The following is a 51,058-nucleotide window of genomic DNA, read 5'->3' as shown; positions in this document are numbered from 1 at the left end:
ACAATGCCCGTCCCGCCCCAACACCCCACCGACCAACACCGACACAACACACCACCAGACCAGCACCACCAACTCTCACCATCACCGACACCAACCCAACAGACCGCACATGAGAAACGGGTCGAACGGCAGTCGACACGCCACGCAGACCTGCGACTGCGCAGCGTCACTCGGACTTTGAAACAGCCCTGCCACGGCAACCCGCCCTGACCAGCTGATCAGCACCTCCCACACGCCGGAGGAACCTCAGAACGCAGGACACAGCCTTGACAATGAAGCTGGGCGCGTGGTGAGTGTCTTTGAAGCCGCACCAATCCTCACCAGGGCCTACCGCGACGAGGTCTCTGCTCGATACTTGTAAGGGGGGAAGGTGTGTGACTTTCACGATTCTCGCGGCGGACCCGCAAACTGGTGAGTTAGGGGTTGCCTCGTTCAGCTTTGGGCTTGCCGTCGGAGCCGGCATTGTGCACCACTCCCACAAATACGGACTTGTCGCCGTGCAGGCGCTTGGCGATCCAGCGTGGGCATCTCGTCTGCTTCCGAACCTTGCTTCGGACGCGTGGTCCGATGCCGTTGCCGAGCTCAGCCAAACACCTGGTTCCGAATCCGGTCAGGTGGCTGGACTATCGACTAGCGGCGACACCTTCGCATTCACTGGCTCGGACACGGAGGCGTTCGCCGGGGCTGCTTGCGAGCAGAACATCTGCTGTGCCGCGAACCTCATGGCGGTTGACTCCCTTCCCATCTTGGTGACCGAATACTTCCGGTCGCTCGACCCCCAGATGTCGTTGGCTTCCCGACTCGTCCAGTCGGCGCACCACGCAGACGTGTTGGGTGGCGATGTGCGTGGGCGCATGTCGGCCTTCATCAGGACGTTCCACAGCGATCCGGAATACAGGCCGGTGGACTTGCGTGTCGACTGCCATCCGGACGCTGTCTTGCAACTGGTGCACCTTGTGCGGATCGAGCGGGCTCACAGGTTCCTCACTTCGGCGCTCGACGAGCAAGGCAGATACGCCAACGTTTCGGCTACCCAAGCTGCCTACCAGCTCGCTCCGGAAAGCGCGGTCACTGCGTCGGCGTACTTGCTCGCCCGACTCCGGACGGAGGACCTAACCGATCCGGAGCTGAGAGCCTTTACCGACGAGCTGGTGCGACAACAACCCTGTCTTCCTGAGCGTCTTCGGCCACTGGAGTCGGCGGGGCGCCTTCCGGCCGGAACAGTAGAGGGGCTCGACCTACTCGAGGCACCTCATCGGGATGCATGTTGCGGTAGGAGGACCGCCACCTGACACAGAGTCGGCTCCAACCTGACAGGTGGTTGGGCGGGTTGCCCCGGCCGCAGGCATGAAGGAGGCTCCTGGTCGGTGGATTCACGACTAAGAGGTTCTAACAAAGCCGTTGCACATGCCGGTAGGTGATGAGGCAGGTGGCGAGGCCGAGGAAGGCCTCGTGGATGTCGTCGCGTCGCTCCCATCGGATGCGTAGGCGACGAAGGCCGTGCAGCCAGGCGATTGTTCTTTCCACGACATACCGGAAGATGCCCAGGCCGGAACCGTGGGGCTGGCCTCGTTCGGCGATGACCGGGCGGATCCCGTGGGCCCAGAGCAGGCGCCGGTACTTGTCGCGGTCGTAGCCGCGGTCGGCGAGGAGCGCGGCGGGTCGGTGTCAGGGCCGGCCGACGACGCCGGTCACAGCCTGAACCTTGTCGAGCAGGGGCAGCAACTGGGTGACGTCGTTGCGGTTGCCGCCGGTCAATGACACCGCGAGCGGGATGCCCTGGGCGTCGGTGAGGACGTGGTGCTTGCCGCCCGGCCGTGCGCGGTCGACCGGGCTGGGACCGCTTTGGGGCCCCGCCGAGCGGCCCGCACATGGGAGGAGTCGATCACCGCCCGCGACCAGTCCAGCTTCTTCGAGGCCCGCAGCCTCTTCAGCAGCACGAGGTGCAGTGCCTCCCACACACCGGCCTCGTTCCACGCGGCCAGGCGCCGCCAGCACGTCATGCCCGAGCCGAAGCCCAACTCCTGCGGCAGGTACTCCCACTGGATGCCGGTGCGCAGCACGAACAGGATCCCGCACAACGCCTGACGGTCCGGTATCCGCGGCCGGCCCTCGACCAGTTTCGGTCCCGGCTCCGGCAGCAACGGCTCGATGAGCGACCACAGTTCATCCGACCCGATCCACGGCCGCGACTGATGTTTCCCCACGACCAGACCAACGACCGCCCAAGCCGAAAGTCACATGATCAACGACTTCTGTTAGGACCTCTAAGGCCGACGATGCCGACACCGATCGGCTTACGGGGGTCAGGCACCGAGCTGCCGCCTCAGGGTCTCGGCGTCGTGCAGGGCCGTCATGTGCACGAACCGCCGGTCACGAACCTGGTAGATGGCGTACTCGACGATCTCGAAAGAGGCGCCGGTGGGAGCCACGCCGAGCCACTCCTTGGCGGGCGTGCCCGTGTTGGTCAGACGGGCGGCCAGGCGATCACCATCGACCGCGATCTCCCGGGGTTCCCAGTGGAAGTCCGGGACCGCGTCGATGTCGCCGTTCAGCACAGCGATGACCTGGTCCCGAGTGCCCGGCTCACCGTTCAGGGTGGTCTCGTCGTTGATGAACTCGTCCATGCGGTAGATCTCGTGGGCGTTGAGCGCCCCGATGTAGCGCCGGTAGAACTCGCGCAGGTCGGTGTCGGACATGATCTCCTTCTTCGGCCCCCGGAGCGGAGGTCATGCTCGGCGTTTCGCGACGGCTCTTGACGGTTTCGGCACGGTGATCGTCGGCAGGGAAAGACCCACTGCTCGAAACTTCTGTCCCGGACGGTACCGAAGTTTTGCCGCACCGTCACGGCCCTCATGCGCGGAGAATGTCTCACCGGGGCGAGCGAAGGGGTGCAGCCGCTAGGCAGGCCAGCCGAGCAACGCCGTGTCGACGATCTCATCGAGCTCAGCAGGACCGAGGCCGTTGGCGGCCTGCACTGCGATGCCGAAACCCATCGTCATGATGAACCGGGCAAGACGCCGAGGGTCGGCGTTGCGCGGAAGATCACCCTCGTTGACGGCACGCCGGAAGCGCTCCTCAAGGCGGACCCCCGCGTCGTTGCGCCAGTCGACAAGCAGGTCGTGGACGGCCCGGCTCTCGTCGCTCGACGCCAGCGCACCCTGCACGGTCAGGCACCCGGAGGGGCCGTCGGGAGGGGTCGTGGTGCAGACCGCTCCTCGGAGGAACGCCAAGGCCACAGCCCGTGCGGTGGGCTCCTCCAGGGCGTGCGTGGCGTAGGCGGCGGGCCCCGCACCGTAGCGCTGGAGGGCCTTGCGGAACAACTGCTCCTTGTTGCCGAAGGCCGCGTACATGCTCGTCTTGGTGATCCCCATGGCGCCGGTCAGTTCAGCGAGGCTTGCACCTTCGTAACCTCGCGCCCAAAACACCCGCATCGCCCGTTCCAGCGCCTGGTCGATGTCGAATCCTCGCGGCCGACCCATGACGGCCCTACGGGAGTCACCCATGCCACAAGCGTACCACTCGGTACAGATCCCCGCCGACCAGCAGTTTCATCCCACAAGGTGGCGAACGCAGTTCAGTACCGGTCGGTCTTGATGTGCTACTGTTCTGCACCGACCGGTACTGAACTAATGGGAAGGGAAGTCCGCGCCATGAAAACCGTTTCGCTCGGAGGCCTCAAGGTCTCGCGCATCGGTCTCGGAGCCATGGGAATGTCGGCGTTCTACACCGGCGCCGGCCAGTTCGACGACGAGTCGATCCGCACGATCCACCGCGCTCTGGACCTCGGGGTCACCCATATCGACACCGCTGAGGGGTACGGCCCCTTCATCAACGAGGGGCTGGTCGGCCGGGCCGTGCAGGGGCGCCGGGACGAGGTCGTGCTGGCGACCAAGTTCGGCCTGATCTCCCACACCGGTGGCACGGCTCCGGACAGCACCCCGGCCAACATCCGCCTGGCCGTGGAGGGATCACTGAAGCGCCTGGGTACCGACTACATCGACCTCTACTACCAGCACCGGGTAGACCCCGGTACGCCCATCGAAGAGGCCGTTGGCGCGCTGGCCGAACTGGTGACCGCAGGCAAGATCCGCCACATCGGCCTGTCGGAGGCCGGCCCCGCCACGATCCGCCGCGCTCACGCCGTGCATCCGGTCACCGCGGTCCAGTCCGAATACTCGCTGTGGACCCGCGACCCGGAGGCCGAGATCCTGCCCGTCCTGCGCGAACTGGGTATCGGCTTCGTGCCGTACTCCCCGCTTGGCCGCGGCTTCCTGACCGGCAGCATCCGCTCCCTGAACGATCTTGACGCCGACGACTGGCGCCGCACCAACCACCGCTTCGCCGACGGCAACCTGGAACGCAACCTGCGAATCGTCGACGAGGTCCGGGCCGTAGCCGCCGAGATCGACACCACACCCGCGCAGGTCTCCTTGGCCTGGCTGCTCGCCCAGGGTGACGACATCGCGCCCATCCCCGGCACCAAGCGAGTCGCCCGGCTGGAGGAGAACGCCGCCGCCGACCGCATCGAGCTCACTGCCAGCCACGTCGCCCGCCTGAACGACCTGCCCCGGGCCTCCGGCGAGCGCTACGACGCGGACAACATGGCCGCCATCGACCGCTGATCGAAGACGTACCACCACGCACGCAGCGGGTCGGCATCCGGGCGAAGAGTGCCGCATTCCCAATGAGACTGTGCAACATGAAGTACGCAGGTCACGGGTCTGGTGTGCGGGGCGGGCGGGGCACTCGGGCTGGTCGTCGGCGGGTGTCCACGGTGAAGATCGTCTGACCTGTCGCCAGGCCGTTGCCGGATTCTGCTGCGCCGACCGCCGTGTCCCTCCTACGATCCCTGCCCGGGCCGGTGCCGGGAGAGCGCGGGGAGGGCATGGGCAAGCGGGAGCTGGAGCGGCTCGCGGCTCGCCGGCGTGAACTGGACACGCTGGCCGAGGAGTCGGCCAAGCAGCTGCAGGAGGTCCAGGCCCAGCGGGAGGAGCTGCTGATCGCCGAGCGGGTCCCGAACCGGCTGGCCGAGCAGGACCGGGCCGCGGCGGAGGCCGCCGCTACCGTCGCCCCGACTCCCGCCCGGGTGGCGGGGCGGGCGGTCCCGCTGATCCGGCACCGCAGCGAGAATCCCCGACGAGGCCGCGCTGCCCGCTGACTCCCGCAAGATCCTGGCGATCGTGCGGGCCGCCGACGGCCCCGTCCGGGTACGGGCGGTGGGCCAGGAACTGGGCCTTCAGGTGACGGTGCGCGGCAAGCTGGAACCGCTGCGCGCGAAGATGACGAAGCTCGCCGACCGCGGCCGGCTGAGCCAGCGAGGCGACGGGCGGTTCACCGCACGCTCCTCGTAGTAGCGGCATAGAACCTGGGACACTTCAGATGTCACCCGCTGTGTGGTGCCTGCTCAGATCTGGTTCGTGCCACCGTCGACGTAGATGTTCGCGCCGACGACGTAGCTGCTCTGTTCCGAGGCCAGGAAGGCCACGACTGCGGCGGCCTCCTCAGGCTGACCCATGCGGCCCTTGGGCACGGTCGCGGCGACATTCTCCTTGACGGCCCGGGCGGTCTCCTCGTCGCCGAAGGCGGCGGTGCCCCCGGGAGTTTCGATCCATGCCGGCGAGACCACGTTGACCCGGATGCCACGGCCTTTGAGCTCGACGGACCACGTCCGCGCGAAGGACCGGACGGCCGCCTTCGACGCCGCGTACGCGCCGAACGCCTCCATTCCACGGTCGCCGGCCGTCGAACCGACCAAGACGATCGAGGCTCCGTCATTGAGCAGCGGCAACGCCTTCTGCACGGTGAACAGCGTGCCTCGGACGTTGACCGCGAAGGTCTGGTCGAAGTGCTCCTCGGTGGTCTGTTCCAGCGTCACGAACGCACCGACCGCCGCGTTCGCCACGAGCACGTCCAAACCCCTGCCTCGCGCCTGGACCGCCTCGTAGAGCCGGTCCAGGTCCTGGGGCTTCGAGATGTCGCCGACGATCGCAGTGGCCCGGTCCGCTCCGATGGTCTTGACGGCGGCCTCCAGCTCGGACTGGCGTCGCCCGGTGACGAACACGTGCGCACCCTCGTCCGCCAGCCGTACGGCGGTGGCCAGACCGATACCGGTGCTGCCCCCGGTGACCACCGACGTCTTGCCTTCCAGCTGCCCCATGTGGGTGTCTCCATACTCTCTCGATACCGATCCGTTCGACGTCGAGACTGCGTGAGTTCGGAGATACTATCCATGATGCAGAGTCCACAGTTCTTTACGTATCGTCCAGGAGGTTGTCGTCGGTGCTCGGATTCCGGGATCCAGTGGCCGACGCGATCAGCCTGCTCCGGCCCCGCACGGTGATCGGGCCCAATCTCCAGGCCGCCGGAGAGTGGGCTTTGCTCTTCGACACGTTCTTGCACGTGCGGATCGGGGGCCTCGTGCGTGGCACGTGCTGGTTGATCCTCGAAGGGCACGAGCCGGTGCTCCTGCGGGAGGGTGACACCTTTATGCTGGGCAACCCGCCGCCTTACGTGCTGGCCAGCACCCTCGACGCAAGCCCGCGCCCTGCAAAGCCGGTGTGGGCGGGTGCCGAGGACGGCTTCGTGCGGATCGGCCCGGAGTCCGAGGAGGACCTCTACCTCTGCGTCGGGCACATCGCGTTCGACGACAAGAACGCGGCCCTCCTGACCGATCTTCTGCCCTCGCTCGTGATCGTCCGCGTGGCCGATCCTCATGGCAGGCGGCTCGCGCAGCTGATCGATCTCCTGGCCACCGAGGTCGGGATCTCCGCCGCCGGCGGCCCGCTGGTGCAGAACCACCTCGCACAGATCCTGCTCGTGCACATGCTGCGCGCTCACGCCGGTCAGACAGACCGGCCCACCGGCTGGCTGGGCGCCCTGAACGAGGACGGCATCGGTGCCGCCCTGCGCGCCGTGCACGCGGACGTGGCCCACTCCTGGAGCCTCAAGGAACTCGCCGAGATCAGCCACATGTCGCGTTCCGCGTTCGCCCAGGCCTTCAAGAGCCACGTCGGGGTCCCGCCGCTGGAGTACCTGATCCAATGGCGCATGAGCCTCGCGCGCGACGCCCTCGCCCGCGACACTCTGTCGATCTCCGAGCTCGCACGGGCCACGGGCTACCTGTCCGAGAGCGCGTTCAGCACCGCGTTCCGCCGCGTGGTCGGCTCATCGCCGGCACACTTCCGAAACCAGGCACGGCAGCCACCATGCTCGGCCGCGAACGGAAGCTGAAAGAGGCGTCCTGTGCTCAGCTGCGCCGCTCACGCCGGCGAGTTCACCACCCGAGGCTGCGGTACCTGGAAACCGATGACCACTCGGACTCCACGTCCAGGTCGGTGTCCGGAAGCGACGTCCGGCGCTCACTGGGAAACCCCTCGAAGAGGAGGTGACGCATGATCGGATTGGCCGTGGCGATGAACAGCGCGTGATGGACCATGGAACCGGCGCCGGAGCCGCGCGCGGCGACCCTGATGCCGAGCGCCCCGGTTGTAGGCCAGCATTCGGAATGTCCTGTTCCACCGTGACGACCTGGGCTTTCCCGACTTTCTCATGTGAGGGACACGGCACTTGCGTCTCACGATCTTGTCCCTTCAGGTCCGCTGCCGCTGTGTACGCCATGTCACTTGGCCAGCGGTCATCCGTCAGCGAGCGGGGACTCGGCGTACGCGGTGGATCTGCTGGAAGCACCCCAGGCGGCCTCGGCCGAGGCGTACGGCTCAGGCAGCTGCAGAACGCCGGTGTCGTAGGACGTGGCGTCGGATCCGGGCATCGGCGTTCGCGGTCATGGCCGATAGGTCGGCGCCGCTGCTCATGGGCGGACCTCGTCCTCGCAGCGGACCCGGTCCCGCGGGACCGGGCGGAAACGGGCGAGCAGGTCGCGTCTGCCACGGACGGACAGACCGATCTCGCCGGCGCGTTCGAGATCGATCACGCCGCTGAGCAGTCCGAGGACGGCACGGGGCGGTCCGTCCAGGGTGAGGTCCGGGTCGGTGGCGCGGCCGAGCCGGGTGTGGATCCGGCCGTCTCGCAGCTCGATGACGGCCAGCTCGCCGGACGCGACGAGTTGGATGACCGCGGGTGGGCCGTCGGGGTCGGCGTCGGCGGTGAACCAGGCCGGGGCGTAGGCCAGCCACTGTGCCTGGAACGCGTCGTCCGGCCGTTCGACGGTCATGAACCGCAGACCCCACAGCCCGAGCGCCTTCAGCACCGGCTCCAGCTCCAGACCGGTCTCGCTCAGGGTGTAGAGGACGGTGGCGACCGGCGGCGGCGCGTCCTCGCGCGTGATCAGCCCGGCGGCCTCAAGTTCCTTGAGGCGGGTCGACAGCAGGTTCGCCGCGACGCCCGGCAGCCCGTTCTTCAGGTCCGTGAACCGGCACGGGCCCCGCAGCAGCAGCTCCCGGACGATCAGCAGTGTCCAGCGGTCGCCCACGACGTCGAGGGCCCGGGCGATCGAACAGTACTGGCCATAGCTCCGCATGCGGCAAGCCTAGGCCGCCGATGGTTTATTTTCCAAATCAGGCAGTAGAAAAACTCAACCAGTCGTGCTTAATCTTCCACCATGACTCGTGCACCGTCGAAACCACTTGTGCTCGTCGCGCTGCTGATGGCCTCGTTCGTGATCAACCTCGACACCACTCTGGTCAACGTGGCCCTGCCGACCCTGACGCGTGAACTGGGTACCTCCACCGCACAGTTGCAATGGGTGGTGGATGCCTACAACCTCGTGTTCGCCGCCCTGCTGATGACCTCGGGGAGCCTGTCCGACCGCTTCGGCCGCAAGGGCATGCTCATGGCCGGTCTGCTGGTGTTCGGCGTAGCCAACTTCGTCGGGGGGTACGCCGGCACCCCGGCGGAGCTGATCGCGGCCCGGGCCGTGATGGGTCTGGGGGCCGCGATGACGTTCCCGGCCACGCTCTCCCTGCTCACCGGCGTCTTCACCAGCCGCAAGGAGCGGGCGCTGTCCATCGGCCTGTGGGGTGCGACGGCCGGTATGGCCATCGCGCTGGGGCCGATCGCGGGCGGCTTCCTGCTGGAGCACTACAGCTGGTCGAGCATCTTCTACGCCCTCGGCCCGGTGTCTCTGGCCGTCATCGCGCTGGTGGCATGGTTCGTCCCCAGGTCGCGGAACCCCCTCCCGCACCGCCTGGACTTCCTGGGCCTGGTGCTGTCCGGCGGTTTCATGGGGCTGCTCGTGTACACCGTCATCGAGGCCCCGGACCGTGGCTGGGCGTCAGCGGCGTCGCTCGCCGGGTTCGCCGGTGCCGTGCTCCTGCTGATCGCGTTCATCGTCGGCGAGCGCCGCGCCGACGAGCCGATGCTCGACGTACGGCTCTTCAGCGACATGCGCTTCAGCGCCGCCAGCGCCTCGGTCACGATCGCGTTCTTCACCCTGTTCGGATTCATCTTCCTGATGACGCAGTTCTTCCAGTTCGTCCGGACGTACAGCCCACTGTCCACCGGCGTCCACCTGCTGCCGGTCGCGGTCTCCGTGGCCGTCGGATCGACCCTCGGGACGCGGCTGGCGGTCCGTGCCGGCACCAAGGCGATCGTCACGGCCGGGCTGGCCCTCCAGGCGATCTTCTACTTCTGGGTCGCCGACGACATCTCCCCCACCCTCAGCTACGGGACCATCGCCGTCCAGATGGTCGTCTACGGCCTCGGCATGGGCCTGACCTCCGCGCCGGCGACCGAGTCCATCATGGGCGCGGTCGCAGCCGACCAGGCCGGCGTGGGATCCGCCGTCAACGACTCCACCCGCCTGCTCGGCGGAACCCTCGGGGTCGCGGTCATCGGCAGCGTGTACGCCTCCCTGTACGACGCGCGGCTCAACACCGCGCTCCCCGCAGGACTGCCGCCCGCGCTGAGGGACCTCGCACATCAGTCCGTCGGGGCGGCGTTCGGCGTCTCCAGTCAGCTCGCCGCCCACGGCCAGACCGCCACGGCCCACGTCGTACGTCAGGCCGCGACCGGTGCCTTCGACCACGGTCTCAGCGTCGGATGCGTCGTCGCCGGAGTCGTCGCGCTCGCCGGCGCCCTGCTCGCCGCCGTCTTCCTGCCCGCTCAGCCCCCGCAGCAACTCGCCCCGCAACACCAGCCGGTCGAGCCGACCGACACCACCAGCAACCGAAAGGACCCGGTGCCATGACCTACGGAGAAACCGCCGTCGCCCAGACCATCGACCGACTCCTGAGCGACCATCGCGATCTCGACGCCGCGGCCGACGGGGCCCTGGACAACCTCGACCAGTTCCACATCGGCGGCGCCGACGCGGTCGAACTGCTCATCCCCACCCTCGCCCTGACCCAGGGTGACGTCGTCCTGGACGTCGGCTCCGGATTCGGCGGACCCGCCCGCCAGATCGCCCGCCGCACCGGCAACCACGTCGTCGGCATCGACATCACCCCGGCCTACGTCGACGCCGCACGCGACCTCACCGCCAGGGCGGGACTCAGCGACCTCGTCCAGTTCCACGCGGAGGACATCGCCGGCTTCCGGCCGGATCCGGTCTTCGATGCCGCGCTCACCATGCATGTCCAGATGAACGTACCGGACAAGACCACCTGGTTCCGTCACATCGCCGAACGCCTCGCCCCCGGCGCGCACCTGGCCGTCTGGGAGGTCTGCCAACCGCACGAAGCCGATCTGCCCTGGCCCATGCCCTGGTCACTCGACGGCACCGACAGCTTCGTCGTGTCCGCCGAAACACTGCTCGCCGGCATTAAAGGCGCGGGGTTCGCGACGGTCGAATGGACGAACGAGTCGGCATGGGTCCAGGACTGGATCACCAAGACCTTCGCGAACGGCCTGCCCGCAGGCCCCGCACTCCCGATGCTCCTCGACGACGGCTATACCCGCGTCATCAACTACACCACCGCGTTCGCGGGCGGCTCCCTCGAAGTCTGGCGTGGCTGTTTCACCAAGGACACTGACTACCGGTAGTAATCCAAAGCCCTGACGGGCACACCCCGGTGGGGTGAAAATCTGGGTGGGGGCGTCCGGCTGACGTCGTCTGGACTGGGCGTGTCCGAACCTGCGGGTTACTGACCTTCTCGGATTGGCTTCGAGTGGTCTGAGGTGAGGGTCCGTCCGGTCTCGGTGAGGCAGCCGTCGATGAGTTCGGGATGACGCTCGATGTGGGCGAGGCCTCGGCGGAGGGCGCCGGTGAGATGGCGGGGAACGGACATCTGAGATCAGGGGTTCTGCCCCGGGAGGATGTCCGTCATGGAGAAGATGGGGAAGAAGAAGCCTCGCCCTCACCGTTCGTTCACGCCGGAGTTCAAGGCCGAGATCGTCGAGCTGTGTCGACTACGAGACCGCACTCACAGCCTGGCCACACCACGCCAAAGGTGTCCGTCAAACCGGAACAAGCTCATACCATGTCCGACGGTTCTCCTGATGTCTCGAAAGACGCCACGCAACTGCTTCTCGACCTCGTAGCGGCTGAGGCGCTTGGAGCGCGCGAACCGGGTGATTGCGGTCTGCACCTCGCACGCCGCCTCGAACCACACCAGCCGCTGCCGTGTACGTTCTTCGTTTCCGTTCAGCTGTTGTAGTTTCCGGTGCTCGTTGTCGACGGCCTGCTGGAGCTCGACCAACGGGTCAAGGAGTCCTGCTCGGCTTTCTGATCCGGGCTGGGAACAGTCAGCGTGTGAAGGTGCGGTTGAGCGGTATGCCGGATCACTCTCCGTTTCAATGGCGGGCGCCGTCGGGTCTCGCCCAGCCGTCCGCGGTCAGCGAGTCGGAAGCGACGCCAAGAGTCGTCGATCGTGCGGAGAGGCGCGGCGGTCCAGCCGTTTCTGCAGGCGCGCCCGGGCGGCATCGCAGCGGCTCGCCGAGATCAGGGTGTACAGGAATGTCTCCTCGACCACCTCGCGCTGTGCCGCGCTGCCACCGACCGTACGGAGCCGGGGCAGTTCGCCGGGGCGGCTCCGCGCCACGTCTCCTTCTGTCCGGCGGACCATGCGGGCACTCCCCAGGCGGAGGGTGTCACCGGACGCCCGAGCAGAAGGGGACAGTGACCGTGGTGAACCTCACCTGACAGAGGTGCGCGACGCCCTGCGCGGACCGACGTTCTCCTGAGCGTCACCAGCAGGCACAGCCCGCCTGGCAGCCGCATTCATCCTCGGTCTGCGCAGTACTCACGACCGGTGCCACGCAGCAGCCGTCACCACGCCACGCGTCCCGCCCCTCCTTCACCGCCGCCACCGCGATGACGAGCCCCGCGATCGGGTCGGCCCACACCCAGCCGAGAGCTGCGTTGACCACCAGGCCGACGAGTAGGACGGCGGAGAGGTATGTGCACAGCAGGGTCTGCTTGGAGCCCGCGACCGCCGAGACCGAGCCAAGCTCCCGTCCCGCGCGTCGCTGGGCAGCGGACAGGAACGGCATCACGGCGAGAGAGAGTGCCGCGAGCACGATGCCGGTGCCGGTGCCGGTGCCGGTGAGGGCGCGTACGGCATCCACCGTGACGTAGGCGGCGAGAGCGAAGAACGAAACCGCGATGATCCGGAGCGTTGGTTTCTCCCGGGCCTCGCGCACCGCGTGGTCGCTTGCGGAGAACTGCCAGGCGGGCGGGGGACGGGCCGAGGACACCCGGAGACGGACAAGCATGGTCGGGTAAACGGATCACAAGAAGAGGGTGAAGACGACAGAAGGAAGGGACCAGGTCGGGTCCGGCACGGGCTCGGTGAGTGGTACGCCCGCTTCACCTCCGTAGAGCAGCGACTCCTCAACCAGACACGGGAACTCACGTGGCTGCGTTGGCAGTTGAGGCGTCCGGCTGCTGGACGAGCGTGGGGGGCAGGGCGACGTAGGCCGTGACGCCCGAGCCCTGTGTCGGCCGCAGCTCGACATGGGCGCCGAGGCGGATGGCGAGCGCGCCGACGACATGATGGCCCAGGAACCGGGTGGGTGCCGCGAGCAGGGGGCCGCCCCTGCCGGACAGCAGGGTGTTGGCCTGGGCCATCCGCTGCACGGTCATCCCGATTCCGCGGTCGACGACGGCGAGGCAGTACTCGCCGCCGTCCCGCCAGCCGTAGACCTCCACCGGCTGGCCGGGCGGGCTGAACATCAACGCGTTCTCCACCAACTCGGCCAGCAGGTGCGAGAGTTCGGCGACCACGTGGCCGCGGACACGGCAGTGCTGTACGTCGGTGACAGCGACCCGCTGGTACTGCTCGACCTCCGAGACGGCCGACCGCACCACATCGGCCACGGCGACCGTGCCGGGCCAGGCGCGGGCCGGGGACTCCTCGCCGGCCAGCACGAGCAAGGACTCGGCGTTGCGGCGCATGCGGGTGGCCAGATGGTCGAGTTCGAAGAGCTCGGCGAGGGCGTCCGGGTCGAGTTCCTGGCTCTCCAGGGTGGTGATCAGACCGAGCTGACGGCCGAGGAGGGCCTGGTTGCGGCGGCCGAGGCTGGCCAGGGACTCGGTGCTGTTGCGGCGCAGGACGGCCTGCTCGGCGGCGAGGCCGACGGCGGTGCGTTCGACGTTGTGCAGGGCGGCGGTCAGCCGGGTGATCTCCCGTGCGGTGCCGGGGACTTCGGCAGCCTCAAGGTCGGGGGGCAGGGGGGTGTCCGGGTCTGCCTCCTGGACGCGCTTGACCGCTTCCGCCAGTCCGGTGCCCGCGATCGTGTCCGCCTCGTCGGCCAGGGCTCCCAGGGGGCGGGTGATGGAGCGGGCCGAGAAGACCGCGAGTGCGCAGGCCACGGCGACGATCAGTCCGCCCAGCGCCAGGAAGCCGATGAGCTGCCCGGTGGCCGCGTCGCCGGTCTGGCCGGCTCGGGCGCGGACGTCGTCACCGACCTGTTTCTGCACGCCGTGCAGATCGTCGACGAGCGTCGTCATGTCGTTCCACCAGCGGGCGGGGGCGACATGGAGGACCGAACCGTCGGCGCCTGCCTCGGCCTTGGCTTCGTACTGGGGGACTCGACGGGCGGCGGTCGTCTTGAGGGCTTTGTCGAGGGCGGATTCTTCTTCGCCGCCCGCGAGTTGGCGGAACTCGCCAAGGGCGGCGACGCGGGTGGCGCGGATCTCGGTGAAGTCGAGGTACTCGCCGGAGCGGAACCCCTTCGCGGCGAACACGCCGTTCAGTGAGCCGCGTTCGAGGGCGACGGCCTCCGTGGCACGGGCCAGGGCCTGTAACGCCTCCACACCGTGGGCGATACGGCTGTCGTTGCCGGGCACGCCGGCCGATTCGGCGTCGATCAGGTCGGTGACGGCCCGGGTGTAGAAGCGGAGAGTGGCGGTGCGGTCGGCGCTGCCGGCATCGACGCCGGTGCGGGTGCCGGTGAGGCCGGCCAGCGGGAGCTGGGCCCGGCGCAGGGCGGAGGCCGCGGCCCCGGGTAGATCACCGCTCTCGTCTGAGAGCGCCGCCGTCAAGGACGTACGGGCGTCGTCGGTGTGCGCGCGCTGCGCGCCGACGTCGTCCCGGTACTCCTTGTCGCCGCCCAGCAGGCCGTTGGTGAGACCGCGTTCGCGCTGCAGCTCCTGGACCAGGTCCTGGACCCGCAGCAGGACGGCGACCTGCGACTGGGTGGCCCGCGCGGCGGACCAGTCCTGCGCGCGGTCGGCCACGCCCAGCCCGGTCAGGGCCAGGAGCAGACAGGTGGGTACGGCAAGGACGATGGCCATACGGCCACGGATGGAGCCCCAGCCGGGAAGGCGGACGGACAGGTCAGGTCGGCGAATTCGGTTCCCCGTCATGCCCCGTGAGGCTAGAGACGGTCCGGCCATCCGCTCGTTTCCCACTCGTAAGACATCGATTCACAGGTGCTCACCCGGCGCACACGTCTGAGGTGAGCAGGGTCACGGCGGCAGGTCAGCGGCCCGCTGATACGAGACCCACCCCCGCACCTGACGTACGACGGTGTCCTGAGTCGACGGCTCGGGCGCTGCCCAGCGCGGATCCGCAAGATTCATGGACCGCAGCGTCAGGGCAGCCCGGGCACCGCCGGTACCCGGGCGCCGGCGTCGTGCACGGACCGGAACTCTCAGTGCACACGGGAGAAGCTACCGACACGGCCGAAGCAGCGAGTCTGCGCACAGCCGCGCGGTCCGGCCTGCTCTCGGCGCCGCAACCGACCCGTGGGGCCAGTGCCCGAAGCCGCTGGAGGCGTGAACCGACCGAGCCGCGTCACGAGACCACTGGCGTATCCATGACGAGTTCGTCCGCGTGCTCGCCAGTGACGGGGTACACCACCCGCCGGGCGACCGAGACCGCGTGATCGGCGAACCGCTCGTAGTAGCGGCCGACAAGTGTGACGTCGACGGCCGTCTCGACGCCGTGCTCCCAGCGGTCGTCCATCAGGTGCTGGAAGAGCATGCGGTGCAGTTCGTCCGTCCGGTCGTCGTCCTGCTCCAGCTGGAGTGCCGCCTCGACGTCCTTGGTGATGACCACTTCCGCGGCCTGGGCCATCAGGCGCTGTGCGAGCCGGCCCATTTCCAGGATCGTGCGGTGCAGGTCGCCGGGTACAGCGGAGGCGGGAAAGCGCAGCCGGGCCGGCTTGGCCACGTGCTGCGCCAGCGCGCCCGCACGCTCCGGGCCCGCGGTCATCCGCAGCAAGGTGACCACGATCCGCAGGCCGGTGGCGACCGGCTGCTGCCTCGCCGGCACCGCGATCGCCCGGCCCTCCAGTGGAGTACGGCGCCTTCCACTACGGCCGGAAGCACTCCCGGCCGGCGCTCCCCGCGAATTCGGCGCATGCCTCGATCGCCTTCGTGTCCCCCGCCTTCACCGCGACCATCGGTGAGGAGCGGTACATCCCCGTGACGTACTTGTCCGCGATCACCATGTGCTGTGCCGCCACGCCCGGCGCGGACACCTCGAAGCGGTCACCGACGCGCTGCCCGCTGACGCGCACCCAGGCCGCGCCGCACTCCGGCTTGTAACGGATCTGCACCTCGACACCCGATCTCCTGAGCGTGCGCAGGACCTTCGGCGCCCCCTGCACCTCCACGTCGCCACACCCTGTCGCCAAGGGCTCCTGGCCAGTACACCCCGCACCATGGCAGAGGACCTGCCGGGCGGCGCTGCGCGCGCTGGGACGAGGGGGAGAGTGCGGTTCGCCGGCCGACCGGAGTACCACCGTCAGCACGGCAGCGAGCGCACACGCCACGATACCCGTGGCCGCGGCCACCCTCACCAAGGGACGGCGCCACCGCGGGGTGCGGGAAGGTTCCGGCTCGGACTCCACCGCTCCGGGGCGAGCGCCCCGGCCGCTCCAGGCCACCTCGGCCAGCTCCCACAGCGCCACATGGCGGGCGGCGGGCACTCCCGCCACCCGGCACAACGCTTCCACCGCCGAACGCGGGGGCAGCTTCCGGCCGTTGAGGTAGCGCTCCCAGGACGACTTGCTGAAGGCGGTCTGCGCGGCGAGCGCGGCCAGGCTCAGCTCCGTGCGGCCTCGCAACTCCCGCAGCGCCTCGGCGAGCAGCACGCTTTCCGGCGCCTCTTGGCTCATTTGCTGAGCGCCCCCCAGGTCTGCGGTCCGACCAGGCCGTCGACGTCGAGCCCCTTCTTGCTGTGCTGGAAGCGCTCGACGGCGATCTCGGTGTTCGGGCCGAAGCGACCGTCGATCCGTCCTGGCGAGAACTTGGCGTGCTGGAGGAGACACTGGGCCTCGACCACCTGCCAGCCCTGCACGTTGAGCCCGATCACCGTCTTGCGGTCCGCGCTGTGTCCCGCATAGAGACGGCCGTCGTACCGCTGGAACTCGCAGCGGTAGGTCTCGCCGTACTCGTAAGCCCCCTCATGGGCGCCTGTCAACGGCCCCTGCTCCGGCTTGCCCTCAGCCGTGCCGCCGCCCGCCCATGGAACCGACACCAGCAGCGCACCGATGAGACCGCCCGCGAGGGCGATGCCCAGGCCGCCCACGGTCATCCACAATCCTCGTCGGCGCGGCGACGCCACGGCGCTCAGCGGCTCGGTCGCCCGCTCCCCGAGCGTCTCGCCCTCCCCGTTCCGGCTCGATGCCGATGCCGATGCCGCCCACGCCGACTCGGCGACCTCGTGCAGGGCCAGCAGCCGCTCGGAATCGGCATCGCAGACCCGGGCCAGCTCCTCGACGGCGGAGCGCGGCGGCAACGTCCTGCCGTTGAGATAGCGCTCCCAGGACGACTTGCTGAACGTCGTCTTCGCGGCGAGCGCGCTCAGGCTCAGCCCGCCGTGATCCTTCAGCCTCCGCATCTGTACGACGAGTTGCCACACCTTCTGGTCGAGTGATGCGGGTAGCTCCTTCCAACGCGACATGTTCCACCCCATGTCCGGTGTTTCGACTCCCCGTTATGGAGGCGTTCCCCACGCTCATGGTTCCTGTTCCTCCCCTTCCGCCATTCCTCGCCACCCCCATTTCGGCCACCCGAACACCGTCCCGAGGCATCTGACGCGTCCCAGGGACACGGCATCAGCGGCGATATCCCAGCAGGTCAGAGCGTGAGACGTCCCACGATGCCCCGGACGGGTCCAACTCGCTGGCCCCTCAGGCGAATTGGCCAGCATCGTCGGTGGTGCAAGCCGGGCGGCGCGGTCCACCCCGCGCCGCCCCAGCGACCACAACGGGGAAAGGACTCCCACGACATGAACGCACGCAAGCGCACAGCCATCGCCATCGCGACGGCGGCCCTGGGCAGTCTCGCCATCGTCCCGGCGGCCGAGGCCGCTTCCACGAGCACGAGCCACCAGGCCGCTCAGACCGTGAGCGCTGCGGCTGTCCACAGCGACAGGACCGCGGACGCCTGGTACTGCGGCTACTACGACGGCAACAAGAAGATCCTCAAGTACGGCTCGAAGGGCGCGGCTGTCAAGGAGGCGCAGTGCCTGCTGAAGTACCACTGGAAGACGCCCAAGGGCAAGAAGCTCGCGGTCGACGGCAAGTACGGCTCGAAGACCACGGCAGCCGTCCATGAGTTCCAGAAGCGCGTGAACAAGAACCAGCACGCGGGCATCGGCGTGGACGGCAAGGTCGGCCCGCAGACCTGGAAGTGGCTGCGCTACTAGGGCGTGTCCGCAAAGTCCCGTCGTCCGCCCGGAGGGCGGGCTCCGGGCGTCGCGGAGCAGGCGGGACTTTGCGGACATGGCCTAGGGCCTGCGTGACGGCGGTCCGCCCTCCCACGGGGGAGTTGGGCGGACCGCCCGCCTGCGACAGCCCCCAACTCACCCATAACCGCCTGCCGGCCACGGCACAGCCCCTCGCCACACCATGTTCGGATCGCGAGAGCATCGTTCCCCGGAATCCGATGGAGCGCCCCCTGCCCCGTGACACCGGACGGGAGAACGATCCCGCACACGGCTTCGCCGGTTCGGCCGTCGTAGCGAACCGTCAGGCGCACGGAGTCGAAGAGCGGGCGGGACAACTCGTCCGGCAGGCACGACAACTGGACGGGTGCCACGGAAGCCTGGCTGAGCGACTTGGCCATCCCCGCCCGGTGCCCCTCATGTTCGTCAACGTCTTTCAACGCGGCGGCAAGTTGTCCTGGAGGTCTCGAACACTGCCATTGCGGCTTGCACGCACCAGAGCCACCAACTCCCTCGACCGGTCCGCACCGATCCGCAGCTCCTTCCGCGGCGACTCGACCGACACCGGACGCTGATGCAACTCCCGATGCCGGGCATCCATCCGCCGAGCATGCTCCGGGGGCACCAGACCACTCATAGACTCACAAACCGCCCACCCACAGCTGTACGGTTCCGCGACGACCACGCCAGCAGCCGCACCGGGCGCCGTCGTCGATGTCCGACTCCGCACCACCAGTGAGGACAGGATGCAGTTCCGGGGCAATCACCGGTAGGCCGGTGGCGACGGGGTCAGTGAGCAGGTCCGGCGGTGCGCCGGATCTCTGCTGCGGTCTGCCCGTACTCGGCCTTGAGTGCACGGCCCACATGGCCGGCGTCGAACATGCCCCAGCAGGCGGCGATCGCCGCCGTTGTCCGCCCGGCGAGGGCGGGATCGAGGAGGTCGCGCCGAATGCGGTACAGGCGCTCGTGTCGCACCCACGCGGCGAAGGTGAGCCCTCCGCGGCGGCGGAAGAGCTGATGGAGGTGGCGCGGCGAGATGCCGTGCGCGTGGGCCATGGTCTCGGCACACAGCGACGGGTCGCCCAGGTTCGCCCGCGTGAACGGCTGCGGGCAGGTGGACACCGACAACCTGCCCGCCGTATCGGGAGAAGCTCAAGCTCCCCGGCGTGAAGTGCGCGGCACGAGAAAGCGCGCGCCGGTCGGTCGCCGGGCCGAACCGGTCAGGGGCCCTCCTCGCCCTGGGCGATCTCCACCTGGTGATGAAAGGCGACGACGCCGGTTGTTCCGGCAGCGACGGACAGGACCGTGCAGGCCACGAGGAGGAGCGCGCCCAGCAGGCGCAGCTCGCCGCGGCGGCCGAGCGCGCCCGGATCGCGCGGGAGATGCACGACATCGTCGCCCACGGCCTGGTCGTCGTCGTAGCCCTCTCCGAGGCCGCCGCCGCGACCACGACAACCGATCCGCAGGGGGCCCGCGCGAAGATGCTCCAGGCGGCATCGACCGGCCGGCAGTCCCTCACCGGAATGCGCCGGCTCCTCGGTGTCCTACGGACGGACGACGACGGCGAACGGGCTCCCCAGCCGGACCTCGGCTCACTCAAGACCCTGGTGGACGAGACCCGCGGCACCGGCCTGGACGTACGGCTGACCGAGACCGGCAACCCGGAGACCCTCAGCGCCGGAGCCTGCGGATTCCTCCTCAAAGACGTCGTCCCGGCCGTCCTCCAGGCCGCGATCCGCGCCGTGGCCTCCGGCGACGCCGTCCTCACCCCGCGCATCACCCGCGGTCTCGTCGACCGCTTCGCCCAGATCGCCCCCTGGCCCCGCACCGACGACGCGGGCACACACTTCGCCCGACTGACGGCCCGCGAACGAGACGTGTTCCACCTCATCGCCGCGGGCCTGTCCAACGCCGAGATCGCCGGACGCCTCTTCCTCACCGAGGCCACCGTCAAAACCCACATCACCCGCATCCTCACCAAACTGCAGCTCCGCGACCGGGTCCAGGTCGTGATCTTCGCCTACGAACACCAACTGCGCACACACGGCGGACAGCCTGAAGTCCCGCCCTTCCCGTGATCGGTTGTCGGGCTGCGGGCGACGGTGTGCGAGGCTGGCCGACCGTCAGTTGGCCGGCCGTCAGGGGCCGGCGGATGGGACAACCCCGAATCCAGACGCGGAACGACCAGGCGCTCATCCCGACCTACGGCACACAGTCGCGGACTACGAAGAGGCATCGCTCCGGGACAGACCCTGACGGTACGCCGAGTCGGTCTATCGGCCTCACCCGCGATTGATCGAGGTGCGGCCGTGACATGACGAGGGCCGCTCGCGGCTGCGCCACCCGGGCATCGACGCCATGCCGACCACGATCGCTGTCGGCGTACGGTCTCAACTCATCAGCCGCGTACGGACGAACGTACCCAGCCGTCGGGGCCTTACCCGCCGGGCTGGCCTTCGCGCCCAGGCCGCATTCGAATGGGCGGGCCCACGCTACGCGGGCGTGCTTCGGAACTTCCGATCCTGGGCCTGGGCGAGTATGGCCGGCTGCGTGACTTTGCGATCTCTTCGATCATCGCTACGGCGTTGCCGGACTGCCGGGCGGGGTTCGAGCCGGAGTCGCTCGAAGCCCTGGGAAAGCCGCGGCCGGCACCGGTGATACGGCGCGGGGAGCAGAGAGGACCCCGGATACTCCGCAGAGCGGCCGGATGCGGTCTCAGCCAAGACCAACCACCGGAGCGAAAGACGTCGCCACGGACGAAGCCTGCGGAGTGATGTGGGTCAGGCATGCGCGATTCGGATCTTCGGGTGGCTGCCGCTCTTTCTGGTGGGAGCGCCGCCGGGGGCAGGGGTGCGACCGTACCGACAGGCCGGCACCCCGAGGTGTCGGCGGCGCCCCGTCGGTCGGGGTCAGGCGTCCCGGGTGAAGCGCCAGGCTCCGCAGGCGATGGCGAGGGCGAGGTAGAGGGCAAGGTCGAGCAGGGCGAAGGGGACCGACGGTATGCGCTCCGGGTGCAGGGCGTGGGCGTGGACCTGGCCGAGGGTGTCGGCGGCGTTGGACAGCATCAGTTTGCTGGGCAGGTAGGACCAGCCTTCGACGGCCTTGGCGGCGCCGTATCCGAGGTAGACCAGGGCGAACACGGCGGCGATTGCCCCGGCGGTGTGCCGGATGACGGCGCCGAGCCCGTAGCCGACCATGGTGACGACGAACAGGTACAGTCCGGCGCAGGACACGGCGCGCAACACACCAGGATCTCCCAGGCCCACGTCGAGGTGCCGGCCGGCCAGCACTGCCTGTCCGCTGAAGAAGCTGACGAAGGCTGCCAGTTCGCCCAGTACGAGCGCGAGCCCGCCGGTCACCAGCGTCTTGGCGGCATAGGCGACGGCACGCCGGGGCGTGGCGGTCAGCGTCGTACGGATCAGGCCGGAGGCGTACTCGCCGCTGACGGCTACGACGCCGAGGACGCCGAAGGCCAGGACGGCGAAGGCGAAGCCGGACAGTGAGTCGCCGACCGGGTCGAACTGTGCCTTGTCGGAGGCGTTCAGCCGCGGCCAGTTGTCGGCCGTGTGTGAGACGTCCATCAGGCTGAGTGCCAGGCCGAACGCCACGGCGATCAGCGCGGTGATCCAGGTGGCGCGCAGCGAGCGAAGTTTGATGAGTTCGGAGGCGAGGGCACCGGTCAGTGCGTCGGACATCAGCGTCCCGTCCCTTCGGTGCGGTACTCGACGGCGGCTTCGGTGAGGCGGAGATAGGCGTCTTCCAGCGAGGCGCCGGTCGGTACGAACTCGTTCATCGTGGTGTCGGCGAGCAGGCGGCCGCGGCCGATGACGAGCAGGTGGTCGGCGGTCAGGGACATCTCGGCGGTCAGATGGCTGGAGACCAGCACGGTGCGTCCCTCGGCGGCCAGTGACCGCATCAGGGTCCGGATCCACCGGATGCCTTCCGGGTCGAGGCCGTTGACCGGCTCATCGAAGATGAGTACCGGCGGGTCGCCGAGGAGTGCGGCGGCGATGCCGAGGCGCTGCTTCATGCCGAGGGAGAAGGTGCCGGCCCGGCGGCCGGCGACGTCCGACAGGCCGACCAGGTCGAGCACCTCCTCGATCCGGTCGCGGCGGATGTGGTTGGAGGCTGCGAGCGCGGCCAGGTGGGCCCATGCTGTACGCGCCTTGTGCACGGCCCCCGCATCGAGCAGCGCGCCAACGCGCCGCAGCGGCCGGTTGATACGGCGGTAGGACTGGCCATCGATCAGGGCCACGCCGGAATCCGGGGTGTCCAGGCCGAGCAGGGCGCGGATCGTCGTCGATTTCCCGGCGCCGTTGGGCCCGAGGAAGCCGGTCACGCGGCCGGGCCGGATGTCGAACGTCAGGTCGTCGACGGCGGCCCTGCGCCCGAAACGTTTGGTGAGGTGTTCGCATCGAATCACGTCACCACTGTGCCGAGCAGCGCCGGTCGGGTCGTCTGCCCGGGGACAGGTTTCGCCGGGCTCGCATCTGCCGTGCGGCATACGACGTCAGGTCGATGCGGCCGCGACGGCGCCGTGCGTACCCTCGGCCAGTGTTCCCCAACCCGCGCCAGGCCCGCCGCCGTGTCCTCCGGTACGGTGCGCCGACTGCCTTCGTCCTCGCGCTGGCCGTCTGTGCCCTCGCTCCGTGGCACACGCAGGCCATCTTCTACGGCGGCCCGCCGCTGGCGCTCGCACTGTTCTGGGTGACCGCACTGCACTCGTTCCGCACGGCAGGTGTCGCGTTCGGCACGTGTCTGGCAGGGGCGGTGGCAACGGGGCTGCCCACGTTCACGCACGCGGGCGCTGTCGTGCCGTTCGCGCTGCTGTTCACCGTCGCCTGGGCCGTCGGCCTCGCGGTCGGCCAGCGCCGCCGCTACCTGCACGCGCTGCTGCGGCAGGAACGGGAACGCGCCGACCGCGAGGCGGCCGCGGAACGCCTGCGCCTGGCCCGCGAAATGCACGACGTGATCGCCCACTCGATCAGCGTGATCTCCGTCCAGGCCGCCTTCGGCCGCCTCGTGGCCGAACACCGCCCCGCCGAGGCGCGCGGCGCGCTGGAGACGATCGAGACGACCGGCCGTGAGACGCTCACCGAACTGCGCCGCGTGCTCGGGGTGCTGCGCGACGACTCCATAGCGCCGGAGCTGGCGCCCGCACCGGGGCTGGCCGACCTTGAGCGGCTTGCCGAGCGCACCCGCCGCGCGGGCCTGCGGGTCGATCTCGCCGTCACCGGAGAAGTGGAGCCGATGCCGCCGGGCATGGCGGCGGCCGCGTACCGCATCGTCCAGGAGGCGCTGACCAACGTGGTCAAACATGCCGGCGCGAGGACCGCGCACGTCACCGTCGATCACGGCCACGACGAGCTGACCGTCACCGTGACCGACGACGGCACCGCCCCGCCGGCCCCGCAGCGTGACGGGCGCGGCCTGCCGGGCATGCGCGAACGGGTCACGCTGTACGCCGGCACGCTGGAGGCCGGCCCGAACGCGTCCGGCGGCTTCCGCGTCCACGCCCGCTTCCCGGTCGGCCCCTCGCCACTGCCCGCCCCGCCACCGGGACGACCATGACGATCCGCGTGCTGGTCGCCGACGACCAGCAACTGGTCCGCGCCGGCCTGTCCGGAATCGCGGACACCGCCTGTGACCTGCACGTCGTCGGCACCGCCGGCACCGGCCGCGAGGCGGTCGCCGCAGCGGCCGAACACCGGCCCGATGTCGTCCTCATGGACGTCCGCATGCCCGACATGGACGGCATCGAGGCCACCCGCCGCATCACCGCCGCCGGCCATGCCCGCGTCCTGGTGCTCACCACCTTCGACCTGGACGAGTACCTCTTCGGAGCACTGCGCGCCGGAGCCAGCAGCTTCCTGCTCAAGGACGCACCGCCCGACGACCTGCACGCCGCCATCCGCACCGTCGCCGCCGGCGAGGCCCTCCTCGCCCCGGGCCTCACCCGACGCCTCATTGCCGCCTACACCGACCGGCCCGCCTCCGCAACCACCCGGCCGGCCCCCTCACCGCTCCCACGATCCGTCACCAGCCGCGAACACGAGGTCCTTCTGCTCATTGCCGAAGGGCTGTCCAACGCCGAGATCGCCGACCGGCTCTGCATCGGCGCCGGGACCGTGAAGACCCACGTGGCCCGGCTGCTGGCCAAACTCGACGCCCGCGACCGCGTACACCTCGTCATCCATGCCTACCGCACCGGCCTGACAGGCTGACAGGCTGCCTCCGGGAACGAGGCACGCACCCCCACCGCCTCAAGGACACGGGAGGGCAACGGCCACGGTTCCCGATTCCGCTGTGACCAGGGACACCGAACGCCGACGGCCGACAGCAGATCTCTCCGCCCAGCCTCAACCCGATCACCTCTGGCCAGGCGACGCATCGCCCGGAACCGGCGTGGCGAGGGCATCGGAACCTGTCCGCGTTCATCCGTACCCGCCTGGGTACGTTCACGCGTACGCCGACGACCGCACCCGGGGCACCGCCTACGCCGCCTCGCTCACCGCATGGCTGGGCGCCGTGGGCAGCGCCGGCGAGACTGCGCAACGATTGACGATCCAGCCCGACGCCCTGAGGTACCGGCTACCCCGCGCCCGGGAGCTGTTCAGCCTGGCCCCACCCGGACGACCCGCTGTCACGCTGGCTTCAACTCCGCCTTGGACGACTGCCGTTGGAGCCGGCCACCAGAGTAGGTAAGCCGATCGCGGCCCCGAAGCGTTCAGGGGGTGTGAAGGAGTTGGAGTTCAGCGAGTTCTACGAGGCCAATCGGGACGTCTGCCTGCGGGCGGTGCTGGCCGGGGTGGGTGATCGGCAGTTGGCCGAGGACCTGGTCGCCGAGGCGTTCACCCGCGCCTGGACGTCGTGGCACGTGGTGCGCCGGCACCCCGCGCCCCGCGCCTGGGTGGTCCGGACCGCGTTCAACACCCGGGTGTCGTGGTGGCGCAGACGGCGGCGCGAGGTCGCCATCGACGTCGCCCCCGACGCCCCGGAGATCGCCGCCGGTGACCGCGGTCCGGACACAGGGCTGGACCCCGACCTGCTCGCCGCGCTGCGCGGCCTGCCGGAGCGGCAGCGCGAGGTGATCGCGTTCCGGGTCTTCCTCGACCTCGACACCAAGGCCACGGCCGCGGCTCTGGGGATAGCACCCGGAACCGTCACCGCCCATCTGGCCCGGGCCGTAGCGACCCTGCGCGGCCACTTCGTGAGCACGAACAACCTGGAGGTCAGGCCATGAGCCTGCACAGCATGAACGAGGGCACCATCGAGGCCGAGCAGGTCCTGGGCGCCCTGCGGCAGTCCATGGACGGCGTCACCATGGACGCCCCGGTCGAGCGGATCGCCGCGGCAGGCCGGGCCCGGACCCGGCGGCAGCGCCTCGCCAAGGTCTCCGTCGTCGCCGCGGCGGCGGCCGGGCTGGCGCTCGGCGTCAGCAGCTACGGCAATCCGGCGACCGCCCCGACCGCTGCCGGGAACAGCACCGGGGCGGGTTCCGTGCACATCCACACCGTCGCGTTCAGCGTGGACACCAAGACTGACGGCACGGTCCACGTCAGCTGGGACAAGGCGAAGTACTTCAGCGACCACGCCGGCCTCCAAGCTGCCCTGGCCAAGGCAGGGCTCCCGGTGATCATCAAGGTCGGCGAGTTCTGCCTGGGGTCCGGCGACGACGCGAGCCTGGACCACGGCCAGGGCCCCGGAGTCACGCAGGTCATGAGCGGCGAGCGGCAGAGCAACGGCAGGGTCGACCTGGTGTTCACCCCCTCGGCGATGCCCGCGGGCAAGCAGCTCTTCATCGGCTACCTCAACGCCGCCCAGTTGGCGGCCAGCGGGGGCCGACCCGGCTCCGTCGAGCGCCTGGTCCCGACCGGCGTCACCCTGAACTGCACCACCCAGGCGCCGACGCACGACTGACGACCGCACCCGCGAGTGATCTGTGAGTATGCGGGCCTGGTGGTTCGGTTGGTGGATGGTCAGCCGGCCGTGTCGCGGGCGATCACGAGTTCGGTGCTGTGCTCGCGGCGGGTGGGTCGCTTGGTGGCGCGGTCAGAGATCAGGCCGGCGATTGCCCGGTGAATCTGCGCATCGGTGCCCACTGGCGTAGCTCGGCGTTGGTGTCCTCGGCGCGGATCCGCGCCGAGGACTCCCGGCGTCCGGCCTCGTGCCAGGCCCGCTTGTCGCCCTCGCAGGCATCGTCCGTGGGCTTCTTCGGAGGAGCGCTGACCTGGTGGGGGAACTCCTTGGACAGCCCGCGATAGCCGGAGCCGACCTTGGCCTTGACACTGGGGCGCTGGCGGAACTGTTCGACGATGCCCCCGGTGCGCACGGCGGTCTGGTCGTGCATTCGGCCGGCCCGCTCCAAACCGGAGTTCAGCATCCGGCCCTGACCGTCGCTGAATGTGGTGGTCTTGATGGTGTTCTGCCTGCGCTCGCCCGAAGCGAACGCCGGGCGTCCGTGCCTTCCCGCCCTCGGGCGGCGGACCTGGGCCTCGACACCGTCCAGCCGCAGCACGACGCCTTCTGCCTCGGCGTACGCGAACACGTCCTCCAGCGTCCGCAGCCGTAGACCGGGCTGGTCGGGCACGGCGAAGCCGCACTCCGCGAGCACCGTGCGGATCTCGGCGATTGCCCGGCCGACAGTCGAGGAGCCGACGCCGTAGGCCACGGTGAGCGCCTCGTGGGTGAGGCCGGTGCGCAGGTGGACGAGCCTGACCACCAGCCGGTCACGGAAAGTGAGTTCGTACTTCGGTTCCGCGCCGGCCTGCCTGCGGCGAGCACCACGGCGCCGGTCATGACGCCCGCCCTCGCAGCGCGCCTGCCACTGGGGTTCGAATTCATCGAGCGACTCGCCGACACGTTGGCGACTCACACCGCAGAAGGCAGGACTGGACAAGGCCGCGCGGGCCCACTTCTTGTTCAGACCTGAAGAACCCGCACGGCCCTCGTCATGTCACGGCCGCACCTCGATCAATCGCGGGTGAGGTCGTATGAACGGCCGTTGCCGGTCGCCTGGGTTGCGACAACGCGTTCAGCCTGTGGGCGTGCCGATCTGGTTCCGATCCAGGAGAGAGCGCAGCGCCGAGAGGGCCTGCGCGGCGGCGGGAACGAACCGGTCGAGCGTCCGGCGGCCCAGCTACGGCGCCCAGAGCGGCAGGGCCGGCGGTACGGGCGGCACAGTGGTCATCGCTCGTCACGCTCCAGGAGCCGCTCTTCGCCGGAGCTGAGCTGAGCGACGAAGCGGGCCAGGACCGTCTCCCGGTCGGTGTCCCGGTCGAGTCCGGTGTGCATGCGCCGGGCGGTCAGGCCGGGGACGTCCTCCACGGGGAGATAGGCGTAGCCGCGCCCCAGGCGTTCCCGGCTGACGACGCCCTCCTCGCGCAGACGCGCCGGCGTCGTCGCCACCGTCGTCCGGGCCAGGCCGAAGCCGAGTTCGCTCCCCACCCGTCCTGGCGTGAGCGGGACCCCGGCGTCCCACAGCGCGACCATGACGGCGGTCTCAAGCTCGCCGGCCGACCGCCTCTCGCAACTCACGCCGGTCATGGGAAGGTCCTCACATGTCCTGGTCGGCGGTGATCATGATGACGTCGGGGCGGGCGCCGCCCTCGACCGAGCTGAGCAAGTATGACGCCGCCGAGCCGACGGACAGGTAAGGGCGCACAAGCCCGGGAACGCCTCCCACTCGCCGATTGTCTACAGTGCGACAAACGTCTACACCCTTGCAGTCATTCATATCTGCCCGTTCACCTACGTCAGGTGGTCCAAGGGAAAGGGGCGCTCTCAGGGGATGGGCGTTCCCCTTGGGGCACGGCACCACGGTGACTCTGGCGCGCTCCACGCGGAGCGATGCCGCAGCGACTCGTCGCCGGCACGCCTGGCGGCGTGTCCGTCGGCCATGGCCCACTGGCCGCCCGAATCACTCATCTCGGACGACCCGCCCGGCCGGGCCACCTAAGGGAGACCATGCGTCACAAAATATTGGTCGTTGAGGACGATCACGTGCTGCTGGACGTGCTGCGCCGTGGGCTGTACGAGGAGGGCTTCGAGCCCGTCCTCGCCGCCGACGGTGCCACCGCCCTGCGGCTGGCCACCGGCGACATCGCGGCGGTTGTCCTGGACATCGGGCTGCCCGACGCGGACGGTCGGGACGTGTGCCAGGCGCTGCGCACCAACGGCTTCCTGGCCCCGGTCATCTTCCTGACCGCCCGGCAACAGCTCGCGGACCGGCTGTCGGGGTTCTCGGCAGGCGGTGACGACTACCTGGCCAAGCCCTTCCATCTGGCCGAACTCACCGCCCGGCTGCGTGCGTCCGTGAAGCGGGCTGCGCCGGCCGCGGCGATCGCGGTCGGGGACCTGATTCTGGACGCGGTCGGCCACCGCGTCACCGTGCACGGCACGGCCGTCGCCCTGTCCCCCACGGAGTTCCGGCTGCTGGCCACACTCGTGGCCGCGGGCGGGAGCGTCGTTCGGCGCCGCGAACTGGTCGCGGCGGGCTGGCCGGAGGGTGCTCAGGTCAGTGACAACACGCTGGACCAGTACCTGACCCGGCTGCGACGGAAGCTGCGTGAGGCCGGCAGCGCGCTGACCATCGGCACGGCGCGCGGGATCGGACACCGCCTTTCATGAAGCGCCTTGTCCTCGATCAGCTTGGAGGAACAGCGGGCGGTCGAAGCCATTGAGACGCCGGCTTCGACCGCCCACGTGAGTCCGCGGACATGCCCGGGCTGACACAGGCGGCCGCCTGCACTGACCACAGCTCGTCGGCGTGTGCCGAGGCGGCGCGGTTCTCGGCGCGGCCCCGCACACTCGACCCGTCGCCGGGGCGCAGGGGGTCTGTCAGCCCATGTCCGTCAGGAGGGCGTTCAGTTCCTTCTCCTGCTGCGCAGGCGGCATCGGCGGATTCGAGTGGTCGATGCCGAAGGTCCCCAGCACCTTGTCCATCTGGGCGTCGATGGAGGTCCAGCCGGTGTTGTCCAGCGGCTGCAGCGATGCCTGGTCGGCGTCCCACAGATCACGCAGCGACTGGGCGGCCGTGTGCGCTCCCTTCGCGTTCCCCGAGCGTGCGTCCTTGAGCGAGGTGGAGGCGAGGTTCTTCAGCGCGGCGACCTTGGCGGGCGGGAACTTCTTCACCGCCTGGCCGGGAGCCATCTGGACGGCGGAGGTGTTGTCGGCCTCCGGCGCCGGGCCGGTGTGCGGCTGACTGTTGGCCCAGACCAGCAGGCTCATGGTGGCGACGGCGAGCAGTCCGAAGCCGGCCAGACCGACGCGCTCCTTTCGCAGGTCGCCGGTGGCGTGGGTGGCGTGGGCGGCCTCGTAGGTCTCGGTCACGTCCGAGCGTGTCACCGTCAGGTAGGCCACGGTGGCCAGGATCAGGCCGAGGAAGATCAGGCTGGTGGTGAAGGTGCCCAGCGCGAGGCCGGTCGGCTCGCCCGGCTGAGCGACCTTCGGGGAGGCGAGCCAGTCACCGATGTTCGCGCCCAGCGGGCGGGTCAGGATGTAGGCGAGCCAGAAGGACAGCACCGGGTTCGCGCCGAACTTCCACAGCAGCGTGATCGCCGCGATGAGGCCGAGCGGCAGCATCACCGAGGCGCCCGGGCTCCAGCCGGTGAGCTCCAGGGTCCAGTCTCCGGTCGCGGTGCCGAGCGCGAAGGTGACGAGAACCGCGAGCCAGTAGAACGACTCACGCGGAAGCGTGGTGACCGAGTGGATCGAGAGGGTGCGCTCGCGCAGCCACCACACGCCGAAGACCACGGCGAGCAGAACCGAGAACACGGCGGTGCTGATCCACAGCGGCACGTTGAGCTGGTCGGTGAGGATGTCGGTGTACAGGGTGCCCGTGACACTGACAACGACCACGGTAAGCCAGTACGGGAACGGGACGTACCGCTTGAGCCGCATCTGGACGGCCAGGACCACGACGAACACCGCGGTGAAGATCCAGGCCGTGTTCACCAGGCCGACGCCCAGCTTCATGTTGATCCAGTCGGCGAAGCTCTCACCCACGGTGGTGCACAGGATCTTGATCACCCAGAACCAGATGGTGACCTCGGGGACCTTGTTGAGCATGAGGCGCCCGCTGCGTGGGCGTGCTTCCGTTGTCGTTGTCATGCAGGGAGGCTTACGCAGGGAACCTGCAAGCAACCTGACTACGTGGCCGCCTTCGCGGCCGGGAGTGTCACCTGGACGTGACCGCGGCCGTCCGCGATCGCCCGGACCTCCACACCGGCCGAGGCAGCGATACGCCGGACCACCGGCAGCCCCAGCCCGTACCCGCCGCCGCCGGTCACGCCCGCTTCGAAGACCCGGTCGACCTCAGCGGGATCGAACCCTGGCCCGTCGTCCAGGACATCCACCACGATGGCCTCGCCCTGGCTGCGCGCGGTGATCCACACACGGGACTTCGCATGCCGCAGGCTGTTCTCCAGCAGGGGTGACAGCAGCGACACAGCGACGTCGGGCGCCAAAGCCACCTCGACCTTCGCCGGGAAGGCGACCTCGACCGCACGGCTGCCGATCGCCTGCCGCGCGGCGGAGCGCAGATCACACCGGGTCCCCTCCTCCGTCCGTGCGCGCGCTGCGCGCAATATCGTCGTGATCGCCGCATTGAGGCGGTCGACCTCGCTCAGCACCACCTCCGGCACCACCGGCTCGCCGGACAGCTGCGCCAGCTGCGCCTCGCCTCGCAGGACCGTGAGCGGTGTCCGCAGCTCGTGGGCGATCTCGTCGGTGAGCCTGCGCTCGTCCGCCAGCGCGTTGTCAACCCGCTCCAGCAGGCGGTCCAGGGTCTGTCCCAGTTCCCCGAACTCGTCACGGGGGGCTCCGAGGTTGAAACGGCGCCCGGGCTCGTGATGGCCCCAGTCGTCGGCGAGGGCGGCCATCTCGTGCACGACGCGCAGCGCACGGTGCACCACGAGGTGTGCCACACCGCCGGCGAGGAGGACCGTAAGGCCGCCCAGAATCAGCGACAAGGTCAGGCTGCGCTGCTCGGACGTCTCATAGGGCGTGAGATCCACCCGGACGATCACCATGACGTGGTGGCCGCCGGCCGGAACCGGCCGAGCGAACAAGAGATAGTCGCCGACGGTCGCGGTCTGCGATCGCCCCGAGTCCGCCAGCTCCTCGACGCGCCCGACCACGCTCGGCGGCACGTCCCCGTCGACAAGACGGCCATCGGCATACACCCAGGCGACCTCGTCCAGCGCCTCGCTGCCGTTCTCCGTGAGCACGACACGGCCGCCCTTGACGCTGACGTTCGCCGCGACCGCCTCGGCCCGCGTACGGGCCAGATCGTGCGCGTCGGCATCCGTCACCCTGCTCAGCAGCACATGCGAAACCACCACCAGGATCGCGACCACTGCGGTGGCGATCAGCACGGTGAGCGCGACAACGCTTCGGCGGAATCCCGTCACTGCCATCGATAGCCCACGCCGCGGACGGTCGCCAGCCGCTCGGCCACGCCCAGCGGACCGAGCTTGGTCCGCAGCCGGCGCACATAGGAGTCGAGGGTGTTGTCGCTGACCTGGGCCCCGTGCGGCCAGCCGGCGGCAACGAGGGCGTGGCGGCGTACCGCGTCGCCCTGCGAGGCGATCAGGCGGCCCAGTAGCCGGAACTCGGTCGGGGTCAGGCTCATGCTCACCGCATCGTAGGTCACCACGTGCTTCGCCGGATCGAGGACGACCTCGTGCGGTGCGGACGCCACGGTGGCCCGGCGCAGCAGCGCCCGGACACGGACCAGCAGTTCCGGGATGTCGAAGGGTTTGGTCATGTAATCGTCGGCGCCGGCCTCGAAGCCGCCCACCTTGTGATGCAGGCCGTCCAAGGCGGTGAGCATCAACACCGGCACGTCGACGCCGCGAGCCCGCAGGGCCAGGCAGACATCGCGACCGTCGGCGTCCGGCAACCCGAGATCCAGGACGACCAGTTGGGGCGCCGGTACGAGCTGCCGCAGCAGGCTGTCAGCCGTGGCGGCGACGGAGACGGTGTGGCCGTCGTGCTCCAGGGCGCGCTTGAGGATGCCGCGGACCGCCGCGTCGTCTTCGCACACCATGATGAAAGCCACGTGCTGACCCTAGATACTCGCGTTCCAGTTCTCCATCTGCCCCGATCAGCCACGCGACGCTCGGGCACGACCGGCCGAACCGCAGCGGGGGCTGCCGCGGGAGGACCACCAGGGCACATGGACCGTATGCAGGTGTACATCGACGCGATTCCGCCGGGTCACTGCCACCGATGTTGCCGACGGCCGGTGGCGCGTTGAGTTCCGCAACCAGTCGCGAACACAGCGACTGCGGCGATCACGGCGGACGGGATCCAGAGGTGCAATGTCATGTTCACGAAGATAGTGGCGCGAGGCCCCTTGCAGCCCGTCCGACAAGCCATCTCTGACCCCGCAACGCTCATGAGCGTTGCGGGGTCAGTTGTCGGCCGCGTCCGGGAACACCTCCCACAACAAAAAGTCGTCCTCGTCGCTGGGGCGGCGGTAGCGGTCCAGCACGTGTCCGGATTCCAGTGCATCAGCGGTGTGGTGCATGAGTGACGGAAGCGACGCCCACATGGAGTGCGACGACAACAGGGAGCTGCCCTCCCGGTCGTGAGCACCGATGTGTTCGTCGGATTGGGAAACAGCGAGATAGAGCACGCCGCCGGCCCGGTCGGATGCGAAAGGCCCCCTGGGCCAAGCTGGCGCGGCCGTGCATCTGGCGCATGATGGTGTGGGTGTCCACGCCCTCGGTGCGGCCGTTGTGGTGCAGGAGGGTGAGGGCAGGGCTCAGGCAATGCGGTCGACCTCCAGGCCATTCCAGAAAGCGTGCAGGTTGGGGGTCTGCCGCGAGACCGCTGATGATAGTGAGATGCTGCCGACGGGCAACGGAAAAAACCTGATGGGAGCGGATAGTGGCTGCTATGGCAGGGAGCATTTTCCGGGGCGAAGGCGATACTGCGAAAGAACGGTTCGACAGCTGGCGGGAACTGCTCGCGCATTCGCGGGCCAGCGAGGTGACCAGTGATCACGCCGATAACTTCAAGGCGGAGATGCGGCGCCTGGAACTGGGGCCGGTGACCCTCCTGCGCTCATCGTTCCCGGCAACACGGTTCCGACGCACCTCGGTCATGGCAGGGCGTTCGGACCCGGAGCTGTACAACTTGACGCTGCTGCTCGACGGAAGCATGGCCCTGAATCTTGACAACGGTCCGACAACTGCGTTCGGGGCAGGCGATCTGCACATGGTCAGGGGCTCGGATCCCTTCGACCTACGGGCCTTCGCCACCCGCGCCATCGGCCGAGGGGAACCCCGGGTCGAAGCAGTGGGCGTCGACTTCCCGATGTCCTTGCTCGCGCTGTCGCCCCATCGAGTGCGGGATGTACTGGGCCTGGGATTCTCGGGGCGGGAGGGTACGTGCGCGCTGCTGTCGGAGTTCCTCATTGGCCTTGACCGACAAGCTGCCGTCCTGGAGGCAGCCGAAGCTGCCCGTCTGGGAACCATAGTGGTCGACCTGGTGGCCGCCTGGTTGGCCCGGGAACTGGATACCGAGGCTGCGGTGCCAGAAGATGCTCGCAGGCGGGTCATGCTGGGGGAGATTCGGGCGTTCATCCGACGGAACCTGCACGATCCCGAACTCGCACCCTCGGTGATCGCCGCCGAGCACCACATCTCCGTCAGCTATCTGCACCGCGTCTTCTCCCAGTCGGGAGGCGAAACGGTCGCCGCCTGGATCCGCAGCCAACGACTGGAAATGGCGCGCCTCGACTTGGCGGAACCCGCCCTGCGCACCATGCCGATCCAATCCGTCGCCGCTCGCTGGGGCATCCCCCGCGCCTCCGACTTCAGCCGCGCCTTCCAGGCCGCGTACGGCCTCTCCCCGAGCGAGTACCGCCATCAGGCCCTGGTCGGGCCGATGAAGCCGCACTAACGAGCTCGTGCATGGCTGGCGGTGGCATGCCTAGGACCGTGATCGTTGATCATGGTTGGTGTGGTGGGGAACCGAGCACGTGCGGCGATCATGCGAAGTCAGCGGATCACGGGGCTGACGCCCGGAGTGATCGCCGAACTCGTCGCCGAGATCGGCCCGTTGTGGCACGAGTGCCACCAGGCCGGTCTCGCGTCACGGCCCCGCCGGCGGGCCGTAGGGGCCGGGGCGAAACACAAGCTGGTCTTCATCGACCGACTGTTAGCCACCCTCGTCCACCTCCGTCATGGCGCCACCCATGACGTGCTGGCCTGCTGGTTCGGAGTCGACCGCTCCACCATCACGCGCGCAATCGGTGAAATACGGCCGCTGTTGGCGATGCGCGGCTGCACCGTCGCCCTCGACGTCCGCCTGCGTACGCTCGCCGAAGTCATCGACCATCTCGGCGCGAGCGGGCAGGCCGGGATCATCGACGGCACCGAGATCCGGGTCCGCCGCCCGGCTGCCGGACGCAAGGACCGGGAGAAGTTCATCTAGGGACTGGGCGCTCAGACAGGCGGGCGCGTAGTGACACCACCGCACCGCAAGTTCAAGAAGAACGCCCCGGACTGGTACGAGGAGATGCATTGGCGCCAGCGCAAAGCCCACTCCTCACGCCGCCATCCGGGTCGAGCACGGGATCGCGCACTTGAAGAACTGGCGGGCGCTCGCCCGGCACCACGGCCGCCGCGAGCACATGACCGACATCGTCCAAGCCGTAGCCGGGCTCCTCGCGCACCAGCAGACTGCCGCGCTCTCCGGCGATCCGCGAAAGTGAACCTGGAGGCAAGCCGCGGTCCTCGACGTGCCAACGCCAACCATGCACGAGCTCGTAAACGATGTCCCGTAAGCCCTGTTCAGGCATGTGATGATCTTGGTGTGGATGCTGTGGTGCCAGCGGCTGGGCCGGAGTGGGTTGGTCTGTTCGCGGGTCTGAACGAGCGGCAGTTCCGCAAGCTCGTGGTGCCCGTGCGGCGTCGGGGTGGACGCAAGCCCACCGGCGGCCGGCCGTGGGCCCTGCCTCTGGAGGACCGTATATTGCTGGTGGCGTACTGGCGGACGAACCTGACGATGCGGCAGCTGGGGCCTCTGTTCGGGATCTCGAAGTCGGCAGCGGACCGGGTCATCGATCGCATCGCTCCACTTCTTGCTTTGGCCCCGGTCCGGCGCAGGCACCCGACCGACACGGTCCTGATCGTGGACGGCACCCCGGTCCCGACCCGCGACAGGAGCGTGGCCGCTTCCAGTAAGAACTACGGCTATTCCACCAACCACCAGGTTGTCATCGACGCCAACACCCGACTGGTCGTGGCGGCCGGACGCCTACTGCCCGGCAACTGCCACGACGCCGGTGCCTACCGGGAATCGGGCGTGGACCGTGTCGTGAACGTGCCTATCCTCGGCACCGGCGGCTATCGCGGCACACCCGCCCTCATCCCGCACTGGCCACGTAAAGACCGACCGCTCACGCCTGAGCAACAAGCCGACAACGCCGTTCACCGCCGGGCCAGAGCCCGCGTCGAACACGCCTTGTCCCGAATGAAGACCTACAAGATCCTCTGCGACTGCCGCTTACGCGGCGACGGGGTCCACCAGGCCATCCTCGGCGTCGCCCGACTCCACAACCTGGCCCTCGCCGGGTAGCCCCACCTTGTCCAGGAACACTCCAGCCTTCTCCAACATCCGTTTACGAGACGTCATTTATTGCGTTCTCAGCAGGTGATCTTGAAGAGCGCGGTGGCGTGGTCGGGACGTGACCAGTAGTGGTCGGCTGCGGCGGCCATGTTGGTCCAGCCGGCCTGACGCATCAGGCCGACGGCGAGGTTGCGCAGGGTGGCCATGGAGCGGGGCGCGTTGCCCGTGCGGATCTTGGAAGCTTCCTCAGCGTAGGTCGCGTCCCTCACGTGATGCAGAGCTTCCACGGGCCAGTGGCCCTGTGCGAGTTCGGCCAGACGTCCCGCGCCGCCCGTGCCCGTTGCATCGGCGAGGCTGCCTCGCGCCTCTAGCCACCTACCGCCCCCTGGTGTACACCCCCACTGTCTCGACCAAGGTCGATCACTATGGGCAACAATCAAACTACGCTGTGTCGACTTGAAGATCACCTACTGAGAACACATCGGCCCTGCCGGTGCAGGTGTAGACGCAAAGCCAAGAATCTGTGGACGCAGCGCCAACACGGACAGGTGCTTATCCTGACATCCTCACTGGGAGCGAGAATACGGCACACTGCCAATAACAAGATCATCGACTGCCGGACTGGACCAGGAACGCAATGATTCGCACATTCAAAGGCCGCAGCCGCACGGTGAAGGCCGCCGCTGTTCTTGGGGCGACAAGCTGCAGCTTCAATAGTAGAACCGCGTCGCTGCGGCCTCCCACTTAGGGCGTGCAGATCTTTAACTCGTCTTTTTGGCCTTGGTCTTGGCGGGGTCGGGAGCGAGGAACGTCGCGAGGTCTGCTGGTGTCCGGAGGCGGGCGGTAGAGGCGCTGACGGGGTGGCCGTGGGCTTCGAGGAGCGGGCGGACTTCTTGTCGCGCGTGGCTGATGGTCATGGCGGTGACCCCGAAGAGCTGGCCGAGGAGGTCCATGGTGGCGAGTTTGCGCAGGTGGAGCACCGTGACCAGTCTCCGTGGACGGCGGTGTTCCCCAAGGCGGTCCGCCTGATCCGCGAAGCGGCGGCAGCCGCTGCGAACACCCAGCCGTCTCCGACGGACTGATCTACGCTCCATAGTCGGCCTCCGCCGTCCGCCCACTTGAGTGGCTCAGATCCGCCGCCGTCGGCTGGTGGGACGCGGATCAGCGATGCGAGCCGGACCTTCACCGTGCAGGTCGGACACCGAGCGACTCGGCTTGTCCGTTGATCAAAGCGACGTCGATCACCACCACGCGGGCGACCGTCGCCGATTGTGCCGATGCTGGTAATCGGATGGCCCGAAACAAGCCAAGTGAAGACAATCCACGGCCGGAGGACACTATGTGGACGACTGAGTACACGCTGACCACGGAAGCCACTCCAGAGACACTCTGGGAGCTGCTGAGCGACGTGAACGGATGGGGTGCCTGGAATGAGGGGATCGAGACGATCGCTCTGGACGGCCCACTGGCCGTCGGCGCCACTTTTCAGATGAAGCCGCCTGGCGAGGACACGTTGACCAGCACGATCGCCGAGCTGGAGGAGAATCGCCTACTCACCGACGTCACGGATCTGGGCGATCTGGTCTTCCGTGTCGCGCACCGGCTCGAACCGCTGGCCGGCGGAGGGACGTCGATCACCTACCGGATGGAGGTCAGCGGACCAGCCGCGGACACCCACGGAGAAGAGGTCGGAAAGGCGATCTCGGCGGATTTCCCCCAGGTCATCGCGGCCATGATCGCGGCCGCCGAGGCCCTGTAACCGCTGGTACCCCGAGCCGCTGGCCGAGCAGCCCGACGGGAGCCCGGATCTCCTGTTGTCGCACGCCACTCTGCGTGGCCAGCGCCCGGTGACCGCCGCCCTTACGCCCCTCCAGCTGACCGACGCTCAGTTCGCCTTGACGGCCCGCACGCGGTGACCCAGCACACACGCCGAGCAGACGAGCCCGCCTGTCAGCTGCGCCTTCGGAGGTACCGACGTGAAGAACGGCCTCGCAGCTCATCGCGGACCTGGGGAGCGGAAAAGGTCTCATCGCCCGCCACGTCGACGTGGAGGACAGCCAGGCAACGGACTCCGGTGACCGCAGACGCGGCAACGCCGACACCGCGGCCCGTCGACGCCGTCCAAGCAGTTGACGCCGCACTGTCCGACCAACTCACCAAGACGGATACGTGTGTTCTCACACAGGTTCTACGCCAACTGCGACACCGACCTGACCGAGGAGCAGCCATGACCGCGAGGGCCGATGGCAACGGAGGCCCGGGCGAAGGGATCATCCCGCCGATCCGTGGCTTCACGATCGTCCCGGTCGGCGAGTTCTCGCTGGCCGAGTCCGCGACCTTCGGCTTCGGTCAGCGGATGCCCCTGGCCGGTGCCGGTGAACCGCAGTTCGACGGTGTGATGCGGCTGGCGTTCTGCCTGGACGACTTCCGTGGTCAGGTCGGCGTCGAACTGCGCCAGGACGAGCGGGGTGTGCATGCACTGACCCACGGCCCTGGCGAGCTCCCCGCGATCGAGCGGCAGGTCGCTCGTGTGCTGTCCCTCGATCTGGACGCCCGGGACTTCGCCGAAGTGGGACAGCGCGACCCGGTGGTCGGCCTCCTACAGCGTGCCGCTGCGGGACTGCGGCCGCCGCTTTTCTACTCGCCGTACGAGGCGGCGGCGTGGTCGGTGCTCAGCGCGCGCCGTCCAGGAGCGCAGATGGCGCGCGTGCGTGCCGCTCTGAGCGAGGCGCACGGGGCGACGTTCGAGCTCGCGGGCGAACGACTCGCCGCGCTGCCGACGCCGGCGACGTTGCTGGACATTGAGAATTTTCCCGGCATCGACCCCGACCGACTGGCGCGTCTGCACGGCGTGGCCCGTGCGGCGCTGGACGGCCAGCTCGACGTGGGCCGCTTGCAGGCACTCGGCCCACAGGCGGCACTGGCCGACGTGCAGCGCATCAAGGGCATCGGCCCGTTCTACGCCGCGCTCATCGTCATCCGCTCCACCGGATGCACCGACGTCCTGCCTGCCGACGAGCCGAGGATGCGGGCGCTGGTACGAGAGCTGTACCAGCTGGCCGACGAACCCGATCGGGCCCAGTTCGAAGCCATTGCCGAGAAGTGGAGCCCCTGGCGCACCTGGACGGCGGTCCTGCTGCGCGCGGCCGGGCCACGCGTCCTGGCCGGGCGACAGGCGGACGATTCGCCGCCCAACCCTGCTCCCGGGCGGGAATGAGGTCACCGATGGAGACAGTACGACGGCTGGTGGTCGGGATCAGCGGCGCCACCGGGATCGCCTACGGCGTGCGGACCCTGGAACTGGCCCGCAAGGCCGGAGTGGAGACGCATCTGGTCGTGACCCGGGCCGGACAGCAGACCCGGGCTTACGAGACCGATCTGAGCATGCGGGATCTCGCGGCGCTCGCAGACGTCAACCACCGGCCGGCCGACCTCGGCGCCGCAATCGCCAGCGGGTCGTTCCGCACCGACGGAATGATCGTCGCGCCGTGCTCGATCCGGACCCTGTCGGCGATCGCCTACAGCAACAACGACAATCTCCTCACCCGCGCCGCCGACGTGACCCTGAAGGAACGCCGCCGACTGGTGCTGCTGGCCCGCGAGACCCCGCTCACCCTCGGACATCTGCGCGCGATGACCGCGGTCACCGAGTCCGGCGGCATCGTCATGCCACCGGTGCCCGCCTTCTATCTGCGCCCACAGACCGTGGACGACATCGTCGAGCACACCGTGGGCCGTGCACTCGGGCTGCTCGACATCGACGTACCCGACCTGCCCCGCTGGGGCGAGTAGAGCCACCGACACCAGGAAAGGCACCCCTGTGAAGCACCTGCGCAGCCTGCGCGAATTCATCTCCGAACTCACCGCGATCGGCGAAGTCCGGCAGATCGATACCGAGGTGGACTGGAACCTGGAGATCGGCGCCGTCATCCGCCGCTCCTACGACCTCAGGGCGCCCGCCCCCTTGTTCACCAACATCACCGGCTACCAAGGCAGCGGCTTCCGAGTCCTCGGAGCGCCCGGCGCACTCAGCGGCCCCGCCCATCCCCTCGCCCGGATCGCGCTGGCGCTGGGCCTGCCGGCCGGATCGGGCGGCCAGGAGATCATGGCCGCGATCGTCGCCGCGCGCGGCAGGCCCGGCATCCCGCCGGTGACCGTCGACGCGGCGGGCGCACCGTGCAAACAGAACATCCTGCTGGGGGACGACATCGACCTGCTGGCGTTCCCGACCCCGCTGATCCACGGCAACGACGGCGGCCGCTACATCCAGACCTACGGCATGAACATCGCCCGCACCCCCGACGGCTCGTGGACCAACTGGTCGATCAACCGGATGATGATCGCGGGGAAGGACACGCTGGCATGCCTGATCCCCGGTCCGCAGCACCTCGGCATCATCCGCGCCCAGTGGGCCAAGCTCGGCAAGCCGATGCCGATCGCGCTGGCACTGGGCGTCGAACCGGGCCTTCCGTACGTCGGCGCCATGCCGCTGCCGGAAGGCGCCGACGAGAGCCACTTCCTGGGCGCGCTGTTCGGCGAGGGGATCGAGGTGACCCCGGCCGAGACCGTGGACCTTTCAGTGCCTGCCACGGCCGAGATCGTCATCGAAGGCCACATCGCCTTCGAGGAGGAGGTGATGGAGGGGCCGATGAACGAGTACCCCGGCTACAACGCCACCGACGCCTCGCCGAAACCCCTGTTCAAGGTCAGCGCCATCACCCACCGCGACGGCGCGATCCTGCCGGTGGTCGCCGCCGGGCCGCCGGTGGAGGAGGACCACACCGGCACCGGAACCATGCACGCCGCCGAGATCCTCTACAACCTCCGGCAGGCGGGCCTGCCGGTCACCTCGACCTGGTTCTCCTACGAGTCGGCCATCCACTGGCTGATCGTGTCCGTCAGGCAGGACTGGCACGAGTCGTTCGACATACCGGCCGGGGAACTCGCCCAGCGAGTCGGCAACGTGGTCTTCGCCAGCAAGGCCGGGTTCGGTGTCCCCAAGATCCTTCTGGTCGAGGACGACATCGACATCACCGACCTGAACCAGGTCGTCTGGGCCTTCGCCACCCGCACCCATCCGGAGCACGGCGAAGTCCACTTCCCCGCCGAGCCCACCGCGGCACTCTCGGTCTACCTCAGCGAAGAGGAGATGCACACCTACCGCGCCGGCAAAGTCATCTACTGCTGCCTGCTCGGCGACCGCTTCACCAAGGAAGACCGACCTGTCAAGGGCAGCTTCGAAAACGGCTGGCCCGCCGACATCCAGCAGCGCGTCCTGACCCGTTGGTCCACCGCCTACGGATACTGAGGCCCTGGTACGAAAATTCAGCTGAGGCAAACCGCGTGCCCCCGCGTCACGCGGCGACGGGGTGCAGGCTGACTTGGTAGCCGAGTTGGTTGAGCCGGCTCACCAGGCACCGGGGCTGCCTGGCCCGGCCGACACGTTCGAGGAAGTAATGGCCGGTGAGATCGGCGTATTCGGTGTCGTGGATGAACATGTGCCCGGCCCTGTCCCAGGCCTGCTACGGCGCCACCAACCAGAGCGTCGGGAAGCCCGCGCCCCTGCGACGTCAGAAGCAACGTCCAGCAGCACCCACCCCCGAAACACACCCAAGGCCGCGGTGATGGCAGTCCTGCCACTATAATTGGCGTCATGACTGCCATCACCCTGCGGATCCCCGACGCCATGGACAAACAGCTGCGCGACGCCGCCGCCGGCGCCTCGTCCCTGAACGACTACATCGTGCGAGCCGTACGACGCCAGATGACGCTCGACGCCGCGCGCAAACTCGCCTCCGTCGCACCCCTCGACCTGGCGGGCGAAGGCGACGCCCTGTGACCATCCGCAAGGGCGACGTCTGGGACGTCGACACCGGTAAAGGCACCCGTACCGTTCTCGTCGTCAGCCTCGACGGACTCGCCGACGCCTACGGTGCGGTCGTCGTCCTGGTCCTGCATGCCCCGGCGCAGCACCCCGACACGGCGATGAGCGTGCATCTGGCCACCCCGGTCGACGCCTCCGTCGTCGCCGTCAATCTCCTCCAGCTCTCCACGCTCCGCTTCGAGACCGGCACGCCGCACGGGAACATCGGCCCCGAGCAGCAGGAACTCGTCGACAACGCACTCCGCGCGGTCCTCGACCTGTAAGCCCACCCCTGCCGGCGGGGCCTTAGCCACCGGTCCCCTTGGGGGAAGCAGGGGTGGCCACCTCGACCTCGATCAACCGGCCTCGCCTGTGGTGCCGTGGGCACGGCGGGTGGCTGAACCGGCACCGCAGTTCGCGTGAGCGCCGACGATCGGATCGCGCCGCGCGCCGAGTGTCCGCCGGAGCCCAGTCAGCGTCTCTGATCAGCTTAGGGAAACGTAGTCAGGTGTAGCGCCTGGTACAGGTTCCCACCATGGAGGGGAGGCGTGGACGTGCAGGTGGAAACCCGCACCCAGGACTGCCCCTCGCGGACGGTGTGTGCTGATCGTCGTCACGCCCTGGTTCCGGAGGGCCGCGCGAGGCAGTCTCCGGACCGTGTGAACGTGTCCCTCCGGACACTGGCCCGCCGAGGCGGAGGAGGGCGTCCGGCGTCGCCTGGGCGTCGGACATGCTGCTTGTCGCCGAGTCGGTCCCGTTTTGGACCTGTCCCGGCCGGTCTGGGTGGCAGCTGGTGTGACGACCGCCCTGGTTTCGAGTCTGTCCACCACGGAGCGGATCACCATGGCGCCGCTGGCACGGTCGGTGACCGTCTTGGCTTGGTGGGTGAGGCCGCGTGCGGCGATCCGGCGCCAGGCGCCCTGGTCCCGGTCGCCATGCCAGCTGCATGACGGGCAGATCGCCCACTTCCAGCCGGGAACGGTCGGCCGGTCGGGAGACTTGCGGTGGCGCAAGGGAACCAGGCACTGCGGGCAGTGCTTCGAGGTGTTGCGGGCCGGGACCGTCACTACGGCGATGCCGACCTCGGCGGCCAGATGACGCATCCGCTCCACGATCTGCCCGCGCACTGTCTGCGACATGCGGGTGTTGTGGTTGCGGCCCATACCCCGCGCCTCCATCGAGCGGAGATCCTCGATGTAGATGGCCGTGGCCCCGGCAGCGATCGCCTGGTCCACGGCCCACCGGGCGGCAGACCACGCCAGAGCGTCATTGAGATTCGACCGGCGGTCGGACACATGACGGATCTCGTCGGCGAGGATCTGACGCTTGTCTGCCAGGTGGTGCCGTTCACCGCTGCCGATGAGCCGGTCGTACTGGTCGGCCCTGGTGTGCAGGTACTCGGACTGACGGCGCAGGCGGTGCTGCTTCGACAGGACGCCGGATGCACGGAACATGCCGCCACTGCCGAGGGTGGTGATCTTTCCGTCGTCGTGGAGCCGGGCGGCACCCGCACTGAGCAGGGTGTTCAGGCCCCAGTCCATGCCAAGGGCGACCGTGTGGCCGGTGCGCTGCGTCTTCGGGACGGCATGCGTGTAGGCAAGGTCGGCGTGTACGGCGCTTTGGTGGATGCGCAGGGTAGGCAGGTGCAACACCGCACCGGCGGGAACGGTCGGGGGCAGCGTGATCGGGCAGGCCACCCACGTCCAGTCCGCATACGACTGCGGATCCGGGCGGATCGGCAGTTGCAGGCGCAGCAGCGCCCGGCCTGGCTCATCGCCGCGCTCGATGGTGGCCTGCTGGCTGTCACAGGCGGACAGAAGCAGCATGCGGGCAATCCGGGGAGCACCTTCCAGCTCGAAGACATCCACCGGCATCCGGTCGTGCTTCTTGTGAAAGGAGACGACCTGCCGGGTGCGGGACGTGATGATGCCGGACGGCAGCAACTGGCCACCAGGCACCGCCTCACGGACGGCATCCCACTCCTCGGCAGTGCGTTTCTTCGGATCGGCAGGCCACGCCTTGAGGACGCCGGTGGCCAGATCCGATCGCCACTTCACGGAGCGCAGGGTGCGTCCGGCCTGCTCCTGCGCCATGCGGACGATGCGGTCATTGACCTTGGCACCAGGTTTGACGGTCCAGCCCAGGCGGCGCAGGGCCATCCAGGCATTCGACGGCAGCTTCTGCCCACCCGCGTCCACGCCGGAGGCCAGCGCGTTCACGTCGAGAGCGTTCCAGTGCTCGCCCAGCAGATCGGCGACCATGCCGGACACCAGACCGGCAGCCCAGCCGACCCGCTCCGCCACAACGCAAGCGCTGAGAAACTCACCGGTCTCCTCATCGACTGCGGTGCGCAGCTTGCCACGGGCGCAGGCGGTGCGGGATGTCTCATGGTCGGCGAGCGGTAGCTTCCGGCTCATGCGCGCTCCGCGGCTTCGGCGAGCAACCGCCGGCGGGATTCCGCCGAGCGCATGCCGTACAGGCGTCCGGCGAACGTGGTCACCAGGGACATGAAGTCTTCGAGGAGTTCTTCCCGGCCCCCGGACTTCTTCGGGTGCAGTACTTCCACAGTCACGCCGTACACGGCGAACAACTGCTTGAGCCAGCCGACACCGAACCGGGCGAGACGGTCTTCATGGGTGACACGGACTACGGTCACCGATCCGTCGGACACCATCGCCAGGACCCGGCCGAGTCCTGGCCGGTTCTCCTTCAGGCCGGAGCCGCGGTCCTTGACAACCTTGACGACTTCCCCGGTGGCCGTGGTCCGCAACTCCTCTTCCTGTGCGGCCAGCGAGGTCTCCTGGCCGGTGGAGCCGGAGACGCGGACGTACAGCAGCTCCAAACGAGGCCGGTCAATACCGCCGCGCTTCATGTTCTCGATGTCGACGGAGGAGAAGCGGCGCTCGCGGCCGACCCAGGTGTACGGGATCTTTTCGTCGATCGCCCACTGCCGGAGCGTCATGGGGTGGATTCCCAGACGCTTCGCGGCCTTCGACATGCGCAGCAACTCCATGCTGCACATTGTACCCACAGAACACTATGGAAAGTTAGGGATAATTAATGAAATCTGTGAGCCTGCTGGGTGCACTCGCCCGGTCAACAGCCGTAACCAGACCCGCGCGGCTCGCCCGGCCACGAGCAACCAACAGACTCAGGCGCGTCACTGGTCCCGCATCCTCCGCAGCGGAGACATGAGAAGCAGCACCCCCGCCCCCCAAGCCCCCAGCGCGCAGAGCCACATGCACGGCCGGAGTCCGATCCACGTGCCCAGGGCGCCGCCGAAGAGCGCCCCGAGGGGCATGGTCCCCCACACCACCCACCGCACCGACGCGTTCATCCGGCCCAGCAGTTCGGGAGGGCAGATCGCCTGGCGGTACGAGATCTGGGCGGTGTTGTAGACCACGGCTGCCAGGGACAGGGCCGCCCAGCCGAGGGCGTAGAGGGTGAGGCCCGCGCCGCTCCCGGCGAGGGGAAGCAGCACGTACAGCGCGCCGGGAACCAGAAGTGACAGCCAGATGATGCGGGCGGAGCCCACGCGGGCCGAGAGTCTTCCCGCGGTCAGGCCACCGGCGAGGCCGGCGACCGCGCCGAAGGCGAGGATGAGGCCGATCTGGGCCGGGCGGGCGTGGAGGGTGCGCGTGAGGTACACCATCTGGACGGACTCGATCGCCGTGATGAAGAAGTTGCTGGTGGCGGTGCAGGCCACGATGGCGCGCAGGACGGGGTCGCGCAGGACGAATCGCAGCCCCTCCGCAATGGCCGCCCGGAACGCGGCGCCCCGCGGTGTGCCGGGCGGTGTCGGTAGGCGGGGCGGTTCGGGGGTGCGGATGAGCAGCAGCGAGACGACGCTCAGGGCGTAGGAGGCGGCGTCCAGGGCGAGGGTGCGGGCCAGGCCCATGACGGTGACGAGGGCTCCGGCCAGGGAGGGGCCGGCGAGCTGTGCGACGGAGGCCGAGGCACCGAGTTTGCCGTTGCCGTCTGCGAGTTGGGACCGGTCCACCAGCACCGGGAGGTAGCTCTGGGCGGCGATGTCGAAGAAGACCGTCAGTGCTCCGGCCACCGCGACGACGGCGTAGAGCTGCCCAAGGGTGACGCCGCCCCATGACGCGGCGACCGGGATCGACCCGATGAGGAACATTCGCGCGAGGTCGCAGCCGAGCATGAGCCGGCGTTTGTCGACCCGGTCCACGACGACGCCCGCCGGAAGGGAGATCAGGAGGAAGGCGAGCGAGCCGAAGAAGGTGAGCAGGGCGGTCTGGAAGGTGGTGGCCCCGAGGAGTTCTACGGCGATCAGCGGCAGGACCAGGACCGACACCTCGGAGCCGACCATGCTCAAGGTCTGCCCGCTCCACAGGAGAAGGAAGGGACGATGCAGTCGGAGAGGGGCCGGGCGGGCGGGATCGGTCAGGATGTCGGACTGCGCTTCGTCCTCCGGCGTTTTCCCCATTGGACCAGCGATACCGTCCCACGCGCCGCCGTGTCCACCCCCGGGGCGGCCGGGTCAGGTCTCCGGTGCGGCTGGCTCAAGTCCCATGCGATCGGGCCACGTTCAGGCGACCGGCTCACGTCCCGTACGGCCGACCCGCGTTCCATGCCCCCAGCTCAAGTCCCGTACAGCCAGTCCGAATCCCGCGCCATCAACGCAAGCGCCGTACGACAGTCTCAAGTCCCCCAGGCCGACTCACACCCCGTTCCGACCGACTCACACCCCATCCGCCTCACCCCCACCCGGATACACATCAAGCCCAAGCGGAGTGCACCGGTCACCATTGGTCGGCCAGAAGTCCACCGAGCACGCCGTCAGCACCAGCACGACCTCGCGGACGGCCCTCAACACAACAAAGTCGCCCGGTCGGGTCGCCGCGCTGAGGACGTCCAGCCGGCCCCGCTCCCCCGGCTGCGAATTCTGGAAGAAGTTGACCGGGTCCGGTACCACGGGCAGGGTGATGCCCAGAGCCGTGAGCGAGGTCGCGAAATTTTCGGCGCAATTGGGATGGCCGGTGAGTCCTTCCCGTTCGTAGAGGGTCGGGTTGCAGGCGGGGAACAGCATGTCATGCATGCCGGGTGACGAGTCCGTGACGAATTCCAGGACCGGCTCGTACTGCTGATCGACAAAGCATTCGCCGACCCGTGGGAACAATTGCTCCAGGAGGTCGCGGGTATGGCTTGTGGAGAGCCATTTCCGGTGGTCGGCGGCGTCGATCGCCCACAGGTCACCGACCTGGCGCCCCTCGATGTCGGTGATCTTCACCGTCTCGCCGGCGCGGATCACCACCGCGCGGCCGCCCTGGGCCGGAACCAGCAGTGAACGCCGTCCGTCCACCGCGTTGACCGGCCCGCCGGGCGTCGACACCGAGAGTTCATCCCGCGACTCCCCTCGCGGCTCAAGCTGATCGTTCAGCGACAAAGTCCTCGCTCCGGCCCGGCTGTCAGCGGTCACGCGGCCGCCCCGGCCGCAGCCCGCATCGTACCGCCGGTGCTCGACACCGGGCACGGAGTGGCAGGTCGCGGCGTGACTACCTGCGCATTCTTGATACGGACCGAAAGGTTCCATAAGTGGCGCCATTTTCCGGACATACGCCTTGACAGCCGCAAAATACTGCGGATAGGCTATTTCACCGTTGCGCCGGTAATTGACTCCTACCGACTGGGGAAACCCATTGAACGGGGAAACAAAATATCCTGGCGGATTTCCCGACCTGGTGTTGAGCGCGAATTCGACTCAGGCGGAATTCTCGGACGAGGCGACCATTCCCGAACTGCTTGAGGCCGCGGCGGCACGCTGGCCTCGCAGACCCGCACTGCACGGACCGGACGGCTCGGTGGTGAGCCACGGCGAGTTGGCCGAGGAGACCAGTCGCCTGGCCGGGGTTCTCGCCGCGCACGGGGTGCGGCGCGGGTCGGCGGTCGGGGTGCTGGGCGAGCACAGTCCGCAGACCGTCGCGGTGATCGTGGCGATCCTGCGCTGCGGCGCCTACTACGTTCCGCTGGACCATCGTTGGCCGCCCGGCCGGGCGGTCGCCGCGCTGCGCTCCCTCGGCGCGGCCGCTCTGGTCGTGTCGCCGGGCATGGCGGACCGCGCGTTCGAGATCGCCGCCCAACTGCCGTACCTGCGCCGGGTCTTGCTGACCGGCGAGGCGGACCGACCGCCCCGGAAGCCCTCTGGACACGCCCTCCGTAACCGCAAGGACGGCGACCCCGGCGAGGCCGCGCGCGATGACCATCGACGGGTGGCCGATCTGGTTGCCGGCGCCCTCCGGCGGGGCACTGCCCTCGCCGTACTGGGCCGCGCCGACGACGCGTTGACCCGCGCCCTGCACGACCGGGTGGACACCCTCCGATTCGCCCGGGACACACAGGACTTCGCGGACGCGTCCCACGCCGGTGCGGACGTGAGCGTCGTCCTGCTCCCCGACCGGGTACGGAGCCTCTGCGGCCCGGGACAGTTGCGCACCGTGCTGCACGAGGTGCTGACGCGTACCGCGCCGGGCACCTCCGTCGTGCTGAGTGACATCGTTGCCCCTGACTCCGGCGCTGCCCACGGCACGTTCCGGGTGCCGCTCGGCTGGTGGTCCGTGCTCGCGGAGTCGTACCCAGGGATGGAGGTCGTGGTCGACGACCGCGACGAGCCGTCGTCGGACAGCGCCTATCACGTCGTCCTCACCACGCCGGACACCGTTCCCGCCGAACAGCCGGTACCGGTGGAAGGCGGACCGGAACGCCCGCTGCGGCTCGACGACACGACGACGCCCCTCGAAGTGCCGCCCCCGGGCGGGCCCGAGGATCTCGCGTACACCATCACCACCTCAGGCTCGACCGGTGAGCCGAAGTTGGTCGGCGTCCGCCACCGCAGCGTGGTGAACCTCGTGGAGTGGTTCAACCGACGGCACGCCGTGACGCCCGACGACGTGCTGCTGCAGGTCGTCCCGTTCACCTTCGACCTGTCGGTGTACGACCTCTTCGGCGTGCTGGCCGCCGGTGGCAGCCTGGTGCTGCTGCCCGTCGCGGACCTGGAGGAACCCGACGCCGTCGTCGACGCGTTGCTGGAGCGGGGCATCACCCTGTGGAACTCCGCCCCTGCGGCGTTCACGACGCTGCTGCCCTTCCTCGCGCTCCGTCCGCGGACCTCGCGCGACCGGCTGCGGCGCGTCTTCCTCAGCGGTGACTGGGTGCCGTTGAGCACCCACGCGGACCTCGCGCGCGAGTTCCCCTCCGCGACACTGGTGGCCCTCGGCGGGCCGACGGAGACCTGCGTGTGGACCAACGACCACGTGGTCGACCGCGTCGATCCCGAGTGGCGGAGCGTGCCGTACGGACGGCCCATCCAGAACGTCCGCTGCTACGTGCTGCGGGAGGACGGCTCACCGTGCGACCTCGGCGAGGCCGGGGAACTGTACGCCGCCGGTGCGTGCGTCTCGGCCGGGTACCTGAACGACCCGGACCTCACCCGCGCCCGCTTCCTCCCGGACCCATGGGCACCGGAGCCGGGCGCGCGGATGTTCCGGACCGGCGACCGGGCGCGGTGGACCGAGCACGGCTGGATGGAGATCCTCGGCCGGATCGACCAGCAGGTCAAGATCAGCGGCTTCCGTATCGAACTGGGCGAGGTCGAGCGGGCCGCGCGCAGTCTGCCCGGGGTCGCCGAGGCGTACGCCATGGCGTACGGGGACCCGCACCGGCCCGAACTCGGCCTCGCCGTAAGGGCGTTCACCGACGGGCCGACGGCGGGCGCGGTGCGTGAGCGCCTGCACGCCCTGCTGCCCGGCTACATGGTGCCCAGCCTCGTCCGCGCGGTGGACACCCTGCCCCTGGGCCCGAACGGGAAGGTGGACCGGCAGGCGCTCGCCGACACGCTGATCCGGCACGACGCCGGTACGGCTCGGCCGGACACCGGCGCGGTCGGCTCGATGGTCGCCGTGTGGGAGCGGGCCTTCGGCCGGCCGGTCGGGGCGGACGACGAGTTCTTCGACGCGGGCGGTACCTCCCTTACGGCTGCCCGGATCGTGGCCGCCCTGCGGGAGGAGCACGGGGTCCAGCCGTCCGTCGCCGAGCTCTACGACGCGGGCACCCCCCGCAGACTGGCCGCACTGACCGGGCAGTCGGCCGCAGCGGCACCGGACGACGGGCACGCCGTAGACCGGGGAGGTCCGGCGCCCGATCGGGCTCCGCTGTCGGTCCAGCAGGAGGCGATCTGGTACATCGAGCAGATGACGCCGGGCTCGGTCGGCTACACCTCAACCGCCCGGATCGACCTGCACGGCCCGCTGGACCGCGCCCGGTTACGCGACGCGCTGGCCGCTGTGACCGTGCGGCACCCGATGCTGCGGACCAGGTTCCCGCTCACGGAGGACGGCGTCCCCGAGCAGGTGGTGTCGGACGAGGTGGTCGTCAGCCTCGACGAGGTGGACAGCACGGGTCCGGTCGACGAGGCCGTCCGTGAGGCGGGCGGCCACCTCTTCGATCTGGAGAAGGAGCCGCCGGTCCGCTGGACGCTGCTGCGGGTCGCCGAGCACGAACACGTCCTGGTGCAGGTGGAGCATCACTTCGCCCATGACGGCTGGTCGATGTGGCTGATGCTGCGCGACATGGCCCGGGCGTACGTCCAACTCGGCGCGGGCGACCGGATCGACCTGGGCGCCGACGGGACGTCGTACACCGCGTACTGCGCGGATCAGCACGCGTGGCTGTCCTCGGAAGCGGCGCGGGAGCAGGTGCGGCACTGGACCGGTGAGATCGGTCCGGTCGGGGAGCCGCTCGCGTGGCCGCACGAGGAGCGCAGGCAGGAGCGGTTCGGCTACCGGGGGGACACGCACCACCTGGTGCTGCCCGACGAACTCGACCGTAAGGTGCGCGACTTCGCGCGGCGGGCCGGTGCCACCCCGTTCGCCGTGCTGATGACCGCGTACACGGTGCTGATCGGCACGGTCTGCGACGCTCCCTCCCTGATCATGGGCGGTGGGCTGCGCAACCGGCGGACGCCCGGTGTGCAGGAGACCGTGGGCATGTTCGTGAACACGTGCGCGTGGTCGTTCCCGGACTGGGGGGACCGTGCCTTCGACGACCTGGCCCGGGACACCACCCTGCGGCTGGCCCGGGCGATGGAGCACCAGGAGATCCCGTTCCCGGTGGTGGCCCGGGAGATCCGCACCTCGCGTGATCCCGCGCGCAATCCGGTCTTCCAGACCAGCATCTCGATGAACGACTGGCCCGATCCCGTACTGGACTTCGGTCCGGGCCTCACGGCGGAGATGTCCTTGCCGAGCAACGGCGGCGCCAAGTTCGACCTGGACGTCATCGTGCTCCCGGAACCCGAGGGCACCCGGATGCTGTGGCGCTACAGCAGCCCGCTGTTCACCCGGCCCGAAGTCGAGGGGCTGGTCGCGGACTTCCTCGCCCTGCTCGAAGAGGCCGTCACCACATCCGGCAGCCTGTGCGGGCAGTTGGGCCGCACCACTGTCACGACCGCCGCCACCTCTCCAGTCAGAAAGGCGCGTTGACTTGACATCCTCCCCTCCCTGAAGGACTTTGTTGGCGGATTCGGCGACCGCCTTTGCTGATCTTGTTTGGTCGGGCAGTCTGGTGGGGTTCGGTTTCG

At 69.1% G+C, this 51,058-nt stretch carries 52 protein-coding genes and 5 pseudogenes; 26 read left to right on the top strand and 31 right to left on the bottom strand.

Annotated features, from left to right (window positions below; all coding sequences use genetic code 11):
- Positions 1 to 374: 374 nt before the first annotated feature.
- The gene (locus tag AC31A1_RS06165; protein ID WP_489652229.1) at positions 375 to 1,292 is read left to right on the top strand and encodes a DUF1028 domain-containing protein; all 918 of its coding nucleotides are present in this window, start codon (positions 375 to 377) and stop codon (positions 1,290 to 1,292) included.
- A gap of 97 nt (positions 1,293 to 1,389) precedes the next feature.
- Here the strand turns inward: AC31A1_RS06165 and AC31A1_RS06160 are convergent.
- The 3 genes and pseudogenes from AC31A1_RS06160 to AC31A1_RS06150 all read right to left on the bottom strand — a co-directional run bounded on the left by AC31A1_RS06160 (position 1,390) and on the right by AC31A1_RS06150 (position 3,506).
- Positions 1,390 to 2,180 (bottom strand): annotated as a pseudogene (locus AC31A1_RS06160) (IS5 family transposase).
- A gap of 126 nt (positions 2,181 to 2,306) precedes the next feature.
- On the bottom strand, positions 2,307 to 2,699 hold the full coding sequence (locus AC31A1_RS06155; RefSeq protein ID WP_489652228.1) for an ester cyclase: 393 nt from the start codon (positions 2,697 to 2,699) through the stop codon (positions 2,307 to 2,309).
- A 201-nt stretch (positions 2,700 to 2,900) separates the two neighbouring features.
- Positions 2,901 to 3,506: a TetR/AcrR family transcriptional regulator gene (locus AC31A1_RS06150; protein WP_489652227.1), complete on the bottom strand. Its 606-nt coding sequence runs from the start codon at positions 3,504 to 3,506 to the stop codon at positions 2,901 to 2,903.
- Positions 3,507 to 3,653: 147 nt separating this feature from the next.
- On the opposite strand from AC31A1_RS06150, the gene AC31A1_RS06145 reads away from it, so the two are divergent.
- The 3 genes from AC31A1_RS06145 to AC31A1_RS06135 all read left to right on the top strand — a co-directional run bounded on the left by AC31A1_RS06145 (position 3,654) and on the right by AC31A1_RS06135 (position 5,354).
- Complete coding sequence (locus AC31A1_RS06145) at positions 3,654 to 4,625, top strand: aldo/keto reductase (RefSeq protein ID WP_489652226.1); 972 nt, start codon at positions 3,654 to 3,656, stop codon at positions 4,623 to 4,625.
- Positions 4,626 to 4,888: 263 nt separating this feature from the next.
- Complete coding sequence (locus AC31A1_RS06140; protein ID WP_489652225.1) at positions 4,889 to 5,161, top strand: hypothetical protein; 273 nt, start codon at positions 4,889 to 4,891, stop codon at positions 5,159 to 5,161.
- A gap of 22 nt (positions 5,162 to 5,183) precedes the next feature.
- Positions 5,184 to 5,354 carry a hypothetical protein gene (locus AC31A1_RS06135; RefSeq protein WP_489652224.1) on the top strand — a complete coding sequence of 57 codons (171 nt, stop codon included), beginning with the start codon at positions 5,184 to 5,186 and terminating at the stop codon, positions 5,352 to 5,354.
- 53 nt (positions 5,355 to 5,407) lie between these two features.
- Here the strand turns inward: AC31A1_RS06135 and AC31A1_RS06130 are convergent, their stop codons facing one another.
- On the bottom strand, positions 5,408 to 6,160 hold the full coding sequence (locus tag AC31A1_RS06130; protein WP_489652223.1) for an SDR family NAD(P)-dependent oxidoreductase: 753 nt from the start codon (positions 6,158 to 6,160) through the stop codon (positions 5,408 to 5,410).
- Between the two features lie 143 nt (positions 6,161 to 6,303).
- Between AC31A1_RS06130 and AC31A1_RS06125 the strand changes: the two genes are divergently transcribed.
- Entirely contained in the window at positions 6,304 to 7,233 is a 930-nt protein-coding gene (locus tag AC31A1_RS06125) for an AraC family transcriptional regulator (RefSeq protein WP_489652222.1), read from the top strand.
- A gap of 85 nt (positions 7,234 to 7,318) precedes the next feature.
- On the opposite strand, the pseudogene AC31A1_RS06120 reads toward AC31A1_RS06125, so the two are convergent.
- From AC31A1_RS06120 to AC31A1_RS06110, 3 genes and pseudogenes are all read right to left on the bottom strand, one after another.
- Positions 7,319 to 7,483: pseudogene (locus AC31A1_RS06120) on the bottom strand (hypothetical protein); the annotation flags it as partial.
- A 153-nt stretch (positions 7,484 to 7,636) separates the two neighbouring features.
- The gene (locus AC31A1_RS06115; RefSeq protein WP_489652221.1) at positions 7,637 to 7,771 is read right to left on the bottom strand and encodes a hypothetical protein; all 135 of its coding nucleotides are present in this window, start codon (positions 7,769 to 7,771) and stop codon (positions 7,637 to 7,639) included.
- A 39-nt stretch (positions 7,772 to 7,810) separates the two neighbouring features.
- The gene (locus AC31A1_RS06110; protein WP_489652220.1) at positions 7,811 to 8,479 is read right to left on the bottom strand and encodes a winged helix-turn-helix transcriptional regulator; all 669 of its coding nucleotides are present in this window, start codon (positions 8,477 to 8,479) and stop codon (positions 7,811 to 7,813) included.
- An 81-nt stretch (positions 8,480 to 8,560) separates the two neighbouring features.
- On the opposite strand from AC31A1_RS06110, the gene AC31A1_RS06105 reads away from it, so the two are divergent.
- Together AC31A1_RS06105 and AC31A1_RS06100 are read left to right on the top strand one after the other, a co-directional pair.
- On the top strand, positions 8,561 to 10,147 hold the full coding sequence (locus tag AC31A1_RS06105; protein ID WP_489652219.1) for a DHA2 family efflux MFS transporter permease subunit: 1,587 nt from the start codon (positions 8,561 to 8,563) through the stop codon (positions 10,145 to 10,147).
- Positions 10,144 to 10,941: an SAM-dependent methyltransferase gene (locus AC31A1_RS06100; RefSeq protein WP_489652218.1), complete on the top strand. Its 798-nt coding sequence runs from the start codon at positions 10,144 to 10,146 to the stop codon at positions 10,939 to 10,941. The genes AC31A1_RS06105 and AC31A1_RS06100 overlap by 4 nt, the downstream gene beginning before the upstream one ends.
- Before the next feature lie 380 nt (positions 10,942 to 11,321).
- Here AC31A1_RS06100 and AC31A1_RS06095 read toward each other — a convergent pair whose 3' ends face one another.
- From AC31A1_RS06095 to AC31A1_RS06065, 7 genes and pseudogenes are all read right to left on the bottom strand, one after another.
- Positions 11,322 to 11,597, bottom strand: a complete 276-nt coding sequence (locus AC31A1_RS06095; RefSeq protein WP_489652217.1) for a hypothetical protein — start codon at positions 11,595 to 11,597, stop codon at positions 11,322 to 11,324.
- Between the two features lie 135 nt (positions 11,598 to 11,732).
- Positions 11,733 to 11,963, bottom strand: a complete 231-nt coding sequence (locus AC31A1_RS06090; protein ID WP_489652216.1) for a hypothetical protein — start codon at positions 11,961 to 11,963, stop codon at positions 11,733 to 11,735.
- Between the two features lie 121 nt (positions 11,964 to 12,084).
- A pseudogene (locus AC31A1_RS06085) lies at positions 12,085 to 12,600 on the bottom strand (cation efflux transmembrane domain-containing protein); the annotation flags it as partial.
- Positions 12,601 to 12,748: 148 nt separating this feature from the next.
- A complete protein-coding gene (locus tag AC31A1_RS06080) occupies positions 12,749 to 14,707 on the bottom strand; it encodes a sensor histidine kinase (protein WP_489652215.1) in 1,959 nt (652 codons plus the stop codon).
- A gap of 430 nt (positions 14,708 to 15,137) precedes the next feature.
- Positions 15,138 to 15,638, bottom strand: a pseudogene (locus AC31A1_RS06075) (phosphate signaling complex PhoU family protein); the annotation flags it as partial.
- A 19-nt stretch (positions 15,639 to 15,657) separates the two neighbouring features.
- On the bottom strand, positions 15,658 to 16,464 hold the full coding sequence (locus AC31A1_RS06070; RefSeq protein ID WP_489652214.1) for a helix-turn-helix domain-containing protein: 807 nt from the start codon (positions 16,462 to 16,464) through the stop codon (positions 15,658 to 15,660).
- A complete protein-coding gene (locus tag AC31A1_RS06065; RefSeq protein WP_489652213.1) occupies positions 16,461 to 17,252 on the bottom strand; it encodes a peptidoglycan-binding protein in 792 nt (263 codons plus the stop codon). The genes AC31A1_RS06070 and AC31A1_RS06065 overlap by 4 nt, the downstream gene beginning before the upstream one ends.
- Positions 17,253 to 17,579: 327 nt before the next feature.
- Here AC31A1_RS06065 and AC31A1_RS06060 point away from each other — a divergent pair, with 327 nt between their 5' ends.
- Positions 17,580 to 17,999, top strand: a complete 420-nt coding sequence (locus tag AC31A1_RS06060; protein WP_489652212.1) for a peptidoglycan-binding domain-containing protein — start codon at positions 17,580 to 17,582, stop codon at positions 17,997 to 17,999.
- Between the two features lie 807 nt (positions 18,000 to 18,806).
- On the opposite strand, the gene AC31A1_RS06055 is transcribed toward AC31A1_RS06060, so the two are convergent.
- Together AC31A1_RS06055 and AC31A1_RS06050 are read right to left on the bottom strand one after the other, a co-directional pair.
- Positions 18,807 to 19,139, bottom strand: coding sequence for a helix-turn-helix transcriptional regulator (locus AC31A1_RS06055; protein WP_489652230.1), 333 nt, complete (start codon positions 19,137 to 19,139; stop codon positions 18,807 to 18,809).
- A gap of 98 nt (positions 19,140 to 19,237) precedes the next feature.
- The gene (locus tag AC31A1_RS06050) at positions 19,238 to 19,420 is read right to left on the bottom strand and encodes a hypothetical protein (protein WP_489652211.1); all 183 of its coding nucleotides are present in this window, start codon (positions 19,418 to 19,420) and stop codon (positions 19,238 to 19,240) included.
- On the opposite strand from AC31A1_RS06050, the gene AC31A1_RS06045 reads away from it, so the two are divergent.
- Positions 19,400 to 20,095 (top strand): LuxR C-terminal-related transcriptional regulator, encoded by a 696-nt coding sequence (locus AC31A1_RS06045; RefSeq protein WP_489652210.1) that lies wholly within the window; start codon positions 19,400 to 19,402, stop codon positions 20,093 to 20,095. The two genes, AC31A1_RS06050 and AC31A1_RS06045, sit on opposite strands and share 21 nt — an antisense overlap.
- Before the next feature lie 831 nt (positions 20,096 to 20,926).
- Here the strand turns inward: AC31A1_RS06045 and AC31A1_RS06040 are convergent.
- Entirely contained in the window at positions 20,927 to 21,712 is a 786-nt protein-coding gene (locus AC31A1_RS06040) for an ABC transporter permease (RefSeq protein WP_489652209.1), read from the bottom strand.
- Entirely contained in the window at positions 21,712 to 22,440 is a 729-nt protein-coding gene (locus AC31A1_RS06035) for an ABC transporter ATP-binding protein (protein ID WP_489652208.1), read from the bottom strand. The genes AC31A1_RS06040 and AC31A1_RS06035 overlap by 1 nt, the downstream gene beginning before the upstream one ends.
- A 131-nt stretch (positions 22,441 to 22,571) precedes the next feature.
- Between AC31A1_RS06035 and AC31A1_RS06030 the strand changes: the two genes are divergently transcribed.
- The 5 genes from AC31A1_RS06030 (at position 22,572) to AC31A1_RS06010 (ending at position 25,937) form a co-directional block, all read left to right on the top strand.
- Complete coding sequence (locus AC31A1_RS06030; RefSeq protein WP_489652207.1) at positions 22,572 to 23,588, top strand: sensor histidine kinase; 1,017 nt, start codon at positions 22,572 to 22,574, stop codon at positions 23,586 to 23,588.
- Entirely contained in the window at positions 23,585 to 24,241 is a 657-nt protein-coding gene (locus AC31A1_RS06025; RefSeq protein WP_489652206.1) for a response regulator, read from the top strand. Before AC31A1_RS06030 ends, AC31A1_RS06025 begins: the two co-directional genes overlap by 4 nt.
- 82 nt (positions 24,242 to 24,323) lie before the next feature.
- Positions 24,324 to 24,722: a helix-turn-helix domain-containing protein gene (locus tag AC31A1_RS06020; protein WP_489652205.1), complete on the top strand. Its 399-nt coding sequence runs from the start codon at positions 24,324 to 24,326 to the stop codon at positions 24,720 to 24,722.
- 40 nt (positions 24,723 to 24,762) lie between these two features.
- Complete coding sequence (locus AC31A1_RS06015) at positions 24,763 to 25,260, top strand: sigma-70 family RNA polymerase sigma factor (RefSeq protein ID WP_489652204.1); 498 nt, start codon at positions 24,763 to 24,765, stop codon at positions 25,258 to 25,260.
- Positions 25,257 to 25,937 (top strand): hypothetical protein, encoded by a 681-nt coding sequence (locus AC31A1_RS06010; protein ID WP_489652203.1) that lies wholly within the window; start codon positions 25,257 to 25,259, stop codon positions 25,935 to 25,937. Before AC31A1_RS06015 ends, AC31A1_RS06010 begins: the two co-directional genes overlap by 4 nt.
- Before the next feature lie 139 nt (positions 25,938 to 26,076).
- Here the strand turns inward: AC31A1_RS06010 and AC31A1_RS06005 are convergent, their stop codons facing one another.
- The 3 genes from AC31A1_RS06005 to AC31A1_RS05995 all read right to left on the bottom strand — a co-directional run bounded on the left by AC31A1_RS06005 (position 26,077) and on the right by AC31A1_RS05995 (position 27,702).
- Entirely contained in the window at positions 26,077 to 26,892 is an 816-nt protein-coding gene (locus tag AC31A1_RS06005; protein WP_489652202.1) for a transposase, read from the bottom strand.
- A 311-nt stretch (positions 26,893 to 27,203) separates the two neighbouring features.
- A complete protein-coding gene (locus AC31A1_RS06000) occupies positions 27,204 to 27,563 on the bottom strand; it encodes a BlaI/MecI/CopY family transcriptional regulator (RefSeq protein ID WP_489652201.1) in 360 nt (119 codons plus the stop codon).
- Between the two features lie 10 nt (positions 27,564 to 27,573).
- Positions 27,574 to 27,702, bottom strand: a complete 129-nt coding sequence (locus AC31A1_RS05995; RefSeq protein WP_489652200.1) for a hypothetical protein — start codon at positions 27,700 to 27,702, stop codon at positions 27,574 to 27,576.
- A 281-nt stretch (positions 27,703 to 27,983) separates the two neighbouring features.
- On the opposite strand from AC31A1_RS05995, the gene AC31A1_RS05990 reads away from it, so the two are divergent.
- The gene (locus AC31A1_RS05990) at positions 27,984 to 28,646 is read left to right on the top strand and encodes a response regulator transcription factor (RefSeq protein ID WP_366499230.1); all 663 of its coding nucleotides are present in this window, start codon (positions 27,984 to 27,986) and stop codon (positions 28,644 to 28,646) included.
- A gap of 210 nt (positions 28,647 to 28,856) precedes the next feature.
- On the opposite strand, the gene AC31A1_RS05985 is transcribed toward AC31A1_RS05990, so the two are convergent.
- From AC31A1_RS05985 to AC31A1_RS05975, 3 genes are read right to left on the bottom strand one after another with little or no spacing between them, the layout of a single operon-like run.
- Positions 28,857 to 30,128 (bottom strand): COG4705 family protein, encoded by a 1,272-nt coding sequence (locus tag AC31A1_RS05985; RefSeq protein ID WP_489652199.1) that lies wholly within the window; start codon positions 30,126 to 30,128, stop codon positions 28,857 to 28,859.
- A 38-nt stretch (positions 30,129 to 30,166) separates the two neighbouring features.
- A complete protein-coding gene (locus tag AC31A1_RS05980; RefSeq protein ID WP_489652198.1) occupies positions 30,167 to 31,435 on the bottom strand; it encodes a sensor histidine kinase in 1,269 nt (422 codons plus the stop codon).
- Positions 31,426 to 32,079, bottom strand: coding sequence for a response regulator transcription factor (locus AC31A1_RS05975; protein ID WP_489652197.1), 654 nt, complete (start codon positions 32,077 to 32,079; stop codon positions 31,426 to 31,428). The genes AC31A1_RS05980 and AC31A1_RS05975 overlap by 10 nt, the downstream gene beginning before the upstream one ends.
- A gap of 842 nt (positions 32,080 to 32,921) precedes the next feature.
- Between AC31A1_RS05975 and AC31A1_RS05970 the strand changes: the two genes are divergently transcribed.
- From AC31A1_RS05970 to AC31A1_RS05955, 4 genes are all read left to right on the top strand, one after another.
- Positions 32,922 to 33,929 carry a helix-turn-helix transcriptional regulator gene (locus AC31A1_RS05970; RefSeq protein WP_489652196.1) on the top strand — a complete coding sequence of 336 codons (1,008 nt, stop codon included), beginning with the start codon at positions 32,922 to 32,924 and terminating at the stop codon, positions 33,927 to 33,929.
- A 90-nt stretch (positions 33,930 to 34,019) separates the two neighbouring features.
- Positions 34,020 to 34,463: a helix-turn-helix domain-containing protein gene (locus AC31A1_RS05965; RefSeq protein WP_489652195.1), complete on the top strand. Its 444-nt coding sequence runs from the start codon at positions 34,020 to 34,022 to the stop codon at positions 34,461 to 34,463.
- A gap of 151 nt (positions 34,464 to 34,614) precedes the next feature.
- Complete coding sequence (locus tag AC31A1_RS05960) at positions 34,615 to 34,743, top strand: hypothetical protein (protein ID WP_489652194.1); 129 nt, start codon at positions 34,615 to 34,617, stop codon at positions 34,741 to 34,743.
- Positions 34,744 to 34,844: 101 nt separating this feature from the next.
- Positions 34,845 to 35,609 (top strand): transposase family protein, encoded by a 765-nt coding sequence (locus tag AC31A1_RS05955; RefSeq protein WP_489652193.1) that lies wholly within the window; start codon positions 34,845 to 34,847, stop codon positions 35,607 to 35,609.
- 68 nt (positions 35,610 to 35,677) lie between these two features.
- Here AC31A1_RS05955 and AC31A1_RS05950 read toward each other — a convergent pair whose 3' ends face one another.
- Positions 35,678 to 35,869 carry a hypothetical protein gene (locus AC31A1_RS05950; RefSeq protein ID WP_489652192.1) on the bottom strand — a complete coding sequence of 64 codons (192 nt, stop codon included), beginning with the start codon at positions 35,867 to 35,869 and terminating at the stop codon, positions 35,678 to 35,680.
- A 492-nt stretch (positions 35,870 to 36,361) separates the two neighbouring features.
- Positions 36,362 to 36,589 (bottom strand): annotated as a pseudogene (locus tag AC31A1_RS05945) (transposase family protein); the annotation flags it as partial.
- 233 nt (positions 36,590 to 36,822) lie between these two features.
- Between AC31A1_RS05945 and AC31A1_RS05940 the strand changes: the two are divergent.
- From AC31A1_RS05940 to AC31A1_RS05925, 4 genes are all read left to right on the top strand, one after another.
- Entirely contained in the window at positions 36,823 to 37,359 is a 537-nt protein-coding gene (locus AC31A1_RS05940) for an SRPBCC family protein (protein WP_489652191.1), read from the top strand.
- A gap of 468 nt (positions 37,360 to 37,827) precedes the next feature.
- Positions 37,828 to 38,817: a DNA-3-methyladenine glycosylase family protein gene (locus AC31A1_RS05935; protein ID WP_489652190.1), complete on the top strand. Its 990-nt coding sequence runs from the start codon at positions 37,828 to 37,830 to the stop codon at positions 38,815 to 38,817.
- An 8-nt stretch (positions 38,818 to 38,825) separates the two neighbouring features.
- Complete coding sequence (locus tag AC31A1_RS05930) at positions 38,826 to 39,392, top strand: UbiX family flavin prenyltransferase (protein ID WP_489652189.1); 567 nt, start codon at positions 38,826 to 38,828, stop codon at positions 39,390 to 39,392.
- Between the two features lie 28 nt (positions 39,393 to 39,420).
- Positions 39,421 to 40,908, top strand: coding sequence for a UbiD family decarboxylase (locus AC31A1_RS05925; RefSeq protein ID WP_489652188.1), 1,488 nt, complete (start codon positions 39,421 to 39,423; stop codon positions 40,906 to 40,908).
- 46 nt (positions 40,909 to 40,954) lie between these two features.
- On the opposite strand, the gene AC31A1_RS05920 is transcribed toward AC31A1_RS05925, so the two are convergent.
- Positions 40,955 to 41,098, bottom strand: a complete 144-nt coding sequence (locus AC31A1_RS05920; RefSeq protein WP_489652187.1) for a hypothetical protein — start codon at positions 41,096 to 41,098, stop codon at positions 40,955 to 40,957.
- Between the two features lie 155 nt (positions 41,099 to 41,253).
- Here AC31A1_RS05920 and AC31A1_RS05915 point away from each other — a divergent pair, with 155 nt between their 5' ends.
- Positions 41,254 to 41,439: a hypothetical protein gene (locus AC31A1_RS05915; RefSeq protein ID WP_200716082.1), complete on the top strand. Its 186-nt coding sequence runs from the start codon at positions 41,254 to 41,256 to the stop codon at positions 41,437 to 41,439.
- Positions 41,436 to 41,747 (top strand): type II toxin-antitoxin system PemK/MazF family toxin, encoded by a 312-nt coding sequence (locus AC31A1_RS05910; protein WP_489652186.1) that lies wholly within the window; start codon positions 41,436 to 41,438, stop codon positions 41,745 to 41,747. Before AC31A1_RS05915 ends, AC31A1_RS05910 begins: the two co-directional genes overlap by 4 nt.
- Positions 41,748 to 41,948: 201 nt before the next feature.
- Here the strand turns inward: AC31A1_RS05910 and AC31A1_RS05905 are convergent, their stop codons facing one another.
- The 4 genes from AC31A1_RS05905 to AC31A1_RS05890 all read right to left on the bottom strand — a co-directional run bounded on the left by AC31A1_RS05905 (position 41,949) and on the right by AC31A1_RS05890 (position 46,903).
- Positions 41,949 to 43,880 (bottom strand): zinc ribbon domain-containing protein, encoded by a 1,932-nt coding sequence (locus AC31A1_RS05905; protein WP_489652185.1) that lies wholly within the window; start codon positions 43,878 to 43,880, stop codon positions 41,949 to 41,951.
- Positions 43,877 to 44,476, bottom strand: a complete 600-nt coding sequence (locus AC31A1_RS05900; protein ID WP_489652184.1) for an IS607 family transposase — start codon at positions 44,474 to 44,476, stop codon at positions 43,877 to 43,879. The genes AC31A1_RS05905 and AC31A1_RS05900 overlap by 4 nt, the downstream gene beginning before the upstream one ends.
- Before the next feature lie 147 nt (positions 44,477 to 44,623).
- A complete protein-coding gene (locus tag AC31A1_RS05895; RefSeq protein ID WP_489652183.1) occupies positions 44,624 to 45,910 on the bottom strand; it encodes an MFS transporter in 1,287 nt (428 codons plus the stop codon).
- Positions 45,911 to 46,165: 255 nt separating this feature from the next.
- On the bottom strand, positions 46,166 to 46,903 hold the full coding sequence (locus AC31A1_RS05890) for a DUF1989 domain-containing protein (RefSeq protein ID WP_489652182.1): 738 nt from the start codon (positions 46,901 to 46,903) through the stop codon (positions 46,166 to 46,168).
- Positions 46,904 to 47,168: 265 nt separating this feature from the next.
- Here AC31A1_RS05890 and AC31A1_RS05885 point away from each other — a divergent pair, with 265 nt between their 5' ends.
- Entirely contained in the window at positions 47,169 to 50,960 is a 3,792-nt protein-coding gene (locus tag AC31A1_RS05885; RefSeq protein WP_489652181.1) for an amino acid adenylation domain-containing protein, read from the top strand.
- Positions 50,961 to 51,058 lie beyond the last annotated feature (98 nt).

The sequence above is a fragment of the Streptomyces sp. P5F9 genome (assembly GCF_057961495.1).
This window is presented reverse-complemented; position numbering and strand designations above follow the sequence as displayed.

Excerpts from the sequence above, each read along its gene's own strand:
- AC31A1_RS06155 (WP_489652228.1), bottom strand. The coding sequence starts at position 2,699 with ATGTCCGACACCGACCTGCGCGAGTTCTACCGGCGCTACATCGGGGCG.
- AC31A1_RS06150 (WP_489652227.1), bottom strand. The coding sequence starts at position 3,506 with ATGGGTGACTCCCGTAGGGCCGTCATGGGTCGGCCGCGAGGATTCGAC.
- AC31A1_RS06145 (WP_489652226.1), top strand. The coding sequence starts at position 3,654 with ATGAAAACCGTTTCGCTCGGAGGCCTCAAGGTCTCGCGCATCGGTCTC.
- AC31A1_RS06140 (WP_489652225.1), top strand. The coding sequence starts at position 4,889 with ATGGGCAAGCGGGAGCTGGAGCGGCTCGCGGCTCGCCGGCGTGAACTG.
- AC31A1_RS06130 (WP_489652223.1), bottom strand. The coding sequence starts at position 6,160 with ATGGGGCAGCTGGAAGGCAAGACGTCGGTGGTCACCGGGGGCAGCACC.
- AC31A1_RS06115 (WP_489652221.1), bottom strand. The coding sequence starts at position 7,771 with ATGCCCGGATCCGACGCCACGTCCTACGACACCGGCGTTCTGCAGCTG.
- AC31A1_RS06110 (WP_489652220.1), bottom strand. The coding sequence starts at position 8,479 with ATGCGGAGCTATGGCCAGTACTGTTCGATCGCCCGGGCCCTCGACGTC.
- AC31A1_RS06105 (WP_489652219.1), top strand. The coding sequence starts at position 8,561 with ATGACTCGTGCACCGTCGAAACCACTTGTGCTCGTCGCGCTGCTGATG.
- AC31A1_RS06100 (WP_489652218.1), top strand. The coding sequence starts at position 10,144 with ATGACCTACGGAGAAACCGCCGTCGCCCAGACCATCGACCGACTCCTG.
- AC31A1_RS06090 (WP_489652216.1), bottom strand. The coding sequence starts at position 11,963 with ATGGTCCGCCGGACAGAAGGAGACGTGGCGCGGAGCCGCCCCGGCGAA.
- AC31A1_RS06080 (WP_489652215.1), bottom strand. The coding sequence starts at position 14,707 with ATGACGGGGAACCGAATTCGCCGACCTGACCTGTCCGTCCGCCTTCCC.
- AC31A1_RS06070 (WP_489652214.1), bottom strand. The coding sequence starts at position 16,464 with ATGAGCCAAGAGGCGCCGGAAAGCGTGCTGCTCGCCGAGGCGCTGCGG.
- AC31A1_RS06065 (WP_489652213.1), bottom strand. The coding sequence starts at position 17,252 with ATGTCGCGTTGGAAGGAGCTACCCGCATCACTCGACCAGAAGGTGTGG.
- AC31A1_RS06060 (WP_489652212.1), top strand. The coding sequence starts at position 17,580 with ATGAACGCACGCAAGCGCACAGCCATCGCCATCGCGACGGCGGCCCTG.
- AC31A1_RS06045 (WP_489652210.1), top strand. The coding sequence starts at position 19,400 with ATGCACGACATCGTCGCCCACGGCCTGGTCGTCGTCGTAGCCCTCTCC.
- AC31A1_RS06040 (WP_489652209.1), bottom strand. The coding sequence starts at position 21,712 with ATGTCCGACGCACTGACCGGTGCCCTCGCCTCCGAACTCATCAAACTT.
- AC31A1_RS06025 (WP_489652206.1), top strand. The coding sequence starts at position 23,585 with ATGACGATCCGCGTGCTGGTCGCCGACGACCAGCAACTGGTCCGCGCC.
- AC31A1_RS06010 (WP_489652203.1), top strand. The coding sequence starts at position 25,257 with ATGAGCCTGCACAGCATGAACGAGGGCACCATCGAGGCCGAGCAGGTC.
- AC31A1_RS06000 (WP_489652201.1), bottom strand. The coding sequence starts at position 27,563 with ATGACCGGCGTGAGTTGCGAGAGGCGGTCGGCCGGCGAGCTTGAGACC.
- AC31A1_RS05990 (WP_366499230.1), top strand. The coding sequence starts at position 27,984 with ATGCGTCACAAAATATTGGTCGTTGAGGACGATCACGTGCTGCTGGAC.
- AC31A1_RS05985 (WP_489652199.1), bottom strand. The coding sequence starts at position 30,128 with ATGACAACGACAACGGAAGCACGCCCACGCAGCGGGCGCCTCATGCTC.
- AC31A1_RS05980 (WP_489652198.1), bottom strand. The coding sequence starts at position 31,435 with ATGGCAGTGACGGGATTCCGCCGAAGCGTTGTCGCGCTCACCGTGCTG.
- AC31A1_RS05970 (WP_489652196.1), top strand. The coding sequence starts at position 32,922 with ATGGCAGGGAGCATTTTCCGGGGCGAAGGCGATACTGCGAAAGAACGG.
- AC31A1_RS05965 (WP_489652195.1), top strand. The coding sequence starts at position 34,020 with ATGCGAAGTCAGCGGATCACGGGGCTGACGCCCGGAGTGATCGCCGAA.
- AC31A1_RS05935 (WP_489652190.1), top strand. The coding sequence starts at position 37,828 with ATGACCGCGAGGGCCGATGGCAACGGAGGCCCGGGCGAAGGGATCATC.
- AC31A1_RS05930 (WP_489652189.1), top strand. The coding sequence starts at position 38,826 with ATGGAGACAGTACGACGGCTGGTGGTCGGGATCAGCGGCGCCACCGGG.
- AC31A1_RS05920 (WP_489652187.1), bottom strand. The coding sequence starts at position 41,098 with ATGTTCATCCACGACACCGAATACGCCGATCTCACCGGCCATTACTTC.
- AC31A1_RS05915 (WP_200716082.1), top strand. The coding sequence starts at position 41,254 with ATGACTGCCATCACCCTGCGGATCCCCGACGCCATGGACAAACAGCTG.
- AC31A1_RS05905 (WP_489652185.1), bottom strand. The coding sequence starts at position 43,880 with ATGAGCCGGAAGCTACCGCTCGCCGACCATGAGACATCCCGCACCGCC.
- AC31A1_RS05900 (WP_489652184.1), bottom strand. The coding sequence starts at position 44,476 with ATGGAGTTGCTGCGCATGTCGAAGGCCGCGAAGCGTCTGGGAATCCAC.
- AC31A1_RS05895 (WP_489652183.1), bottom strand. The coding sequence starts at position 45,910 with ATGGGGAAAACGCCGGAGGACGAAGCGCAGTCCGACATCCTGACCGAT.